General features: G+C 66.2%; 37 protein-coding genes. 15 read left to right on the forward strand and 22 right to left on the reverse strand.

The features are described 5' to 3' along the window. Positions 1–184: 184 nt before the first annotated feature. A complete protein-coding gene (locus tag JMF82_RS11570) occupies positions 185–958 on the reverse strand; it encodes a c-type cytochrome (RefSeq protein ID WP_201314732.1) in 774 nt (257 codons plus the stop codon). A gap of 110 nt (positions 959–1068) precedes the next feature. Here JMF82_RS11570 and yihA point away from each other — a divergent pair, with 110 nt between their 5' ends. Beyond that, positions 1069–1704 carry a ribosome biogenesis GTP-binding protein YihA/YsxC gene (gene yihA, locus JMF82_RS11575; RefSeq protein WP_201314733.1) on the forward strand — a complete coding sequence of 212 codons (636 nt, stop codon included), beginning with the start codon at positions 1069–1071 and terminating at the stop codon, positions 1702–1704. A 3-nt stretch (positions 1705–1707) separates the two neighbouring features. Here yihA and JMF82_RS11580 read toward each other — a convergent pair whose 3' ends face one another. Beyond that, positions 1708–2199, reverse strand: coding sequence for a GAF domain-containing protein (locus JMF82_RS11580; protein WP_201314734.1), 492 nt, complete (start codon positions 2197–2199; stop codon positions 1708–1710). Positions 2200–2303: 104 nt separating this feature from the next. On the opposite strand from JMF82_RS11580, the gene bioD reads away from it, so the two are divergent. From bioD to JMF82_RS11600, 4 genes are all read left to right on the forward strand, one after another. Beyond that, the gene (gene bioD, locus JMF82_RS11585) at positions 2304–2975 is read left to right on the forward strand and encodes a dethiobiotin synthase (protein WP_201314735.1); all 672 of its coding nucleotides are present in this window, start codon (positions 2304–2306) and stop codon (positions 2973–2975) included. A gap of 48 nt (positions 2976–3023) precedes the next feature. Next, on the forward strand, positions 3024–3374 hold the full coding sequence (locus JMF82_RS11590) for a hypothetical protein (RefSeq protein WP_201314736.1): 351 nt from the start codon (positions 3024–3026) through the stop codon (positions 3372–3374). A 190-nt stretch (positions 3375–3564) separates the two neighbouring features. Then, positions 3565–5772: a peptidyl-dipeptidase Dcp gene (dcp, locus tag JMF82_RS11595; RefSeq protein ID WP_201314737.1), complete on the forward strand. Its 2208-nt coding sequence runs from the start codon at positions 3565–3567 to the stop codon at positions 5770–5772. A gap of 374 nt (positions 5773–6146) precedes the next feature. Next, positions 6147–7631 carry a DUF2252 domain-containing protein gene (locus JMF82_RS11600; RefSeq protein ID WP_236585428.1) on the forward strand — a complete coding sequence of 495 codons (1485 nt, stop codon included), beginning with the start codon at positions 6147–6149 and terminating at the stop codon, positions 7629–7631. A gap of 137 nt (positions 7632–7768) precedes the next feature. Here the strand turns inward: JMF82_RS11600 and JMF82_RS11605 are convergent, their stop codons facing one another. From JMF82_RS11605 to JMF82_RS11615, 3 genes are all read right to left on the reverse strand, one after another. Next, a complete protein-coding gene (locus tag JMF82_RS11605) occupies positions 7769–9433 on the reverse strand; it encodes a glycosyltransferase family 39 protein (RefSeq protein WP_201314738.1) in 1665 nt (554 codons plus the stop codon). 78 nt (positions 9434–9511) lie between these two features. Next, complete coding sequence (locus tag JMF82_RS11610; RefSeq protein ID WP_201314739.1) at positions 9512–11290, reverse strand: glycosyltransferase family 39 protein; 1779 nt, start codon at positions 11288–11290, stop codon at positions 9512–9514. After that, a complete protein-coding gene (locus JMF82_RS11615) occupies positions 11290–12411 on the reverse strand; it encodes a glycosyltransferase family 9 protein (RefSeq protein WP_201314740.1) in 1122 nt (373 codons plus the stop codon). Before JMF82_RS11615 ends, JMF82_RS11610 begins: the two co-directional genes overlap by 1 nt. A 614-nt stretch (positions 12412–13025) precedes the next feature. Here JMF82_RS11615 and nadA point away from each other — a divergent pair. Next, positions 13026–14048, forward strand: coding sequence for a quinolinate synthase NadA (gene nadA, locus JMF82_RS11620; protein ID WP_201314741.1), 1023 nt, complete (start codon positions 13026–13028; stop codon positions 14046–14048). Further along, complete coding sequence (nadB, locus tag JMF82_RS11625; protein WP_236585429.1) at positions 14045–15517, forward strand: L-aspartate oxidase; 1473 nt, start codon at positions 14045–14047, stop codon at positions 15515–15517. The genes nadA and nadB overlap by 4 nt, the downstream gene beginning before the upstream one ends. Here the strand turns inward: nadB and JMF82_RS11630 are convergent. Then, positions 15514–16302 carry a response regulator gene (locus JMF82_RS11630; protein ID WP_201314742.1) on the reverse strand — a complete coding sequence of 263 codons (789 nt, stop codon included), beginning with the start codon at positions 16300–16302 and terminating at the stop codon, positions 15514–15516. The two genes, nadB and JMF82_RS11630, sit on opposite strands and share 4 nt — an antisense overlap. Continuing rightward, positions 16299–17414: a histidine kinase gene (locus tag JMF82_RS11635; protein WP_201314743.1), complete on the reverse strand. Its 1116-nt coding sequence runs from the start codon at positions 17412–17414 to the stop codon at positions 16299–16301. Before JMF82_RS11635 ends, JMF82_RS11630 begins: the two co-directional genes overlap by 4 nt. 215 nt (positions 17415–17629) lie before the next feature. Here JMF82_RS11635 and JMF82_RS11640 point away from each other — a divergent pair, with 215 nt between their 5' ends. After that, positions 17630–18037 carry a hypothetical protein gene (locus JMF82_RS11640; RefSeq protein ID WP_201314744.1) on the forward strand — a complete coding sequence of 136 codons (408 nt, stop codon included), beginning with the start codon at positions 17630–17632 and terminating at the stop codon, positions 18035–18037. 96 nt (positions 18038–18133) lie between these two features. Here the strand turns inward: JMF82_RS11640 and JMF82_RS11645 are convergent, their stop codons facing one another. The 9 genes from JMF82_RS11645 to JMF82_RS11685 all read right to left on the reverse strand — a co-directional run bounded on the left by JMF82_RS11645 (position 18134) and on the right by JMF82_RS11685 (position 34486). Then, entirely contained in the window at positions 18134–19501 is a 1368-nt protein-coding gene (locus JMF82_RS11645) for a glutamate--cysteine ligase (protein ID WP_201314745.1), read from the reverse strand. Between the two features lie 79 nt (positions 19502–19580). Continuing rightward, positions 19581–20960: a sensor histidine kinase gene (locus JMF82_RS11650; RefSeq protein WP_201314746.1), complete on the reverse strand. Its 1380-nt coding sequence runs from the start codon at positions 20958–20960 to the stop codon at positions 19581–19583. Continuing rightward, positions 20953–21618, reverse strand: coding sequence for a response regulator (locus JMF82_RS11655; protein ID WP_201314747.1), 666 nt, complete (start codon positions 21616–21618; stop codon positions 20953–20955). Before JMF82_RS11655 ends, JMF82_RS11650 begins: the two co-directional genes overlap by 8 nt. Before the next feature lie 286 nt (positions 21619–21904). After that, positions 21905–24931: a TonB-dependent receptor gene (locus JMF82_RS11660; RefSeq protein WP_236585430.1), complete on the reverse strand. Its 3027-nt coding sequence runs from the start codon at positions 24929–24931 to the stop codon at positions 21905–21907. Between the two features lie 907 nt (positions 24932–25838). After that, positions 25839–28844 carry a TonB-dependent receptor gene (locus tag JMF82_RS11665; RefSeq protein WP_201314749.1) on the reverse strand — a complete coding sequence of 1002 codons (3006 nt, stop codon included), beginning with the start codon at positions 28842–28844 and terminating at the stop codon, positions 25839–25841. A gap of 592 nt (positions 28845–29436) precedes the next feature. Next, the gene (grxD, locus tag JMF82_RS11670; RefSeq protein WP_201314750.1) at positions 29437–30360 is read right to left on the reverse strand and encodes a Grx4 family monothiol glutaredoxin; all 924 of its coding nucleotides are present in this window, start codon (positions 30358–30360) and stop codon (positions 29437–29439) included. Positions 30361–30647: 287 nt separating this feature from the next. Next, positions 30648–31505 (reverse strand): UDP-2,3-diacylglucosamine diphosphatase, encoded by an 858-nt coding sequence (locus tag JMF82_RS11675; protein ID WP_201314751.1) that lies wholly within the window; start codon positions 31503–31505, stop codon positions 30648–30650. A gap of 1124 nt (positions 31506–32629) precedes the next feature. Beyond that, positions 32630–33241 (reverse strand): SGNH/GDSL hydrolase family protein, encoded by a 612-nt coding sequence (locus tag JMF82_RS11680; RefSeq protein ID WP_201314752.1) that lies wholly within the window; start codon positions 33239–33241, stop codon positions 32630–32632. Between the two features lie 3 nt (positions 33242–33244). Beyond that, positions 33245–34486, reverse strand: a complete 1242-nt coding sequence (locus JMF82_RS11685; protein WP_201314753.1) for an aminotransferase class I/II-fold pyridoxal phosphate-dependent enzyme — start codon at positions 34484–34486, stop codon at positions 33245–33247. A 139-nt stretch (positions 34487–34625) separates the two neighbouring features. On the opposite strand from JMF82_RS11685, the gene rsgA reads away from it, so the two are divergent. The 5 genes from rsgA to JMF82_RS11710 all read left to right on the forward strand — a co-directional run bounded on the left by rsgA (position 34626) and on the right by JMF82_RS11710 (position 40402). Further along, complete coding sequence (gene rsgA, locus JMF82_RS11690) at positions 34626–35681, forward strand: ribosome small subunit-dependent GTPase A (RefSeq protein WP_201314754.1); 1056 nt, start codon at positions 34626–34628, stop codon at positions 35679–35681. 55 nt (positions 35682–35736) lie between these two features. After that, positions 35737–36234 (forward strand): hypothetical protein, encoded by a 498-nt coding sequence (locus JMF82_RS11695; RefSeq protein WP_236585431.1) that lies wholly within the window; start codon positions 35737–35739, stop codon positions 36232–36234. Then, on the forward strand, positions 36231–37502 hold the full coding sequence (locus tag JMF82_RS11700) for a flavohemoglobin expression-modulating QEGLA motif protein (protein WP_201314755.1): 1272 nt from the start codon (positions 36231–36233) through the stop codon (positions 37500–37502). Before JMF82_RS11695 ends, JMF82_RS11700 begins: the two co-directional genes overlap by 4 nt. A 162-nt stretch (positions 37503–37664) precedes the next feature. Continuing rightward, positions 37665–39956 (forward strand): NADP-dependent malic enzyme, encoded by a 2292-nt coding sequence (locus JMF82_RS11705; RefSeq protein ID WP_201314756.1) that lies wholly within the window; start codon positions 37665–37667, stop codon positions 39954–39956. Between the two features lie 146 nt (positions 39957–40102). Continuing rightward, positions 40103–40402, forward strand: coding sequence for a hypothetical protein (locus JMF82_RS11710; protein ID WP_201314757.1), 300 nt, complete (start codon positions 40103–40105; stop codon positions 40400–40402). Here JMF82_RS11710 and JMF82_RS11715 read toward each other — a convergent pair. The 6 genes from JMF82_RS11715 to JMF82_RS22020 all read right to left on the reverse strand — a co-directional run bounded on the left by JMF82_RS11715 (position 40395) and on the right by JMF82_RS22020 (position 43314). Then, positions 40395–40955 (reverse strand): GNAT family N-acetyltransferase, encoded by a 561-nt coding sequence (locus tag JMF82_RS11715; RefSeq protein WP_236585432.1) that lies wholly within the window; start codon positions 40953–40955, stop codon positions 40395–40397. The genes JMF82_RS11710 and JMF82_RS11715 overlap by 8 nt on opposite strands. After that, the gene (locus JMF82_RS11720) at positions 40952–41485 is read right to left on the reverse strand and encodes a tail fiber protein (RefSeq protein WP_201314758.1); all 534 of its coding nucleotides are present in this window, start codon (positions 41483–41485) and stop codon (positions 40952–40954) included. The genes JMF82_RS11715 and JMF82_RS11720 overlap by 4 nt, the downstream gene beginning before the upstream one ends. A gap of 31 nt (positions 41486–41516) precedes the next feature. After that, positions 41517–42047 carry a tail fiber protein gene (locus JMF82_RS11725; protein WP_201314759.1) on the reverse strand — a complete coding sequence of 177 codons (531 nt, stop codon included), beginning with the start codon at positions 42045–42047 and terminating at the stop codon, positions 41517–41519. Positions 42048–42061: 14 nt separating this feature from the next. Then, positions 42062–42565 (reverse strand): tail fiber protein, encoded by a 504-nt coding sequence (locus JMF82_RS11730; RefSeq protein ID WP_201314760.1) that lies wholly within the window; start codon positions 42563–42565, stop codon positions 42062–42064. A gap of 323 nt (positions 42566–42888) precedes the next feature. After that, on the reverse strand, positions 42889–43047 hold the full coding sequence (locus JMF82_RS22015) for a hypothetical protein (protein ID WP_236585433.1): 159 nt from the start codon (positions 43045–43047) through the stop codon (positions 42889–42891). 63 nt (positions 43048–43110) lie between these two features. Further along, positions 43111–43314: a hypothetical protein gene (locus JMF82_RS22020; RefSeq protein WP_236585434.1), complete on the reverse strand. Its 204-nt coding sequence runs from the start codon at positions 43312–43314 to the stop codon at positions 43111–43113. Here JMF82_RS22020 and JMF82_RS11735 point away from each other — a divergent pair. Both JMF82_RS11735 and aceE read left to right on the forward strand, forming a co-directional pair. Next, the gene (locus JMF82_RS11735) at positions 43307–48970 is read left to right on the forward strand and encodes a putative Ig domain-containing protein (RefSeq protein ID WP_236585435.1); all 5664 of its coding nucleotides are present in this window, start codon (positions 43307–43309) and stop codon (positions 48968–48970) included. The genes JMF82_RS22020 and JMF82_RS11735 overlap by 8 nt on opposite strands. A 172-nt stretch (positions 48971–49142) precedes the next feature. Beyond that, on the forward strand, positions 49143–51836 hold the full coding sequence (gene aceE, locus JMF82_RS11740; protein WP_201314762.1) for a pyruvate dehydrogenase (acetyl-transferring), homodimeric type: 2694 nt from the start codon (positions 49143–49145) through the stop codon (positions 51834–51836). Positions 51837–52458 lie beyond the last annotated feature (622 nt).

The following is a 52458-nucleotide window of genomic DNA, read 5'->3' on the forward strand; positions in this document are numbered from 1 at the left end:
CGGTCGCCGCGGGAGCCGGAGCGGGCTGCGGGGCCGTGCTGGCGTTGTCGTTGTTGTTGCTGCAGGCGGCGAGCACGAGCAGGGCGGAACACAGGAACGACAGACGCTTCAGCATGGTGATCCTCGGTACTTTGTCTGGCTTGGAACGGACACGCCGGCCTGGTGGCCGGCGTGTCGAAGGCGATTACTTCGCGGCGGCGGCGCCGGATGCGCCTTCGGCGGCGTGCAAGCCTTCAATGTAGCTGGCGACGGCGGCGATGTCCTTCGCGTCGAGCTTCTTGGCGATGCCCGGCATGATCTGCGCGTGCGCGTCGTCGCCCCAGGTGGTGCCGTCGTGCCACGACTTGAGGGTGGCTTCGATGTACTGCGCGTGCTGGCTGGCCAGCTGCGGGTAGATGGCGCCCGGATTGCCGCGGCCGTCGATGCTGTGGCACGCCATGCAGGCCGGCACACCCTTGGTGGTGTCGCCCTGGCGATAGAGCTGCTCGCCGCGCTCGACCAGCGCCTGGTCGGCCACGCCCGGCAGCGAGGCCTTGCTGGCGAAGTAGGCGCCGATGTCGTGCATGTCCTGCTCGGAGAGCGGGGTCGCCATGCCGAGCATGATCGGGTTCTGGCGCTTGCTGCCCTTGAAGCTGGTGAGCTGGCGAACGATGTAGGACTCCTGCTGGCCCGCGAGCTTCGGGTACTGGGCATCGCTGGAATTGCCATCCATGCCGTGGCAGGCGCCGCAGGCGGCGGCCTTGCCGGCGCCGGCGGCGGCATCGCCCGGCTTGACGGCGGCGGTGGCTTCGGCCGGCTTCGCCTGTTCGGCGCTGGCGGCGGCCGCAGGCTGCGCGGCGGTGGCCGCGGCGGCGGGCTTGGCTTCCTGGGCGAACACCACGCTGGAAGACAGCGCAAAGACGAGGGCTACGGCATAACCAACAACAGCGGGCCGGAAACCGGCGGGCCGAAAACTCATACACTTGTCTCCCGAAAAACTGCTATGGCTGCACGGCTCGCGCTGGCCTGCACGTCCGCAACTGGCAGAAACTAACGGATTATCTCCGCGTCACCTTAGCCGGTCAAACCATGTCCAATCCCTTGCAGGGCGCGCAGTTCGTGCTCGCCGCCCATCGAATCTCACAGCTTCCGCCGGATCACGGCGCCGAGGTGGCTTTTGCCGGCCGTTCCAATGCAGGCAAGTCCAGCGCGCTCAATGCGTTGACCGGCCATCGTGGGCTGGCGCGCACCTCCAAGACACCGGGTCGCACGCAGCAAATGGTCGCATTCTCGCTGCCGCCGCTGGCGCAGGGTGACGGCGAAGCGCCGCTGACGGTGCGGCTCATCGATCTTCCCGGCTACGGCTACGCGAAGGTACCCGAGGAGCTGCGCGCGCACTGGAAGCAGGAAATCGACGCCTATCTCCATCACCGGCGCAGCCTGCGCGGGGTCGTGCTGATTTCCGATATCCGGCATCCGATGAAGGAGTTCGACCGGATGATGCTGGAGTTCTGCTTCGCCACGCACCTGCCTTGCCACGTGCTGCTGACCAAGGCCGACAAGCTCTCGCGCAACCAGGCCGCGCAGGCCTTGGCGGCGCTGCGCAAGGATCTGGCGGCGGGCGGCACCCAGGCCACGGCGCAGGTGTTTTCCTCGCAGGCGCCGACCGGCGTGGACGAGGCGCGCGCGGCGATCGTGACCCTGCTGCAGACGCCGCGCGAGTAAGCCTCAGTCTTTGAGGCTCTCCATGAACACCGCGCAGAGCGCTTCCATGCCGGCGCGATCTTCGTCGTCGAAGCGGGCTACCGAAGGGCTGTCCACGTCCCATACGCCGAACAGGCGGCCATCGGCGCGCACCAGCGGCACCACGATTTCCGACTGCGACGCCGCGTCGCACGCGATATGGCCGTCGAAGTCATGCACGTCGCGCACGACCTGGGTCTCGCGCGCCTGCGCCGCCGTGCCGCACACGCCGCGACCGAGGGCGATGCGGATGCATGCCGGCTTGCCCTGGAACGGGCCGACCACCAGCTCGGTGCCGTCGTAGAGATAGAACCCGCACCAATTGAGGTCGGGCAGGCCGTGATAGACCAGCGCCGAGAAATTCGCCGCGTTGGCGATCATGTCGGGCTCGCCCTCGAGCAGGCCGCGCGCCTGCCGGCACAGGTCCTCGTAGTGTTCGCGCTTGCTCGCGTACGCCTGCGTGGATACTTCGAACATGGGCATGAGCCTCGCTGCCAAAGCACGTATTATGCGCCCGCATGGCGCGCGCCGGCACGACGGGCGCGCGCATCGGTTCCAGGCCGCCACCAGGGGACAGGCGCATGTCGACGTTCTTCGTAGCGGGTACCGACACAGGCATCGGCAAGACCCATGCGACCTGCGCGCTGCTGCATGCCGTGCGTGCGCGCGGTCTCAGTGCCTGCGGGATGAAGCCGGTGGCCAGCGGCAGCATCGAAACGCGGGAGGGCCTGCGCAACGACGATGCGCTGGCGCTGCAGGCGGCCAGCAGCGCGCCCATGCCGTACGAATGGATCAACCCCATCGCGCTGCGCGAGCCCTTGTCGCCGCACCTGGCGGCCGCCCACGAGGGGGTGGATATCCGCCTGGCCCCGCTGCGCGATGCATTCATGCGCCTGCGCGACATGCATGACGTGGTGATGGTCGAAGGTGTCGGCGGCTGGCTGGTGCCGCTGTCGCGCGGGCTGCTTGCCTCGGACATCGCGCGGCAATGGCAGCTGCCGGTGATCCTGGTGGTCGGCATGCGCTTGGGCTGTCTCAGCCATGCGCTGCTCAGCGCCCGTGCGATCGCCACCGACGGCTGCCGGCTGGTTGGATGGATCGGCAACCGCATCGACCCTGACATGGCGGCGGTGGAGGAAAACCTGGCGACGCTGCGCCAGCTGCTGCCCGCACCGTGCCTCGGCGTGCTGCCCTATGGCGAACCGCCCCAGGCCGCCTCGGCCTACCTGGATCTTGAAGCGGTCCTGGAGTGACTACACGCCGCGCCTGCCTGCATGGCGCGGCCGAACCGGAGACTCACCATGGCGATGCGCAGCCACTATTACCTGTCGATTGCCGACCTGTCCCACGCACGCGGGCCCGTGCCTGCGCTGAGCTATGACGGCGCCGGACCGGACGACCTCGCTGCTGCAGTGCAGGAAGCGTTGCGCACGCCGTCGCTGTTCGAGCGCTGGCGCGCCATGCAGGACGAGCCGGACGAGGTCGATCCCACGCTGGGGGCGACCGATCCCGCCGCCACCGTGAGCGCCCATGTCCACGACCTGCGCATCGACGTGGACCTCGTCACCGACCTGCCGATGAGCATCGTGCGGCACCGCCTGAACCTGCTGATCGGTTCGAGCTGGCAGCTGCGGGACATGCGCAAGGCCTGACGGGCGCTTTTTGTGGGAGCGCACCCTGTGCGTGACGCCCGAACGAAGATGATGCACCGCGGCGTTGCCAGTCGCGCACAGGGTGCGCTCCCACAAAGGCCAAATAGGGCAGGACTTCCAGCCCTTGGCACCCGCATCAAGGAATGGGTAGGCTCCGGGTTCATTTGTCCGCCCACCAGGGGAACCGAAGATGCTCCGTCTCCGCACACTCGTGATCGCCACCTCCATGGCGCTCGCCGCCTGTTCCCACCAGTCGAACGAGCAGGCCCAGCCGCCCGCTCCGGCCCCGGCCAGCACCGCGCCGGCCAAGGCTTCCACTGCCGCCGCCACGCCTGAGGTCAGTGCCGTGAATCCGTTCCTCGAACCCAGCACCCTGCCGTTCCAGGCACCGCCGTTCGACAAGATCAAGGACGGCGACTACCAGCCGGCGTTCGAAGAAGGCATGAAGCAGCACCTGGAGGAGATCAACAAGATCGCCGACAACCCGGAGCCGCCGACCTTCGAGAACACCTTCATCCCGATGGAGAAGTCGGGCCAGCTGATGACGCGCGTGATGCAGGCGTTCAACGCGGTGAGCGGCGCCAACACCAACGACACGCTGCAGAAGGTGCAGGAAGAGGAAGCGCCCAAGCTCGCCGAGCACCAGGACGCGATCGTGATGAACGACAAGCTGTTCAAGCGCATCGAGACCATTTACGAGCAGCGCGATTCGCTCAAGCTCGACCCGGAATCCAAGCGCCTGGTCGAAGTGACCTACAAGAACTTCGTGCGCGGCGGTGCCAAGCTGTCCGATGCCGACAAGGCGAAGCTGAAGGACCTCAACAAGGAAGAGTCCACGCTCAGCACGCAGTTCACCAACAAGCTGCTCGCCGCCACCAAGGCCGGCGCGCTGGTGGTGGACGACAAGAGCAAGCTCGATGGCCTGTCCGACGGCGACATCGCCGCGGCGGTGGAAGCGGCCAAGGCACGCAAGCTGGACGGCAAGTGGGTGATCCCGCTGCAGAACACCACGCAGCAGCCGGCGCTGCAGAGCCTCAACGATCGCGCCACGCGCGAGCAGCTGTTCAAGGCCTCGTGGGATCGCGCCGAGAAGGGCGACGCCAATGACACGCGCGACATGATTGCCCGCATCGCGCAGATCCGCGCCGAGCAGGCCAAGGTGCTGGGCTTCTCCAGCTATGCCGCATGGAAGCTGGAAGACCAGATGGCCAAGACGCCGGAGGCGGCGCTGGGCTTCATGGACAAGCTGGCCCCGGCCGCCACGGCGCGCGCCGAGCGCGAGGCCAAGGACATCCAGGACGTGATCGACCAGCAGAAGGGCGGCTTCAAGGTCGAGGCATGGGACTGGAACCACTACGCCGAGCAGGTGCGCAAGGCGAAGTACGACCTGGACGAATCGCAGATCAAGCCGTACTTCGAGCTGGACAACGTGCTGCAGAACGGCGTGTTCTACGCCGCCAACCAGCTCTACGGCCTGACCTTCAAGGAGCGCAAGGACATCCCCGTCTGGCAGCCGGACGTGCGCGTGTTCGAGGTGTTCGACAAGGACGGCTCGTCGCTCGCGCTGTTCTATTGCGACTACTTCAAGCGCGACAACAAGAACGGCGGCGCCTGGATGAGCAACCTGGTCGACCAGTCCAAGTTGATGGGCACCAAGCCGGTGGTGTTCAACGTCGCCAACTTCACCAAGCCCGCACCGGGCCAGCCGGCGCTGCTGTCGTTTGACGACGTGATCACCATGTTCCACGAGTTCGGCCATGGCCTGCACGGCATCTTCGCCAACTCGCAGTACCCGAGCTTGTCGGGTGCGGCCACCGCGCGCGACTTCGTGGAATTCCCGTCGCAGTTCAACGAGCACTGGGCCACCGATCCGAAGATCTTCGCCAACTACGCGAAAAACTACAAAACCGGCGAGCCGATGCCGGCCGAGCTGGTGGAGAAGATCAAGAAGTCGAAGACCTTCAACAAGGGCTACGACATGACCGAACTGCTTTCAGCCGCGCTGCTCGACATGAGCTGGCACAGCCTGGGCCCGGATGCGCCGAAGCAGGATCCGGACAAGTTCGAGGCCGAGGCGCTGGCCAAGGCCAAGATCAACCTGGGCTACGTGCCGCCGCGCTACCGCTCCAGCTACTTCCAGCACATCTGGGGCAACGGCTATGCCGCCGGTTACTACGCCTACCTGTGGACGGAAATGCTCGCCGATGACGCCTTCCAGGGCTTCGTTGACAAGGGCGGCATGACCCGCGCGAACGGCGACCGCTTCCGCGAGATGGTGCTCTCGCGCGGCAACACCGAAGAGCTGGCCAAGATGTACAAGGACTGGCGCGGCAAGGACCCGAGCATCGAGCCGATGCTGCTGAACCGTGGCCTGAAGGAAGCACCGCAGAAGAAGTGATGCGGCGTCATCCGTCGAGGAAAAAGGGCCGGCCCATGCCGGCCCTTTTCTTTTTCGCTGCAAGGCGTGCCCGACTGGATTTCGGTGCGCGTGCGTATCGGTGAACGCATCCTCACGCACCGCTCGTGATGCGTCGTGGGGCATCGCCTTGCGCACCGGGCGAGCGGCAAGGTACCTGGATCATGGGCCAGGGAACGGCCTCCCCGGCCGTGGCCTGCCTCATCAAGCCGGCCGGGACCGAGCCGGCCGGGCAGGGAATGCGGCCGATCCACGTAATTTTTCGGTTCCCATCCGGCTCCCGTCGGCGTCAAATGGAGGTCCGGCCAGCGGACCGGCCACCTGCCTACTCATGCGTGATCTCGAAGGGGGCATCCATGTCCACCGTAGCTGAGCCTCAGGTTTCTTCCGGCAAGCAGCCCGGCAAACCGCACCGCGCGTCAGGCCGGCACAAGGCGAAGGTGGCGGCCCCGCCGCCCGCACCGCTGGAGAGCATGTTGCCGCACAGCTTCAGGCACACGGTGGAAGACCGCGAGGCCATGGGCAAGGCGCTGCGCTCGGCATGCTCGCGCAAGGCCTTGGGCGGCTGGTCACCGACACACAAGCGTTTCGACCCCGTCGACGTGTTGATCGAAACCTCGAAAGGGCGTATCGAGGCGCTGGTGCCGATCCGCTACGGACGCATGATGGCGTCGCCATTCGCGTTCTACCGTGGCGCCGCGGCGATCATGGCGGGCGACCTTTCCACCACGGCGAACACCGGCATCCATCTGCAGATCTGCGGCGACGCCCACCTGGTCAATTTCGGCGGCTTTGCGACGCCCGAGCGGAAACTGGTGTTCGACATCAACGATTTCGACGAAACCGCGCCGGGCCCGTGGGAGTGGGACATCAAGCGCCTTTGCGCGAGCCTGGTGGTGGCGTCACGCGCCAATGGCTTCAGCGCGCAAGAGGCGAAGGACGCCGCGTGGGAGGCCGCATCCGCCTACCGCGATTACATGACCGACTATGCGGCGATGCCCTTGCTGGCGGCCTGGTACGACCATATCGATCTGCAGGACGTGATTGACCGCATGGAAGACCAGCAGCTCAAGAAAGTGGCGATCAAGAGCGTGCGCAAGGCGGTGGAACACACGGCGCATACCAAGGAGTTCGTCAAGCTGACCGTCGCCGGCGGCTCGCCGCCGCGCATCCAGGACGAGCCCCCGCTGGTCTATCACGACAATGCCTTGCAGAACGAGGTCAGCCAGGAAGATCGCCTGAAGGCGTTCGCTTCCTACCGCGAATCGCTCTCGCCGGAGCGACGCGTGCTGCTCGATCGCTTCGAGCCGATGGACACCGCGGTGAAGGTGGTCGGCGTGGGCAGCGTGGGCACCTATTGCGGCATCATGCTGCTGGTGTCGGGCAATGGTGATCCGTTGTTCCTGCAGTTTAAGGAAGCGCGCCAGTCGGTGATCGAGCCTTTCATCGGCAAGTGCCCCTACAAGCACCAGGGGCAGCGCGTGGTGACGGGGCAGCGTCTCATGCAATCGGCCAGCGACATGTTCCTCGGCTGGACGCAGGGCGCGAGCCGCGAGTTCTACGTGCGGCAACTTCGTGACGCCAAGGTGTCGCCGCAGGTGGAACTGATGAGGCCGTCCAATATGCGCCGTTACGGGCGTTTGTGCGCGCATGCCGTGGCGCGTGCGCATGCGCGATCGACCGACGCCATCGTGCTGGCCAGCTATCTCGGCAGGAGCGATGCGTTCGCCGATGCGATGGCGTCGTTCTCGGTCGCGTATGCCGACCAGAACGAGCGCGATCACGACGCCCTGGTCAAGGCCGCGAGGGCCGGACGGGTGGACGTCGCCACGATCCAATGATCCCGGCGGTCTTGCCGCGCCCACGATGAAATCCGCCTTGCCGCCCGGGTGGAGGCGGCTTCATTTCGTCCCGTGCAACGGTCGATGCAAGTGATTCACCGGAACGAGCGGGAAGCCGCTTCCGGGGGCGCGATCGCCTATTCGTCCAATTGGCCCTTCGACTGCGCTTCCACGAAGGCGGGGGCCGGCCAGACCGCCAGCCAGATGCCGCGGAACGGCTGGATGTACACGGCGTGCGCGTGGTCGAGCGCGGTCAGCCGGCGCGGGTAGGTGATGACCAGTCCGTCCGGGTGCTCCTGCGCCCAATGCCTGAGGTCGCCGATGCCGTGAAGCTGCGTCACGGGCTTGGTTAGACGGCCCAGGAAGGTGTACTGGCCATCGTTGGATTCGAGATTGGCCATCGGGTGCCCCTCCGCTTCCGCGCGGGCCAGCATGCCTGCGACCGGCGTGAAGTCGTACGCGGGCCAGATGGTGAGGGTGAAGAGGCCGTTGGCCGCGACGGCCGCGATGAGCCCGACCAGTGCAACACGATGGAGCGCCGCCTGTCGCGGGACGACCAGCAGTAGTGCCAGCATCAGGAAGAGCAAACCGAAGGGGATGCTGTAGGGCGCAAGCGAAACCCATGGGTGGTCGACGACATGGCCGCCGCGGATCAGTGTTTTAAGCAGGATCAGCGCAACGCCGCCCGTGCCAAGCGACAGAGCCAGCGGCCAGGGCTGCAGCCAGCCCGAATCCGTCGGGCGACGTTCGTGGAGAGACGCCAGCGCGGCGGCCATCAGCAGCGCCATGCCGGCGAACTCGGGCAACACGTAGTACGGCTGCTTGCCGCTGACGATCGAAAAGCCGATCAGCACGGGGCCAAGCCAGGCGAACAGGAAGCGCAGTCCGTCCTCGAACGGACGCCTCAGGGAAAGCAGTGCGGCCCAGGACCGCGGCCACAGCGCGAAGGGAAAGATCAGCACGGGAAGCAGCGGCACATACCACCAGAATGGTTCGGCATGGGCGAACGCATCGACCACGCGTCCCGCCGTCTGGTGGACCACCAGCCGTTGCCGGTAGGTTTCACCACCCGCATCGGCGGCAAGCAGGACCCAGCCCAGCAGCAACATGCCGCCGGCAAGCAAGGCGGCGGCACCCAGGCCATACCAGCGCCGGGCCTGTTGTTTCGCCCAGCGATTCCAATACGGGCCGAGCAGCCACGGAAATACCACGTGAAGCAGCATGACCGGTCCCTTGCCGAGCAGCCCAAGTCCGACCGCCAGGGCAAACCAGGCGAATCGTGGCGCTTCGTGTCCCGGCCTGGGCGTCAGGCACAGCAGTGCGGCCAGCACGCAGTTGGCCAGCAGCACTTCGTACATCACCTGCAGTCCGAACAGGAAGCCGAAGCTGAAAGCGGCGAGTATCCAGGGCGCTGTTTGCGCCACGACCGGACGCTGTGGAAACAGTCGCCGCGCCAACGCGGCCAGCAGCACGAGTTGCAGCGCGCCGAGCGCAACCTCCAGCAGGCGTGGCCAGACATCGCCGACGCCGCCGACCAGCCAGCCCAGGTGTATCAGCCACAGCAGCAACGGCGGCTTCTCGCTGTAGGGCACGCCGTTGAGATAGGGCACGATGAAACTGTGATGCGTCCACATCTCCCACGCCACCGACAGCGTGCGGGTGGAATACATCGGCATCGGCCCGTGCTGGAAGATCGCGACCAGTGCGGCCAGCAACCAGCACCAGAGCCACGGCGCCTTCGCGGCCCCGTGCCGGATGTCTTGTAGCGATGGTGTGCGACGAAGTAGGGGTGAGACAGTCATGGTCGCACTAAGGGCCCGCGCAGAAAGAGGAAATTGGTCCTGCGTTGAAACGTGCGGCGTGCGCAAACATCTTGCACGTCATCGGCGCCTGTCGATGCCGCCCCAGTCCTCGACCGCTCCGGCAGGCACGATGCCGCCACGACAGGACGAAGCCACGGCATCGAGACGATAGAGACGCCAGTCACGCCCGCTGGTCATGCCCATGTCGATCGTCGAAGCCTTGTCGATGCATGGCGCCATGACATCGGAAAGGATCAACACCCAGCGTTGCCCTGGCGCTTGTTCCTGCCAGCGGATCGCATCGGCCAATTGCTCGTGCCAGGGCGTCACGAATCCGAAGTCGGTCACCTTGCGCGGGAAGGCCAGGGGCAGCTCCTCCTTCCAGGCCACCAGGGCGAGTTCCGCATGGGGGCCGATGGTCTGCTCGACGCGTTCGACCAGCGGCGCCTGCGAACTCGCGCGAGCCAGCAGTGGCGCCACCCACAAGCCCCACGCCAGCCAGAGCCCGGCGAGAGCCGCGATCAACGCCATGCCGGCGCGACGCAGGCGGAAGACGAGTACGCACAGCAGCAACCACAGTCCAATGACGACGAATGCCAGCCACAGGGAAGACGCCCGCGTGTCCAGCTGCCGCGCCTGTGCAAAGCGCAGGGTCCAGGCGGAGGGATGCAGCAAGCCCTGCAGGCCGAGTACTAACGCGGGCAACGCCAGCACGAGGACGAAGGCCAGCGCGAGCCAGCGCGCCCAGCGCCGCTGCAGGATGTCGCGCAGGAACGGGCCGGCACACAGTGCCAACAAGGGCAGGGCCGGCATGATGTACACGTCGCGCTTGGCGCGCGTCAGGCTGAAGAACACGATCAGCAGGGCAGCCCACGTCAGTGGCAGCAGGAAGCGCGCGTCGCGTGCGCGCAGCCGTTGCCACCACGCCGGCAACAGCCCCGGCGTGGCCAGGCTGAGCGGCAGCCACGAGGTGAAGACCACTTCGAGGTAGAACCACGGCGGCTGGAAACTGTTCCAGGGGTGCATGTAGCGATGCACCGTCTGGTTGACGAAGATGTCGTTGGCGTAATCGCGGGCAGCGACGCTGTCGTGCGTTCCCAGGTAGATGCCGAGCGGCACCAGCCAGCACGCGATCGCGGCGGCGAAGGCCAGCGCTGCAACCACCCAGGTCGATACGCGCTCCGGAGTGATGGCAACACCCTGCCAGCGGTATCTGCGTGCGGCCAGCCAAGGCGCCAGCATCAGGAAGGCGAGCACGCCCACGCCCTTGGTGATCACGCCCAAGCCTGCCGCGAAACAACCAAGCCACAACGCACGGCGATCCGGCCCCAGCAGGAAATGCCTGAGCAAACCGGCATTGGCGGCAGTAAGAAAGAACGTCACGGTGGGATCGATCTGCCCGCGCTTGGCCTGGAATACGAACTGCACCGTGCTCAACAAGGCGAGCGCCGCCCACGCACCCGCGCGATGTCCCCATAGTCGCCGCCCCAGGTCGTAGACCAGCCACAGCGTGCCCAGCGAAGCCAGCAGCGAAGGAAGCAGGAAGGCCACCTGCCAGTTGCCGGTGAGCGTGTATGACGCGGCCTGCATTGCCATGAACGTGGGCGGCTTGTCCGAATACCAATCGCTGCCGCGATGGGGAATCAGCCAGTTGCCGGACGCCACCATCTGATGGGCCACCAGCGCGAATCGCGGCTCGTCGGAGGGCGTGGGCGTGCGCATGCCAATACCCGCGGCCAGTAGCAGCAACGCCAGCAACATCAGCAGCCAGCGCTCACGACGCTCCTGGCGTAGCGAACCCGCGGCTTCCTCGATCAGCGGTGACTCGGCACGTTCATCCACGGAAGCAATCGCCATCAGTGCGATAGCCCGAGGCTGCCCAGGCCGGTGGCATCGTTCCAGTCGAGCGAGGCGTCGGTGGCCGCGGCATGGCCGATGGAGCCGTCGGGTCCGAGCAACTCCGGGAAATGGCGCATCACGTGTTCGGCGGCCTCTCGCGCGGACAGTCCATGGGTCATCAGCGGGCAGCTGCCCAGCCCGTAAGGGGCGTACACGGATGCATCGGTCACGCAGAACATGCCTACCGTGGGCACCTTGGAGGCGACGGCGAGATGCATCACGCCGCAGTCGGCCGTGATCATCAGGTCCATGCCTGCCATCACCGCGCCCATGCGCCGGATGTCGGACGAGTAATAGCCCGGCCACGCTTCGCCAAGCATGGAGTGCCCGTGCATGGGAATGAGTTCCAGCAGCCGCGACTGCGGACTCATGGCCCCCAGCGCCTCGATGAACTCGCTCCACCAACTGGCCGGGTAGCGCTTGGCGCCCGTCGCGTTCGCGAAGATGCCGATGACCGGCGCCAACGTGCCCTGGTGCGAAGGTGGCAGCAACTGCGCAATCACCGCGCGGCCGTGGGCGCGCTCTTCGTCGGCCAGGCGAATGTCCAGCGAAGGATACGCATCCGTCGTCCCGCTCTCGTCCGCATGGCGGCCGCATGCCCAGCGCAGCAGGTTGATGGGACGCTGCGCCATGTGCGCGCGGGCGACTGACGTCGGTACCGCGTGCGTCAGGCCCGAACGCGCGGCATCGTCGCTGAAGCCAAGCTTGAAGCGGCCGCTCAGGAATTTCGTCAGCACGCGACTGAAGCCGGAGCCGAGGCAGGGATCAATGATCAGGTCGTACTGGGTCTTGCGAATGCGCAGCAACTTCCCAAGGAAGGGAATCGGGCGCTTGAATCCGCGCTTGGGCAGGCAGTACACGTTCTTGATGCTGAAGAACGTGCTGAACACCTCTTCGGCGATCGAGCCCTCGGAGAGGATGTCGATCTCCGCCCCCTTGTACAGCCGCTCGAGTTCCGTGATCAGCGGGGTCAACAGGATGGTGTTGCCGAGCCGATGATTCGGCCGGCAAACGAGGATGCGATAGACGCCTTTTTTCGGCAGGGGATCCTGCACTGCACGAACGCCAGTCTTCTGCACGCGACACCAATACGTAAGAACGTTGTCATTGGGTTAAGTCATCGCGTCCTGCGTCAACTTCTTTCGAAGTGGTTGAAATGGGCCTGCCGTGGTCGCCTGGAGTATCGGTGTCGCTTACTTTCGGGAAGCTTATACATCGGGCTGGTCGCCCCGTTGAGTGGCGATCCCGCGGAAAATGCCAACGTAAAGAGGGCTCTTCTTAAGGTTTGGGACAGAATCGCTGCGGACGTCCAAACGCCATGCGTCAAATGGAGGCTAAGCGCTGCATCACGATCTTGCGATTGCCTGCCGGGGTTGCTTCTTGCGCGGCGCAGCTTGGATGAAAAGCCGGTCATGCGTCATCGAGTGCTTGCCTTTGCTTCGCCATGGCCAGCCCGTGCTTCCTTGCATGCATGGTGATCGGCGCGCCGTTTGGGACTCGATCCTGACAAGCGCCAAGCTCGCTCTCGCCATTTCTGCCTTGACCTGAATCAGGGTGCGAACGCGCCTTTCCCCCAGAAGATACGGCCGGTCATCCACTTCAGCGCATGCCTGCGTTGCGGGCCGTGGTGATGGCATCCGGCACTGCCTCATCCGCGTCACATTCCCTTCGGCCGACAAGGTTCACCGCCACCATGACCCCTGAGCTGCCTCGACCTGCATGGCGTGACGAGCTTGTCGACGAATACGCGGCCTTGTCGGAGCGGCTTTCATCGCGGATCCCATGCTTCGAGGTGCCCCTGCATCTTCCCTGGATCGATGCGATCAACCGGCTGAAGAAGCAACGCGGCGCCGTGATCATGGCGCACAGCTACCAATCGCCGGAAATCTTCCATGGCGTGGCCGATGTCACCGGCGATTCGCTCGGGCTGGCGCAGGCAGCGAGCGAGTGTGACGCGGACCTGATCCTGCTGTGCGGTGTCCATTTCATGGCCGAGAGCGCCAAGATCCTCGCGCCGAACAAGACGGTGCTGATTCCCAGCCTCGAGGCGGGCTGTTCGCTCGCGTCTTCCATCACCGCCGAGGACGTGCAGGGCTTGCGCCGTCGACACCCGGGCGCACCGGTCGTGAGTTACGCCAATACCTCGGCCGCCGTGAAGGCGGAGTCCGACGCGGTCTGTACGTCGGCCAATGCGGTGCAGGTGGTCGAATCGATGGGTGCGGACAAGGTGATCTTTCTTCCCGACCAGTTCCTGGGCCGGCACGTGGCGGCGCAGACAACGGTTGAGCTGGTGTTGTGGAGCGGTCGCTGCGAGGTGCACGAGAAGTTCACCGTGTCGCAGGCACGTCACGCGCGCGAGCAGTTCGATGCTCGACTGGTCGCGCACCCCGAATGCTCCCCCGACGTCTTGGCCGAAGTCGACTTCGTCGGCTCGACCACGGCCATGGGCCGTTGGCTCGAACAGGAAAAGCCGGCGCGCGTCGCCTTGATCACTGAGTGCTCGATGGCGGACAACCTGCGCGTGCAATTTCCCGCCATCGAATTCGTCAAACCCTGCCAGCTGTGCCCCCACATGCAGCAGATCACCTTGCCGAACATCTACGCCGCCTTGCGGGATCTCCAGCACGAGGTGGATGTGCCGGAACCGATCGCCGATCGCGCACGGGTCGCGCTGCGGCGCATGCTCGACATCGGCAGGCGTGAGGCGGTCCGTTGAATCCGCAGCGGCCACTGGTGGTCGTGGGCGGTGGCGTGGCAGGCATGGCCGTCGCCCTCGCCGCTGCCCCCATGCCGGTGCAATGGCTGTGCCGTTCGCGCCACGGGGACGGGACGGCCAGCATCCTGGCGCAGGGTGGCATCGCGGCGGCGCTTGGCGCCGGCGACAGCGCTGCCGATCACGTGGCGGACACGCTGGCAGCCGGAGCGGACCACAACAATGCCGCCATGGTTCGCTGGCTTTGCACGCAAGCGCCGGCGGCGATCGACTGGCTGGTGTCGTTGGGCGTGAAGTTCGACCGTGACGCCCGCGGGCACCTGCAGCTGGGTCGCGAGGGCGGGCATCGTGCCTCGCGCATCGTGCATGCCGGGGGTGATGCCACCGGCGCGGAAGTGACACGCGCCATGTACCGCAAGCTGGGGGAAGACCCGCGCGTCCATTGCCGTGAGGGCGTGGACGTCGACGCACTGCTGTTGCGTGGCGGACGGGTATGCGGCGTGCGTGTGCTTGGCGCCGACGGTGCCGAGGAAATCGAAGCGTCCGCCGTGGTGCTCGCCACGGGTGGCATCGGCGCCGCGTTCGCGCGAACCAGCACTCCCTGCGGCGCCGACGGCAGTGGCCTGGCGCTGGGAATGCGCGCCGGTGCGGCGGTGCGTGACCTGGAATTCATGCAGTTTCATCCCACGGCGCTGGACATCCGGGACAGACACACTCTTCCGTTGATTACCGAGGCGCTGCGCGGCGCGGGTGCGAACCTGGTGGATACATCGGGTTCGTCGTTGATGCGTGGCGTACACGCGCAGGGCGATCTTGCACCGCGCGACGTGGTGGCCAGGCGCGTATGGCGGGCGTTGCACGAAGGCCGTGGCGCATGGCTGGACGCACGCCGGGTGGAAGGAGACTGGCAGCTGCGCTTCCCCACCGTATTGGCGGCCTGCCTTGCCCACGGCATCGATCCGCGCCGCGAGCGCATTCCCGTCACGCCCGCGGCGCACTTCCACATGGGCGGGCTGTCTACCGACCTCGATGGCAGCACGACCGTACCCGGCCTGTATGCCGTGGGCGAGACAGCCTGCAACGGTGTGCATGGCGCCAACCGGCTCGCCAGCAACTCGCTGCTGGAAGGGGTGCTTTGCGGGCGGCGCCTGGGCCGACTCCTCTCGCGCCTCCCGCAGGTGCAACCCAGGGGCGCGCATGCCTGGCGCGAACGCGGCGACGCGCTGCCCGAAGCGATGCAGCGCGAGTTGCGAAACCTCCTGTGGCAGGCGGCCGGCCCGGTGCGGGACGAATCCGGGCTGCGCAACGCCATGCTGGGCTGCGCGGCATGGCAGCAGCACGGCTGGCAGGCGCGACTGGCGCATGCCCTGCTCGCGGCGGCACGCCAGCGGCGCGAGAGCCTGGGAGCGCACTATCGCAGCGATGATGTGCGTTCGCCCGCCGCGGCCACGCCGCTCGCGGGTGCGAGCTAGCCTTCGGCCTTCGCGTCGCGGGAGGAGACGAGGCGCAGGAACGCTTCGTGCTGGTAGCGGCTCATGCGCAGCTTCTGGCCCGTATCCATGGTGACGACATGGTGGCCGTTGAACCATGGATGGATGGCCTGCACGCGGCGCATGTTGATGATCGCCGAGCGATGGATGCGCGCGAACTGCCGTGGATCGAGTCGCGCGGCCAGCGATGACATGGTCTCGCGCAGCTCATGGACGCGGTCGCCCAGGTGCAGGAGCACGACGTTGCCGCTGGCCTTGATCCACACGATGTCGTCCACGCCGACGAAGGCGATGTGTTCGTTGATGCGCACCGGCAGCCGTTCGACGTATTGGTCGCGCTGGCGAAGCGCATCCAGCGCCTGCAGGATCCGGGAGGACGACACGTCCGTGGGGTTCGCGCGGTCGGCCAGCCGGCTCTTCACGCGCGCCATGGTGTGGGCGAAGCGCTCACGGCTGAACGGCTTCACCAGGTAATCCACGGCATTGGCTTCGAATGCCTTCACCGCGTACTGCTCATGGGCCGTGACGAACACGATGGCCGGCATGCGTTCCGCGCCGATCGCGGCAACGACGTCGATGCCGCTAAGCGCGGGCATCTGGACGTCCAGGAAAACGAGGTCGGGCGACTGCTGGCGGATGGCCTGCACGGCCGACGAGCCGTCGCCGCATTCGCCGAGCAACTCGATATCCGGATCGTTGCCCAGTTGCCGCACGATCGCGCGGCGCGCCAAAGGCTCGTCGTCGACGACCAGCGCGGTGATGGTCATGCCGCCGCTACCTCGGGAGCGTCGTCGGGTTCCTCGATCTCATGAAACGGCAGGCGCAGCCGGCATACCACGCCCTGCGGCCAGATCATCTCGAGCCGCACGCCGGCGGCGTCGCCATAGAGCTCGCGCAGGCGCAGTGCGGTGTTGGAGAGCCCGATGCCATGTCCCGAGGCCGCGGCGGGGCCAGTCTCCAGGGTGCTGTTGCGATTGCGCACGTCGATGCAGAGGCTGTCGCCTTCGCGGCGGCTCTCGATCTCGATGCAGTCCGAACCGACGCGCTCGCCGATGCCGTGGCGGATCGCGTTCTCGACGATCGGCTGCAGGATCAGGCTGGGCACCGCGCCACGCAGCGTGTCCGGGCTGACATAGATCTGCGTGGTCAGGCGATCCTTGAAGCGCATGCGCTGGATGCCGAGGTAGAGATCGAGCAGCACCAGTTCGCGGCGCAGGCTGATTTCCTGGCCGTCGTGGTCTTCGAGAAACGCGCGCAGGAGGTCGCTCAGGCGCATCAGCATGTCTTCGGCCGACAACGCATCCTCATCCAGCAGCGTGGCGATGGCGTGCAGCGTGTTGAACAGGAAGTGCGGCTGCAATTGCGACTTGAGCGCCTGCAGCCGCGACTGCGCCAGTTCGGCGCTGAGGCGGCTGGTCTCCAGCTCGCGGCGCGCTTTCTCTTCGTGGAAGGCCATGGCCTGCCGGATCGCGAACAGCGCCCAGTACGTGAGCAGCCCCGTGGCGAAATGTTGTCCGATGAAATACCACAGCTGCTGCGTGAAGCCGCTGGGCTCGAACACGGTGGAAACAACGGCGCCGATCACCATGGCCAGCATGGTCACGCCCAGGCTGAGCGGCAGTTGCCTGCCCAGTCCGCGCAGCCGCAATGGCGCGCGGATGGGATGCTTCTCGGCGAGACGAAACACCCATGGCGCCAGCGCGGCCCAGGTGTACCACTGGATCATGCTCCAGCGGATGTAGTCCCAGGTTGACCACACGTGGTGGTTGTCCACGATGTCGCGCAGCAGCTCCTGCGCGCCGAACATCACGGCCACGGCCGTCCACAGCCCGATGTACTGGGCCAGGCCGATGTCCGTGTTGCCGAGGCGCACCTTCATCGCAGTCTGTCCCGCCGGATCGTGCCCGCATCTTAGGCGCAGGTTTGCGCGAAAAAAAGCAAACGTCGGCGCCACTACGATTCGTCACGCCGCTACGACGATTCGTCCCGCGGCGCTTCCGCGGCAGGGCGGAACGCGCTCCGATGTCGCCGCGGGCCGTCCGCATGGTGCCTGGATGGGACGGTCTCGACACGATCGCCCATGGGAGCCTTGCCATGCCTGTCCGTCGTCTCGTCCTTCCTGTCATGTTGATGGCCGCCGGGTTTTGCGCCGCAGGCGCCGCGCCTGGCGCACACGCCGCGGATGCCGGTGCAAAGCAGACCTCCGCGCGTCACTTCCGCCTCGTCAATGCGACGTTCGACAGCGTGACGGCCTTCGCCGTGGCGCCCGCCGGAAGCGACGCTTACGTGGAAGCGCCCTTCGCTTCGCCGCTGCAAGGCGGGCTGAGCTCGGCCACGGTAAGCGTGCCCGCCGGCGAATGCGTGCGCGATGTGCGCGTGACCTTCCTCAACGGACGCGTCGAAAGCTACCCGGGCCTGGATATCTGTCGCCACAGTGGACTGCGCTTGACCAGCGGCGGCGGCAGGCCGTTTCGGCCGGAACGGCTGGTGGCCGGTGACTGAAACGCCGGTCGTGACCGCGTTCGCGGGGCAGCTGCCGCAGAAAGCACGAACCCCGCGCGAGGGCGGGGTTCGTGTCGTGCATGCGCAGGATGCCGATCAGTAGGCGAACTCGCGGAACACCGGGTCGACGCTGCCGTTCCATGGGCCATGGAACAGCTCGAGCTTGCGCTCGGCCGGCGTCTGGTTTGCTTCCACGATTTCGATCAGCGGCTCGAGGAAGATGCTTTCATCGGCGCCGCTGCGATTGAGCCTGGCGCGACGCTTCAGGCCGTGGGAGGCGATCTTCAAGGTTTCGCTGGCCAGTTCGCGCACGGTATGGCCGCGGAAAGGCAGCTTCAGCGCCTGGCGCGGCACGCCGTCGCGCAGCGCCTGCCGTTCGGCGCGGGTGAAATCCTTCACCAGGTCCCATGCGGCGCCGAGCGCGTCGTCGTCGTAGAGCAGGCCGACCCAAAGGGCGGGCAGCGCGCACAGGCGGTTCCACGGGCCGCCGTCGGCGCCGCGCATTTCCAGGTACTGCTTGAGGCGCACTTCCGGGAAAGCGGTGGTGAGATGGTCGGCCCAGTCCTTCAAGGTGGCGCGCACGCCGGGCAGCGCCGGCAGGTCGCCGGCCATGAAGCGCTTGAAATCCTGTCCCGAAAGATCGGTGTAGGTGCCGTTCTGGTAGCTGAAGTACATCGGCACGTCGAGCATGTAGTCGACGTAGCGCTCGTAGCCGAAGCCGTCCTCGAACACGAAATCGAGCATGCCGGTGCGATCCGGGTCGGTGTCTTCCCACACGTGCGAGCGGTAGGAGAGATAGCCGTTTGGACGGCCATCCGTAAACGGCGAGTCGGCGAACAGCGCCGTGGCGATCGGTTGCAGCGCCAGGCTGGTGCGGAACTTTCGCACCATGTCGGCTTCGCTGTCGAAGTCGAGGTTCACCTGCACGGTGCAGGTGCGGGTCATCATGTCCAGGCCGAGGTTGCCGACCTTGGGCATGTACTCGCGCATGATCTTGTAGCGGCCCTTGGGCATCCACGGCATTTCCTCGCGGCGCCACTTGGGCTGGAAGCCCATGCCGAGGAAGCCGATGCCGAGATCGTCCGCGATCGAGCGCACCTCGGTCAGGTGCGAGTTGACCTCGCTGCAGGTCTGGTGGATCGATTCCAGCGGCGCGCCGGACAGTTCCAGCTGGCCCGCGGGCTCCAGGGTGATCGAGGCCTTGTCGCGTGACAGGGCGACCGGGTTGTCGCCCTCGCGGGCGATCTCCCAGCCATAGCGGGCAGCCAACTGCTCCAGCAGCACGCGGATGCCGCGTTCGCCTTCGAAGGTCGGGGGGCGCAGGGTGTCGGTGAGGAAGCCGAACTTCTCGTGCTCGGTGCCGATGCGCCAGGCATCGCGGGGCTTCTCACCGGCGGCAAGGTAATCGGTGAGCTGCTGGCGGCTGCCGATCGGCGTGCTCTTGACGGCACTGGGTATGGACACGGGGGACTCCTGTCAAAGGCTGCCCCCACTTTGGGGGTGGACTGGCCAAATTCAAAGTGCCACCCGTGGCAGGCGTGTTTCAGCTGACCGGGGGAAAGTCGATGCGCATGCGGGTGCCGCGCCCGGTGCTGCCGTCCAGGATGCTCAGGCGAGCGTTGTGGACCCGCGCCACCTCGTCGACGATGGCCAGCCCGAGGCCGCAGCCATCGGTCTGGTTGCCGCTGCCGCGGTAGAAGCGTTCGCGCACCTTGGCACGCTCTTCGGGCGCGATGCCGCTGCCGCTGTCGTCCACCTCGAGGAACGGGTGGCCCCGCTCCATGCCGCAGCGGACCGTGATGTTGCCGCCTGCCGGGGTATGGCGGATGGCGTTGTCCATGAGGTTGCCCAGCAGTTCGTGCAGCAGCCAGTACACGCCGTTGACCTGCGCCGGTTGGCTGTCCGCGCCAAGGTCGATGCCTTGCGCGATGGCGCGATCGAGCGAGCTGTCGATCACTTCGCCGATCAGCTTGGGCAATTCGATCAGGGCGAAATGGCTGGAGCGGTGCGCGGAAGGTTCGGCGCGGGCCAGCGTCAGCAATTGGTTGGCGGTATGCGCCAGGCGATCCACGCCGCCGTGGAGCAGGGCGATGCGCTCCTGCAACGGGCCGCCGGCGGTGTCGCGCGCGAGCACTTCCAGCTGCGCCTTCAGGCCGGTCAGCGGCGTGCGCAGCTGATGGGCCGCGTTCGCCATGAAGTGCTGCTGCGAAAGCACCGAGTCGCGGACCCGGCCCAGCAGGTTGTTGAGCGATTCCACCAGGGGCAGCACTTCGCTGGGCACGTCCTGCGTCGACAGCCGGGTCAGCGCCTGCTGCGGACGGCGGGCCAATTGCCGGCTGAGCCGCTGCAGCGGCCGCAGCGCGATGCGGATGCCGACCAGCGCGATGACCAGCACCAGCACCATCTGCACCGTGTCGTTGATCAGGAATGCCACATCCAGGCGATGCACGGCGCGATCACGCCGCGCGGGCGTTTCCGCCACGGTGACGACCAGCGGCTCGCCGGTTTCGCTGGTGCGGTAGCTGGCGAGGCGGAAGGCATCGTTGTGGTAGGTGAGGTTGGTGTAGCTGAAGCCGTCTTCCGAGCCGCTGTCGGGAGCCAACGGCAGGTCGGGGGTGCCGGCGATGGTGCGGCCGTCGGGCAGGCTGACGCGATAGAAGAAGTGCTCGTCCGACATCGCGCGCAGCGGCGGCGGCGGATGTTGCGGCAGGGCCACTTCAGGCGTGCCGTCCTGCCCCGGGCGGATGCGCGCCACGATCGCCAGCGCCGAACGCGACAGCGAATGATCGAACGCGTTGTGGATCGGCGTGACGATGACGTGGTGGTCGACCGCCACGCCCGCCACCAGCAGCAGGAACAGGGGTATCAGCAGGTAGCTCAGCAATCGTCCGTGGACGCTGGCGGGGCGACGGGTCTCAGCCATCTTCGAGGCGATAGCCCAGCCCGCGGATGCCGCGCACCGTGGCCGAGCTGCCCAGCTTGCTGCGCAGGCGCGACACGTGCACCTCGATGGCGTTGCCCGAAATGTCCTCGCTCCAGCCGGTGATGGCCTGGGTCAGGCGCTCCTTGCTCACCACGCGACCGCTGTGGTGGGCCAGGCATTCGAGGATCGACCACTCGCGCCGGGTCAGTTCCAGCACCTCGCCCTTCTCGTTCAAGGCGCGGCGACCGGCCAGGTCGATGCGCAGCCCGCCGATCACGATCTCGTTGGCGGCGGCCGCCGTGGCGCGGCGGATCAGGGCCCGGCAGCGCGCCGCCAGCTCGGGCAGGGCAAACGGCTTCACCAGATAGTCGTCGGCGCCCAGGTCGAGCGCGTTGATGCGGTCGTCCAGGCCGTCGCGCGCGGTCACGATCAGCAACGGCAGCGAACTGCCGCTGCGGCGCAGTTTGCGCACCAGCGACAGGCCGTCTTCGCCGGGCAGGCCCAGGTCGACGATGGCCAGGTCATAGTGCGAATCGGCCAGGCGCGCCGCCACCGATTCGGCGTCAGGCACGGCATCGACCACATAACCGGAACCCACCAGCCCGCGGCTGATGGCATCGGATACCAGGGAATCGTCTTCGACCAGCAGGATACGCATAGGGCACACGGATGGATGAATAGCCCGCATGCTAGCAGGCGACCCTTCCAGCCGCCTTACTGAACGCGCCCCCGGCAAGGGCGGAGCGCCCCGCTGTCCATCCAAAAAAGAAGCGGCGAATCCCTCGCCGCCGGTGTGCCGGGAGCTGCTGACAGCTGGATCGATCACGGGAGGGTGTACGAACCGTACTCCCGGAAGAGGTCACCTGAAGGCTTCCCCGGGCTGGCCCGGGGAAGCGTTGATAGGGAGTGGTCCTTCAGCTCCCTGTTGCGGGGACTGATAAGCGTCAGAAGTCGTAGCTGACGCCGAACTGCACGTAGCGCGGGGTGGTGTAGAACAGCGGCACCTTGTACTGCGGCGAGGCCTGGCCCGGACCCGAAGTCGACGTGCCGTACAGCTCGGTCGCACGTTGCTGGTCGAGCAGGTTGTAGACCTGCACCGAGAACGCCAGCTTGTGCTGCGCCCAGTCCGGACGGTATTCGGCGTTCAGGCTCAGGATTTCCGTCCAGGGCGTGCGGCCGGTGGAGCCCGGAGGCGCCGGCGTGCCGTTGGGACCACAGAAGTGATACGACGCGCCGTAGTTGTAGTCGTCAGCCTGCTGCGGACCGAAATAGCTCAGGCAAACGACGGGCGTGCCGGACAGGATCTGCACGTTCGCACCCACCAGCCATTCTGGCGTCACCTGGTAATAGCCGTACGCCTTGATCTGGTGGCGGCGGTCGTTGGCCTGGTCACCATTGGCGTAGGTCATCACACCCTTGTTGTCCCAGTCCTCGGTCTGCGATACGTCGGCCTGACCGATATCCGAGCGCACCGAGCCTTCGGTGTTGCCGTAGCTGTGCGACCACGTGTACATGATCTTGGCGTACCACTTGCCGTCGAATGGATGCTCCAGGTAGGTATCCAGCGCGACGTACTTGCGCAGCAGCGACGGCATGCCCAGCGCCGACCACGGCACGACCATGGTGCCGTAGCCTCCAGTGGCCAGCGGCACGTTGATGTCGGCGGTGCGCCCCGGGTTCATGATGTAACAGCCCGAACCCTCCGCCGCATTTTCGTCGAAGCCTTGGGAGGCGCCGACCGCGCCGAACGTCGGGTAATCACAGACGTCGTCCAGATCGTTGCGCAGTACGCGGTAGGTGCCCTTGGCGCCGGCCGTCCACTTCTCGCCGAACATCTCGAACGCCTTGTCCACGCCGGCGATGTACTCGTCCTGGTATTCCGCCTTCACGTTGCTGCTGGTGACGGTCTTGGGATCGGGCGGCTGGCCGTATTCCTTGTCGGCGGACACGCCGGGATACACGTCCTGCGGAATCTGGGCCAGCCCGGTCGGTGCGCCCGTCGCCGGATCGATGCCGGTATAGGTGAAGTACTGGCGCGTGTACGTGCTGCCCGCGGCGCCGCGAATCGCCACGTTGGTGGGTTCGTCCAGGTAGTAGCGGCCCGCATTGCCGTAGACCTTGAGCGACGAATCGCCGTAAACGTCCCAGCTGGCGCCGATGCGCGGTGCCCAGTTGGGCTTGCCCAGGCGGATGTACGGCACGCTATCGGGGTTGTAGTTGGTGAATTGGTCGTTGCGCAGGCCCAGGGAAAGCAGCACGCGGTCGTTGACCTGCCACTGGTCCTCGATGAACTGCGCGCGTTGCTTCACGTGCACTACGGCCGCGCCGGTGGTGTAGATGTACTTGTCGACGTAATAGCCATTGCCGCCTGGCGCGCCGACGCCGGCTCCGGCCGCCGTGCTGATGGGCGTATTCGGGTCGCCAAAGCCGTACTCCCACGAGTAACCCGGGCCCGGCTCAATGTTGCCGATGTCGTACGAGGACACATTGAGGTTATCGATGCCCACCGTGATCGAGTGGCTGCCGAGCTTGTAGTTCAAGTCAAGACGGTAGTTGGTGGTGCGGTCGTGCGCGTCCGGGTTGGAAACGGAACCGGAAGTCTGCGGGCCCACGATGGGGATGCCGCCGGTGTACGCCGGATCCTGGTTTTCCGCGCCGAGAATGCGCGATTCCGGACCGCCGCCGGAGTTGCTGTAGCTGATCTGCTTCATCTTGCCGTACAGCGCATCGACCGTGAGGCTGTCGGTGATGTAGCCGGTGTACTTGGCAATCCACACATCGGCGCCGTTCTTGGTGGCGACATCCGGGCCGAGATAATTGCCGTAGCTGCCCTTGCTCGGGCCTGGGCCGTAGTTGTAGGCGTAGGTGTTGCCGCTGTACTCGGTCTTGTTGGACGCGCCGGTCAGCTCGAGGATGTTGTTGTCGGTGATGTTCCAGTCGACCTTCGCGTACCACTTCGGATCGGAGTACGAGTAGTTCTTCACCGTGCCATTGGCCACGGTGCCGACGTTGACGCCGTTCTGCTGCTGATAGCCTTCGACGGCGCCGAACACGTACAGCTTGTCCTTGATCAGCGGACCGCCGAAGTAGGCGTCATACGTGTAGGTGGACTGGTTGTTGTTGTCCTGGCGGTAGCGATACAACTGGCCGTTGGACAGGTAGTAGTTGTCCGGGTTGCTCTGCGCCCAGCTCGGTTGATAGAGCACCTGGCCGCCGAAGTGCCAGTCGTTGGTGCCGCGCTTGCCGACCTGGTTGATCACGCCGCCGTCGGAACGGCCATAAGCGGCACCGTAGCCACCGGTGAGCACCTGTTCCTGGTCCACCGCACCGTAGGGCAGGGTGAGGCCGCCGAAGTTGTGTAGCGGATCGCTCGTATTGAAGCCGTTGATGTAATACGCGTTCTCGGCCACGGAAGAACCGCCGAACGAATTGAGCACCTGGCCGGTGGAGCTGGTGAAGTAGCCGCTGCCGGTGTTGACGCCGGGCGCCAGCGTGGCGATCGCTTCGGCACTGCGCTGCAACGGCAGCTTGGCCAGCTGTTCCGAGGTGATCACGGTGCGCGAATCGACCTGGCTGACGTCGATCGCCGGCAGCGCGTTGGCCATCACGGTAACGGCGCCGAGGCTCTTGGCGTCTTCCGAGGCGGCGGCGGCAAACGACACCTGCGTGCCCGCGCCCACGACGAGCGTGACGTTCGAGCGCGTCTCGACGACATTGCCGTCCTTTTTCAGGCTGACCTTGTAAGTGCCCAGCGGCAGGCTGGCGGCGGAGTAGCGACCGTTCGCATCGATGGGGACTTCGCGGCTGACGCCGCTGTCGCTCTGGATCAGCACCGTTTCGCCGGCGGCGACCGGCGCGGTACCGAAGATCGAACCCGTTGAACTCTGTGCGACGACCGGGCCGGCCAGCGTGACGCCCGCGGCGACCGCCACGGCAAGCGCCGTGCGACGCAGCGCGGCCCCGCGGTTCATTTGTACAAATCGTTGGATGGACATGCTCTCCCCTTGGACCTAAGTGGTACGACTCAATGCGGACTGGTCCGGTCGCGCGGGTGCACGCCACCGCAACCCGTGCAGGCACGGATTGGCTGATCAGTCCTTTTTTTCCCCAAGTAAGACGCCGTGCCGTTGGCCGGCGCCTGGCGGAATGACTGCGCGGCGGCCTAGCTGGCGGCGCTCAACGCGCTGGCGATCGCCTGGGCGACCCCGTGGTGTTGCGAAACAAGCGGATGACGGTTCAACGGCATGACACACACCCTTCCGAGAAGCCCTGGTCCGCCACGCGGACCAGAGCCATCAAGCAAGTGCGAATTCTGGACAAGCGAGCCCGCGCCATTCCGTTACGGAATGGCCTGATTCCCTTGAGAAAAATGGCACTCCCCGCGCCGCCGCCGGATCGTTCTGTGAGGTATTGCCCAGCGAGGCGAGAACAGACCTTACGCATAACTGACAAGACCCACAATGGTTTTGACGCTGCGTCGAAAGGCGCAAAAACCTGTCGAAAAACAGGGCTGCGCCCAGGGCGCCAGTTCGGTAATGCAGCAAGAAATTGGAGGTTCCGGGGACCCAATCGCAGACTTGCACGATTTCTTGGCCCGGCAGCGCGCATCCCTGCGGAAAGCGTTAAATGAAAGCGTGATTTTTCACTCCAAGGAAATCACATAGTTAAACGCTGGCTGAATTTTGCCGTCCTCGACAGCAACCTCCTGGGATGGAAATTCCGATCCGTGGCTGGCGTGTCCACCCCGGGACCCTGGGCGGCCGCCGGGCGATTTCCAAAAAAAGAGGCCGCCGGGGGCGCCGGCGGCCAAGTTCGGGAAGATCCCCTCATCGTCCGCCCGGGGTTTTACGGGCGGCGATGGGGGTTTGCTCTCACTGGTTAGAGCGAGAAGTCGTAGCGTGCGCCCAGGCGGACATAGCGCGGGTCCTGGAACGAGCGGGCACGCAGGTAGTTCACGTTCGGTGCGCCCGAGGCCGTCTCGCCGGTCTCGTAGTACTGGGTCACGCGCTGCGAGCCGAGCAGGTTGAAGATGTCGGCCGTGAACGTGACCTGGTGGTTGAAGAACGCCGGACGCCAGGCACCACTGAGGTTGATGGTGTAGGTCCACGGCGTACGGCCCACCGAGCCGCGTGGCGACGGCTCGCCGTTGCACCAGAAGTAGGCGTTGCCGTAGCCGAACGGGTCGCCGCCGGCGGCCAGCGGACGCGTGCCCATGCAGCTCACCGGGGTGCCGGAGGCGATGCGGGTCACCGTGGAGAGGCTCCACTCATCCGTCGGCTTGTACGTGCCGAGGATGCGCAGCTGGTGCGTCTGGTCGTTGGCCAGCGGACCGTTGGTGTTCTCCATGATTTCCGGGAAGTCCCAGCTCTCGGTGGTCGACACGTCGGCCTGCACGATGTCCGAATCCAGCTGGCCTTCGGAGTTGCCGTAGCTGCGCGAGAAGGTGTACTCGACGCGGCCGTACCACTTCTCGTTGAACTGGTGTTCGGCGTAGAGGTCGAGCATGTAGTAGTCGCGCTTGGGCTTCTGGAAGCCCAGGTCCTTCGCGGTCAGCGGCACCGAGAGGTACTGGCCCGGCGTCGGCGACAGCAGGAAGGTGTTGGCACGGCCGGGGTTGAACAGCCAGCAACCCGTGCTGGCGGCAATGCCGGCGGCGACTTCGGCGCTCAGCCCGTGCGAGTCGCCCCAGGCCTGCAGCGGACGCGAGTCGCAGTCGTCGTCGATCAGGCTCTTCAGGCTGCGGTACATGGCCTTGGCGCCCACGGTCCAGTCTTCCGTCAGCTGCTTGTCGAAGCCCAGGATGTATTCGTCCTGGTAGTACGAGTGAAGCTGCTGGGCGGATACGGTCTTGCCATCCGGCGGCACGCCGTTGGCGCCGTTGAGGTAATAGGTACCCGAGGCCGGCGTGTTGGTCAGGCCGGTCGGCAGGCCGGTGGTCGGGTCGATGCCGGTGAAGGCGAAGAACTGCGACGGGTAGGTCGACGGACCGGCGCCGCGCACCGCCACCGAGGTCGGCAGGCCCAGGTGATAGCGGCCGGCGTTGGCGTACACCTTCAGCGTGCTGTCGCCGTACACGTCCCAGGTCACGCCCAGGCGTGGATCGAGCTGATGGCGGGCCTTGGCGTACGGCACGCCCACGCCGTTGTAGTTGGTGAACTGCTCGTTGCGCAGGCCGATGTAGGCATGCCAGCGGTCGCTGATCTGCCAGTTGTCTTCGGCGAACTGCGAACGCTGCGCCGTGCGGGCCGACGTGCCGGTGCTCAGGCCGGTGACGTTCACGTAATAGCCGTTCGGATATTGCGCCGGGTTGTAGGCGGCCGGATCGAGGCCGAGGTTGATCAGGCGCTGCTTGATCACCGAACCGTCGCCGACGTCCTCGTACAGGTACTGGGAGCCACCCACCGGCGCGCTGCCCCAGGTCGCACGCAGCATGTAGTTGTCCATGCCGGCGCGGATGTCGTGGTCACCCAGGCGGTACTCGAGGTTGAGGCTCCAGCCGGTGGTGCTGTCCTTCGAACCCGGAGCCAGCACCGTGGAGGAGCCGACGGTGCAGCCCGACTGCGGATTGTTGGCGAACTCGGTGCGGTTGTCGGTGATCGACGGGCACACCGTGCCGGCCGCACCGGTGACGGTCTGCACGTGCGGCGAGTTGCTCCTGCCGTACATCGCGTTCACGGTGAAGTTGTCGGTGATGTAGCCGGTGTAGTGGCCGATGTAGACGTTGCCGCCCGGCGTGCCGTTGGTCTGGGTGCCGTTGTAGTTCTTGGTGTACTGGTAACCGAGGAAATCGGTGCGGCCCACGCCATAGGTGTAGCCGTAGATCGTCGAGTTGGTCTGCTCGGTATCGCCGATGCCGGTGAATTCGAGGATGTGGTTGTCGGTGATGTTCCAGTCGACCTTGGTCAGCCAGCGCGTGGTCTTGTTGTGGTCGTGCTCGTCGTCGTTGCTGCCGATCGCGCCGGTGTAGTAGCCATCGCGGAAGATCGCATCGGCCGCGGCGAAGAAGAACAGCTTGTCCTTGACCAGCGCACCGCCGATCGAGCCGGAGTACTGCAGCTGCTCCCGGTCACGCAAGGTGTAGGGGTTGCCGATCTGGTAGAGCGAGCCGTTCGTGCGGTAGACGTTGCGAGGCTCCTGCGCGAGGTCGCTCGGCGCCCACAGCACCTGCACGTCGCCCTTCCACTCGTTGGTGCCGTGCTTGGTCACCACGTTGATCACGCCGCCGGTGGAACGGCCGTATTCGGCGCCGTAGCCACCGATCAGCACCTGCTCCTGGTCGATCGCGTCATAGGGAAGCTGGCGCGAGCTCACGCCGGTCAGCGGGTTGGTGACCGAGAAACCGTTGACGTAATACGCGTTCTCGGAGGCCGACGAACCGCCGAACGAGAGCGCATTGCCGTAGCCGCGGGCCGCCGGGATGGTGCCGGGTGCAAGCAGCGCGATCGAGCTGATCGACGTGCGATCGATCGGCAGCTTGGACAGCTGGTCGGCGTTGATCACCGTGCGCGAGTCCACCGAGGACACGTCGATGGCCGGCAGGGCGTTGCCCACCACCTGCACGGCAGCAAGGTTCTGCGCGTTCTGCGTCGAAGCGGCGAAGGACACTTCCGTGCCCTGGCTGATCTGCGTCTGCACGTGGTCGCGGGAGCTGACGGCGGTGCCGTTCTTGGTCAGCGTCACCTTGTACTCGCCGATCGGCAGCGAGCTGGCGCGATAGCGGCCGCTGCTGTCGACGGTGAGGTCGCGCTTGAGTCCCGTGCCGGTGTTCTCGATCTGCACCGTGCTGCCGGGATCGGCGCTACCGAAGATCACGCCGGTGGCGTTGCTCTGCGCAACCGCAGGGCCGCCCGCGATGCTGAGCGCCAGGCCGATGGCAAAGGCCATGGTGCGTCGGTTCGGGACTCGCGAAAGATTCTTCAACTGCATTACCCACCCTCCGTTGAGCGGCAAGCACGGCCCCGGGGCCGTGTCTCCCCTGAAAGTGCAGCGTTGAAAGGCTGCAAGTGTTTTTTTGAGCCGAAGAAACCCGCACCACTTCGCTGTCGCGAAGCGGCGTACAAGTGATCGGCTTTAAGTGATGCTCCCCAGCGTCACGCGACGACGTCATGCGTCGTGTCGCATCGCCTCTTCGACGTTACGTGCAGCGGAAACGTTACACAACGGTTATGAGACACCGCCTTGCCGCCGCAATAACTTGCTGCTGTAACCGAACTGTCTTGGGCGGCGTAGTTTGGTTATGGCTAGGAAAATTTCTTAGCCACGACAGTGGAATGCGCGCGTGCGACGGCACCCTTACGACCTCCTTACGACGTATTCGCAAGAAAATGCCAGGCAACAACGCCGAATACGCAGCATTTATCGCCATGGATGCCAGTTTAATGAACGAATACTGAATTTCACGAGACATGGACGTAAACGAAAAGCGCCCACCGAAGTGGGCGCCATTTGCATCGATCAAATCAAACAATAAGCGTTATCAGTACACCGGCACCGAAGGGTCGATCTCGCGTGCCCACGCGTCCATCCCGCCCTCGACGTTGTAGACCTTCGTAAAGCCATGCGCCGCGAAACGCTCGGCGACGCCGCGGCTGGACATGCCGTGATGGCAGATGAAGGCGATCGGCGCGTCCTTGGGCAGGCCGGCCAGCGCTTCGTAGCCTTCCTCTTCCAGCACGCGGGCCTGCGCCAGCGGCGCCGCCTGGGCGCGGCCCTGGGCCGGGCGCACGTCCACGAGGGTGATGTCGCCGGCGATGAGGCGAGCCTGCAACTCCTGCACGGTGAGCGAGCCGATCTCCTGTGCGCCCGGGAACTTCAGGCTCAGGCCCTCGCCCTGCACGGTGGAAACCCAGTCGATCACGATGCCCTTGGCGCGCTGGGCGCTGCCCGGGTCGAAATGCACTTCGATGCCGTTGGCGGTGACCACGATGTCGTGGTCGCCGGCCGGGGCGAGCTGGAAGCCGGCGCTATGGTCCGGGCCGATTTCCAGGTGCAGGGCCAGGCCCTGGGCATTCGTGGTGCCCTGGCGGATCGCCTCGGCGGCCTTGTCGGTAATGGTGATTTCCGGCGGCGTACGATCCGGCGCGGCCGCGCCGAACAGCTGGTGCAGCTCGCCGCTGGCGTACATCTGGCGAATGATGTCGGCGCCGCCGACCAGCTCGCCACCCACATAAAGCTGCGGGATCGTCGGCCAGTCGCCGTAAGCCTTGATGCCCTCGCGGATTTCCGGGTCTTCCAGCACGTTGACCGTGTGGTACTCCGGCAGCAGCTCGTTGAGCGTGTTGGTGGCCGCGGCGGAGAAGCCGCACATCGGTTGGTGGCGGGTGCCCTTCATGAACAGCACCACGCGGTGGCTCTGCAGCAGGGATTCGATACGTTCGCGGGTGGCGCTGTCGAGGGACATGGGGTGGGGAAACTCCGGCAAGAAGTGTGAATTGTAACCCTTGGGATATGCCGGTGGTTTGAGGGGATGCAAGGGGCAAGGGGCGACGTCCCTTGCCCGTCATCCCGGCGCAGGCCGGGATCCAGCGCTTCAGCTACCGGTTGTCGCCTTGGAGCGACCATCGAGCCGTGCCGTGACTGGATGGCTCGCTACGCTCGCCCCTCCGGGGCCGCCCTACAGGCGTTCCGCGCGCTTCGCGCTTGTCCGGCCTGTGCCGGGATGACGGCCAAAACCGGCCTGTGGACGACCTATGCCGCCGGGCGCAGTTCGGTGAGGTCTAGCTTCGTCCGCGTCAGCGGTGCCAGCGCCAGTGCGGCCGCGGGCGAGGGCAGCACCAGCTCGCGGCTGGCCCGGCCCAGCGGGGCGTGCTGCTCGCTCCAGTGGATCAGCTCCATGGCGCCGGTGTGGTCCTCGACCAGCGCCGTGCAGTGTTCCACCCAGTCGCCGTCGTTGAGATACAGCACGCCATCCATGTCGCGCACATGGCCGAAGTGGATGTGGCCGCAGATATGGCCGTCCAAACCGCGCTCGCGGGCGTCGCCGGCCACGCGTTCCTCATAGGCACGGATATAGGCCAGCGCCTTGCCGATATGCGACTTCACGATGATCGAGAGCGGCAGGTAGGGCAGCTCCAGGCGGCGGCGCATGGCGTGGACCCGTCGATTGGTCCAGCAGATGAAGCGATGCATCACTTCCCCCAGGTGCACCATCCATGTGCGCCCGACGTGCTCCGGATCGAATTCGTCGCCGTGGCTGACGCGATAGCGGCGCCCGTCGGCGCCCTCGTGCACCGCGTCCAGCTCGATCTTCACGCCACCGAAGCTCTGGCCCGCGAGGCCGCGCATCGGTGCGTCATGGTTGCCCGGGATGTAGATGACTTCGACGCCGCGCTGGGCGAGATCGAGCACCTCGGCGATCACCGCGCCGTGGTCCGCGTGCCACCAGGTGCGGCGGGCCAGCGACTCCATGTCGACGATGTCGCCCACGAGGTACAGCTTCTCGCAGCGCAATTTGCGCAGGAAATCGAGCAGGTAGCTGGCCTTGCAGTCAGGCGTGCCCAGGTGCACGTCGGAGATGAAGGCGCTGCGGCAGTGAAAGGTCGCCATGGCAGTCTCTCCCGGTGGTTACCGGGACGCCAGGATGCCGTCGGCACGTCACCGCACGATGGCGGAATGGTTGCAGAAGCGTTGCGGCGCAGCATCGCCCCGACACCTCCCCTGTAGGAGCGCACCCAGTGCGCGACCGCCTTTTGCGATGGTCTGCATGGCTGTGGCTTTCGTTAGAGCGCAAGTGTTGCCTTCGGTAGCTCCGCTTCCGCCAGAGTGCCGCCTACGCGGCGGGCGTTTCGATCCCCTGCCGGCGCTCGAGTCACTTTCTTTTGCTGGCCCAAAAGAAAAGTAACCCAAAGAAAATGGCCTTCAAAGCCAAGGCTCATGGCAGTACGGGGGATAGGAGCGTCGGCCGACCGGGGCCAGCCGGGATGGGCTCATTACTACCTCGAACGGCGCCGCTACACCGCAACGCGCCGAAGCGGAGAGGACTCAAGGCAACGTTGTTGAGCCCTGAGGGGATCTATTCGCGCCGCACCGCCGTCTTTTCTCCCTCTCCCCTGCGGGGCACGCGGGGAGCGGCCATGGATGGCCGCGGCTTTGAGGAGCGAGGAGAGAGCTGGGGTGAGGGGTTGGGGCTCGCGAAATTCCTTCCTACCTCTGTGGGAGCGCACCCTGTGCGCGACCGCAACGCCGGCACACGTCGCGGTAGTCACGACCATCGCGGACTGAGGCGACCACGTCAGTCCGCGGTCGCGCACAAGGTGCGCTCCCACAACGAACCGCAGCCACCGGCATCGCGATGCGATGTGCCGCGCCGCGGCACGAGCCTTCACCCAACCTCTGTGGGGCGGTGAGGGGCGGACGATCAGGCCCCGCAGGGGTGCCCGACAGGACGTCGGGCACTTTTCGTCCGGGCAGGAGCCCGGTCGAAAAGCCCGGCCGCCCCTCACGGACTGGCTGGGCGCAGCCCAGACAGCGCCACGCGGGGTGCCTTTCTCTTTGGTTACTTTCTCTTGGGCAAGCAAGAGAAAGTGACCCGGCCTCCGGCAGGAGGGCGGAAGCCCGCCGCAGGCGAGCCAAGTCGCGATAAGAATGCAACCGAAACATCGACAATCTTTGTCTATCGAAAGATGAACATGCAGACCGGCGCGAAAGGCTGTCGCGCACTGGGTGCGCTCCTACAGGCGAGCGGTTGGCTGGGCGAGGATGCGCCGGGCTGCAGGCCATGCCGCTTCCGTCCACAGCGTGTACTGCGCCGCCGACGGATGCAGCCCGTCCCCGGCCAGCAGCTCGGGGTGCTCTCGCGAAATGCCGGTGATATCGACCCAGTGCGCGCCGGCGGCCTTCGCTTCGTCCGCGGCGATGGCGTTGTAGACGTCCAACTCGTGGGCGATCAGCGCGATGTCGCGTCCGCTGGCCGCCGCGAATGGCGTGACGCCCCAGTCGGGGATCGACAACACCAGCACGTGGCTTGGCCGTTCACCGGCCAGGGCGACGGCGCGCGCCAGCATGTGCCGGAACTCGGCCCGATAATCGTCGCCGCTGCGTCCGCGGTACTGGTTGTTCACGCCGATCAGCAGGCTGACCAGGTCGTAGGGCGGCGCGAAGGCGGTGGCGTCCATGGCCGCGGACAGCTCATCCGTCGTCCACCCGGTGGTGGCGATGATCGTGGGGTCGTCCAGGGCCACCCCTTCGGCGCGAAGCCGGGCGGCCAACTGCATGGGCCAGCGCCCGGCCTCGGGCACGCCCTCGCCGATCGAATACGAATCGCCCAGCGCCAGATAACGCATTGCTCAAGCCACGGCGACGCGCGGCTTCTGCGCGGCGGCCATGCCGGCCAGCACGCGCTCGATGCGCACGAACACCTCGCGGATCTGCTCCGGCTGTGGCAGCAGGGTCAGGCGCAGATGGCGGCTGTGCGGCACGTTGAAGCTGCTGCCAGGCACCACCAGCACCGATTCCTCTTCCAGCAGGCGCAACGCGAACGCGTTGTCGTCGAAGTCGGCCAGGCGATCGGCGCGCACGCGAGGGAACGCGTACAGGGCGCCGGCCGGCGCCACCATGTCCAGGAACTGGCTGGCGGCCACGCCTTCCAGCGCGGCACGACGCGCCTCGTACAGGCGGCCGCCCGGGGCCGTCAGCGTATGGATCGTGGGCGCGCTTTGCAGCGCCGGACGCACCGCCCACTGCGCGGTGACGTTCGCGCACAGGCGCAACGCGGCCAACAACTGCAATGCATCGCGATAGTCGGCCGTGCGCGTCGGGTCGCCCGAAAGACTCATCCAGCCCACGCGGTAACCGCAGGCACGGTGCACCTTGCTCAGGCCGCCGAAACTCACGCAGGGCAGGTCGCCCGCCACCGCGGCCAGCGGCTGGAACGGCGTGTCGTCGTAGAGGATCTCGTCGTAGATCTCGTCGCTCAGCAGCAGCAGGCGATGCTTGGCGGCGATGGCGACGATGCGCTCGAGCAGCTCGCGAGGATACACGGCGCCCGTTGGATTGTTCGGATTGATCAGCACCAGGGCGCGCGTGCGCGGCGTCACCAGCGACTCGATCTCATCCGGATCGGGCAGGTGGCCGTGCTCGGCGAGGCAGCGGTAATAGCGCGGCTTGCCATCGTTGAGGATGGTGGCGGCGCTCCACAGCGGATAGTCCGGGCTGGGCAGCAGCACTTCGTCGCCCGGCTGCAGCAGGGCGCGCAGGCTCAGGTCGATCAGTTCGCTGACGCCGTTACCGACGAACACGCGCTCGACTTCCACGCCTCGCGCGCCCCGGTGGCGCTGCTGGGCGACGATGGCTTCGCGGGCTTCTTCCAGGCCTTGCTCGTGGCCATAGGCTTCGCTGTCCTGCAGATGGCGGGCGATGGCCTCGCGCAGGTGCACGGGCGTGTCAAAGCCGTAGCGCCCCGGATTGCCGATGTTGAGCTTGATGATCGGCAGCCCGGCGGCCTCCAGTTCACGGGATCGCCGGGTGAGTGCGCCACGGATTTCATAGCGCACGTCCGCCAGGTGCGCACTGGGTTTGATCGAGGCCAACGCGAGCGTCCTTCGTTATAGGTGTTGTTGCGGCGCAAGAAAGTCGCCGTTTTCCGCATCCTAGCAGCGTCCCGACGCGGGATGGGAGCCAGGATTGGCCTCATTTCGGGCTTTTTCGAGGCAAGGCATAATCTGCGCCATGACGGATGCCCCAATCATCGAGCGACTGCACCGCATCGGCTGGCGCGGCGACGCGCTGCCCACCGAGGGTCGGCAACTGGCGCGCGTCGTGGCGCAGCATCGTGCGGGCTACGAGCTGCACGACGGCGAGCAGCTGTTCGGCGCCCAGCCGGCCGGCCATTTCCTCAAGCGCAGCCTGGATCCGGCCGAGCGGCCGGCGGTGGGCGACTTCGTCGAAATCGAGCCGGGCAAGCCGCCGCATATCGTGAAGGTGCAGCCCCGCCGCACGGTGCTGTCGCGTGCTGCCGCCGGCGAGCGCTACGAGCGCCAGATCATCGCCACCAACATCGATTACGTGCTGGTGTTGACCGGCCTCGATGGCGACTTCAATCCCTCGCGCATCGAACGCTACCTGTCGCTTACCGAGGGTTCCGGGGCGCAGCCGGTGGTGCTGCTCAGCAAGCTCGATACCCGCGACGATGCCGGCGAGCTGCTGGCCAACTTGCGCGGGCGACTGCCACCCGGCACGCCGATCCATGCGATCAACGGCAAGGACCCGGCCAGCGTGGCTGTGTTGCTGCCCTATCTTCAGCCTGGCGACAGCGCGGTGCTGGTGGGTTCGTCCGGGGCGGGCAAGTCCACGCTCACCAATACCCTGCTCGGCAGCGAGCGGATGGCCACGGGCGCGGTGCGCAACCACGACAGCCGCGGCCGGCACACCACGACCTACCGCGCGTTGCTGCAGCTGCCCAGCGGCGGTTGCCTGATCGACACGCCCGGCATGCGAGAACTCAAGCTCACGGGTGAGGAGAACCTCGACCTGTTCGCCGACATCGACGCGCTGGCCGAGCAATGCCGCTTCGCCGATTGCGGGCACGGCAGCGAGCCGGGCTGCGCGGTGCAGGCGGCGCTGGACAGCGGCGACTTGTCGGCCGAGCGCTGGCGCAACTACCTGAAGCTGCGCGACGAGCGGGAAGAGCAGGCATCGACGCTCGAAGCGAAACTGCGCCGGCAGCGCGGTGGCCGGCCCGCCACCCGGCCGCATGGCCACCGGAACTCACGCGACCGCGAATAACGGATCGCCGGCGTTTTGCGGCGGGCCAGCCTGAAGGCACTACTATCGGGCCACTATGGCCTGGGGTGTGGCTATGCAGCGGCTGTCGTCGCCTTCCACGTTTTTCTACAAGCGGGTGTTTCCGGTGTTGTGGTTCGGCTTTCTCTCGCTGGTTCTGGCGGCGGGTGTGTTCGGCACTGTGTTTGCGCATCAGTGGGATCTGTGGCCCATGCTGGTTGTACCGGTCTTCATGATGGGCATTGGGGTGGTGCTGTTTCGGGCCTTGATGTCCGGTCTTGTCGATGAGGTCTGGCTGGACGGCAACCCGCTCGTGGTGAAGCAGGGCGGCGAGTCCTCGCGCATCGACCTCGCCAACGTCATCAACGTCGATTCCTCCACCATGACCAATCCGCCGCGCATCACGCTGATGCTGCGCAGCGGATCCGCGCGGCTGGGCAAGACCGTGGCCTTCATACCTCCCAGTGCGCGGGGCCTGTTCCCCGCGTTCAAACCCAATCCCATCGCGATCGACCTGGTCCACCGCATCGACGCCTTGCGCGGGAGGCCGGCATGAGCACGACCGGTAGCGTCCCCGCTGCCCTGCAACGCTATGCCGATCTCGACCAGCGCCTGCTGGCGGCGGTGAAAGGCATCCGCATCCTGTCGTCGGTGGCGTGGCCGGCTTCACTCGAAGACCGCATGATCGCGGCCTACGCGAAGGGACAGTTCAGCCTGCCGGAAGTGAGCTACCAGGCACCGGATTTCTCCGCCGAACGCGCCGAGCTCGCGGCGATCGAGCGGGAAGCAGGTTATGACGATCCGCTGGGCGAATACCTTTGCCGCACGGCCGAGTCGTGGCGCATCGCGGCGGAAATGCTCGAGGCGGTGGGTACCAACGGCGTGACGGCGCCCTCCATCGTGCTGTATGGCCGCCCGGGTGACGTGATCCCCGGCAGCGATCGCAGCAACCTCGACGCGGCGCGTTATTTCGTCGAGCTGGCGGACGAGCTGGGTTCGGAAATGATCGCCGACGACGAGCGAGTGAACCTCACCGCCGAGCAGCTGCGCGCGGATCTCTCGGCATCGCTCGACGAGTTCTTCGGCGAGCCGATCATCACGGTCGAGGTGGATCCCGAGCTCACCGCCAAAGCGGCGGCCGGCGCCACGCGCATCCGCCTGCGCGGCGGTACGCATTTCAGCGAATACGATCGTCACCAGTTGCTGGCCCACGAGGCGCTGGTGCATTCGCTCACGGCGCTGAACGGGCGTGCTCAACCGCTGCTCGCTTCGCTGGCGCGCACCTCGCCGCGCGTCACCGCCACGCAGGAAGGCCTGGCGGTGTTCGCCGAATTGATCTCCGGCGCCATCGATATCTCGCGCCTCAAGCGCATCAGCCTGCGCATCCTGGCCATCGACATGGCGCTCAACGGTGCGGATTTCGTCGAGGTCTACCAGTTCTTCAGCAACTGCGGCCAGAGCGCGGCGGACAGTTTCCACTCGGCGCAGCGCGTGTTCCGCGGTGTTCCGCTGACGGGCGGCGCGGCCTTCGCCAAGGACAACGTCTATCTCTCCGGCCTGCTCACGGTGCATACGTTCTTCCGCTGGGCGCTCAAGCAGCGGCGCATGGACATGCTGCGTCATTTGTTCGCGGGCAAGCTCGCCCTGCATGACGTGATCAGCCTGGAGCCGTACTTCGAGTCGGGTGCGATCGCGCCGGCCCGCTGGCTGCCGCCCTGGATGCAGCACATGCACGGACTGGCCGGGAAGCTGGCGTTCTCGCTGTTCGTCAACCGCATCCACATGGGCAAGGTGCAGGCGGAAACGCTCTCGCTCAGTCTCTAGCCATTCGGCCGTCATGTGGGAAAGCGCATGTTTTCAGGCCTGTGACGGCCCCATACGTGCCCGGATCGCTGCATTGCTCCATGGGGTCGGCCCTTCCGGGTGGTACCATGAGCGCCTGCCGCCATGGCGGCCCCGACTCCCCCTTATCGATCAACGCATCCCATGTCCCTTCCCGAAGATCTGCGCAACGCTGCTCTCGAGTACCACCGCTATCCGCGTCCCGGCAAGATCAAGGTCACCGCCACCAAGGCGATGGTGACGCAGCGCGACCTCGCGCTGGCCTATTCGCCCGGCGTGGCCTATGCGTGCGAAGCCATCGTGGAAGATGCCAACGCCGCCAGCGAAATGACCGCGCGCGGCAACCTGGTGGCGGTCATCACCAACGGTACCGCCGTGCTGGGCCTGGGCAACATCGGCCCCCTGGCCGGCAAGCCGGTGATGGAAGGCAAGGGCGTGCTGTTCCAGAAGTTCGCCGGCATCGACGTGTTCGACATCGAGATCAACGAGCACGATCCGGACAAGCTGGTCGATATCATCGCCTCGCTGGAGCCGACCTTCGGCGGCATCAACCTCGAGGACATCAAGGCGCCGGAGTGCTTCATCGTCGAGCGCAAGCTGCGCGAGCGCATGAAGATCCCGGTGTTCCACGACGACCAGCACGGCACCGCGATCATCGTGGGCGCCGCCATCGTCAACGCGCTCGAAGTGGTCGGCAAGAAGATCGAGGACGTGAAGCTCGCCACCACCGGCGTGGGCGCCGCGGGCATCGCCTGCCTGGACATGCTGGTCGCGCTGGGCCTCAAGCCCGAGCACATCCTCGCGTTCGATCGCGAGGGCGTGCTGTACACCGGCCGCGATCACATGGATCCGGACAAGCAGCGCTATGCGCGCGACACCGACAAGCGCACGCTGGCCGGGATCGTGGAAGGCGCGGACATCTTCCTGGGCCTGTCGGCCGGCGGCATCCTCAAGCCCGAGATGGTCGCCTCCATGGCGGACAAGCCGATCATCCTCGCGCTTGCCAACCCCAATCCCGAGATCAGCCCGGAAGACGCCAAGAAGGTGCGCCCGGACTGCATCATCGCCACGGGCCGTTCGGACTATCCGAACCAGGTCAACAACGCGCTGTGCTTCCCGTACATCTTCCGCGGTGCGCTCGACGTGGGCGCCACCGGCATCAACGAAGCGATGAAGCTGGCCTGCGTACGCGCGATCGCCGGGCTGGCCCGCATGGAAGCCGGCGACCTAGCCACCGCCTACGGCGGCGACGTGCCGACCTTCGGCCCGGATTACCTCATTCCGCGTCCGTTCGATCCGCGCCTGCTCGTGATGCTGGCGCCGGCCGTGGCGCAGGCCGCGATGGATTCGGGCGTGGCCGCGCGCCCCATCGTGGACATGGAGGCCTACAAGGAGAAGCTCGGCCAGTTCATCTACCGCACGGGCCTGCTGATGAAGCCGGTGTACGAGCGTGCCCGCGCCGACACCAAGCGAGTGGTCTACGCCGAAGGCGAAGAAGAGACCGTGCTGCGCGCCGTGCAGACGGTGATCGACGAACGCCTCGCGTTCCCGATCCTGATCGGCCGCCCCGACGTGATCGAGACCCGCATCAAGCGCCTGGGCCTGCGCATGCGCGAAGGCGTCGATTTCGAACTCACCAACATCAACGACGATCCGCGCTTCAACGAGTACTGGCAGCAGTACCACGCGCTCACCGAACGTCGCGGCGTGAGCCCGGCGGCCGCCAAGAACCTGATGCGTTCGCGCCCCACGCTGATCGCTTCGATCATGGTCGAGCGTGGCGAAGCCGATGCCATGATCTGCGGCCTGGTCGGCCGCTTCCACAAGAAGCTCGGCTACATGCGCAGCGTGTTCGGCCTGGATCCGGGCGTGTCCTGCACCTCGGCGATGACCGGCGTGATCAACGACCAGGGCGCATGGTTCTTCCTCGACACGCACGTGCAGTGCGACCCGACCGCCGAGCAGATCGCCGAGGCGACGCTGCAGGCGAGCTATCGCCTCAAGCTGTTCGGCGTCGAGCCGAAGATCGCTCTGCTGTCGCACTCGAACTTCGGCAGCCACGAGAACGCCAGCGCCGCCAAGATGCGCAAGGTGCGCGAGATCCTGGTGCAGCGTGGTCCCAAGCTCGACATGGACGGCGAGATGCAGGCCGACACCGCGTGGGACGAAGCATTGCGCCTGCGCATGTTCCCCAACACCACGCTGAGCGGCCGCGCGAACCTGTTCGTGATGCCGAACCTCGACGCCGCCAACATCGCCTACAACCTGGTGCGCGTGATGACCGACGGCGTGGCCATCGGCCCGATCCTGATGGGCATCAACAAGCCGGCCCACATCCTCACGCCGGCCTCCACGGCGCGTCGCGTGGTGAACATGACGGCCATCGCCGCCGTGGACGCGCAGATCCGCCACGCGCAGAGCGAGCGTCGCAGCTGATCGGTGCCTCTCGCGGGTGGCCATGCAACGGGGCCCTCGTGGCCCCGTTTGCTTTGGAGCGAACGAGGGGAGGCGCGCGGCGCGCTACGGCAGGCGCGGTCTGTGCGACACTCCGCGTTCTTTCATCGACAGCGTAGGGGCGCGCGATGCAATTCCTGGGACTGGACCATTTTGCGGGGCACGTGGGCGAGACGTTTACCGTTGCCCTGGACCACGACGGCAACGCGCCGTTCACGCTGGTCGAGGCGCGGCCGCTCGCCATGCAGCAGGCAGTACCTGGACAGGTGCGCGCACCGTTTTCGCTGCTGTTCCGGCACGAGGCGGCCATCGTGTTTCCGCAGAAGATCTACCAGATGAAGCATGGCGCGCTTGGGGAATTCGGCATTTTCCTCGTGCCGATCGCGCGTGACCGCGACGGCTTCATCTACCAGGCGGTATTCAACTGAGCCCGTTCGCGGCGAGCCAGCGCATGCGCAGGTGCGTGCCGGTGTCGGCCTCCGCCACGAACCGCATGCGTTCGTAGAGTCTCCTCGCGCCCAGGTTGCGCAGGTCGACGTGCAGCACCACCGCGTCGAGGGCATCGCGCGCCGCCGCGCACTGCACTTCGCGCAGCAGGGCGGCGCCGAAGCCGCGGCCTCGCCAGGCCTCGAGCAGGGCGATGTCGATGACCGTCGCCTCGTGGTCATGGCAATGGAGGTATAGGCGGCCAATCGGAACGCCCGCGTACTCGATCACCAGGTAATCGGCGGGCTGGTAGTTCGTGGTGTAGTGCCGGTGCTGCAGCGTGAACTGGCTGTCCAGGAACGCGCGGCGCGCTGCGTCGGGCCATGGCACGGCGGCAAGTTCGGCGGCGCGAGTGTCGGCATAGAGCCGGCGCAGGAACGGCAGGTCGCCATCGTGCGCGTCGCGCCATCGCAGGCCTGGCGGAAGCGTTTCCTGCGGTGCGGGCAGCCACGCTGCCCGCACCGAGGGAAAACACAGGGTCGCCTGGACGCTCACGGTCGCTGGGGGAAGGTGCCCGCCAGCGAAATGCAGAAATTGAGCGTAAGGTACGGCTGTCGGTTTTCGTGCGCCTGGTTGCCGCCTGCCAAGCCGATCGTCTGCGCCGGAAAGGCAGTGTTGGTCGTGGTGGTGGTGGCCAGGATCGTCGCCGATTCCGGTGTAATGATGGCGTCGCCGGAGGCCGGGATGCCGGTGCGATTAGCCGTGGTCGGCTGGTTGTAGATACGCGCTCCGTGAGTGTGCGCTGGCATCTCGCCGCTCAGCAGCGTGACGGCGCTGGAGCCGAAGGTTTCGCCGACCGCACGCGGCGTCAACCCGGATCCTTGGCCCTGCCCGCAGGCGGCATTGCCGACGTAGTTCGGCAGCTGGTAGTTGGACGTGCCGTTGCCGCCGAACTGGACACCCAGCAGGGAGAACAGTGCCGTGTTCTGCTGGATCGGCATCAACTGTCCCTGGCACATGGCCCAGTTGTAGGGGGCGAAGTTGAAGCCGTAGATCTGGATCTCGCCGATGAAGGGATCGCTCATGATGTTAGTCCTCGTAATCGGTCGACGACCGTCAACTCTGCGACGGAAAGACGCCGGCCCACGCGATGCAGAAGCGTGCGACCAGCGAGGGCATGGTGTTGGCGTGGGGCTGGCTGCCTCCTTGCGGGCTGACGGCCGTCGGCGCTAGGTTGCCGCTGGCGATCCCCGCAGTGCTGTTGGTGTACAGCGTGTCCCCGCTGACCGAACCCAACTGGAGGTTGGCGGCCGGCCCCGGCGAACTTGCCGCCGAATCCGCGGCATAGAAGGCATGCGTATGGGCCGGCAGCTGATTGGCAGTCAGCGTGACCTGCTCGGTACCGGCCATTTGTCCCAGGACATAGGTGCCCATTCCCAGTCCCGTGCCCTGGTGGATCGGCACGCGGCCGCGCAGGTCAGGCAGGCCAAAGGTGTTTACGCCGTCACCGCCGTAGGTCGTGCCGAGCAGGGTATACAGCACCTCGTATTCGGCGATGGAGAGAAGGCGGCCGTCGCAATCGAACCAGCCGTTCGGCGCGAAGCTGTACGGAAAAAGGCGGACTTCGCCAACGTAAGGTTGAGTCATGGCGGTAGCTCCGGTCAGCTGCGCGAGGGATAGACGCCATCGAGCGCGATGCAGAAATTCAGCACCGTGTATGGCTGCAGGTTCGAGTGCGGAAGATTCTGGCCCCCGTTGTCGAGCACGTTGAGCGGAATCTGCGCGCCACCGGAGCTGCCATAGACCTTTTGCGTGCCCGCCGTACCCAGCAAGACGTTGCCGGCAGGAATACGCGAGCTGCCCGCGGTGGTCGTTGCGCTGAAGACGTGGTTGTGCGCGGGAATCTGCGTGGTCTGCAGCGTGACATTCTCGACGCCGCCGGCCTGGGCGATGTCCGCGCCGTTGTTGGAACCTATCGGCGTGCGGCTGCGCAGGTCGGGCAGCATGAAAGTCGTCGTGCCGTTGCCCCCGTAGTACGTGCCCAGCAGCGAGAACAATGCCTGGGCCTGTGCGATGAGCATCGTCTGGCCATTGCAGAAAGCGAATCCCTTGGGCGCGAAGTTGAACGCCACGGGCATCACCTGCCCGAGAAAGGGTTGCGACATATGTGTTTCCCCCTTGGTTGTGCCGGTGGACACTCCCGTCCACCGGATCGACTAACTCTTGCGCATGACCGGCATATTGACAAGCTCGAGTGAGGGTGCGGCAAAATGTTGCGTTGATTGCCCCGGCAGGATCCTAGCCCGGGGATGTTGCAGGACCGTTGGTGCAGCCTAGGGCGCGTCGACGGGGAAGGCCGGTACCGCGGCTGCTCATTGACGAGCCACGGCAGCTTTCACACATGCGCACCATGCGCCGCCCGTCAGGAAGCGGGCAACAGGGGACAACTCATGTGGCATCCGGAGTCGAAGCATCGCGACGCGATGCGTCATGGGCTCGGCCGTAGCGTATGCGGCCGTTGGATAGTGTTTCTGCTGTTGTGCGTCATGCTGGCGGCGCCGGGCATTTCGCGCGCGACGTGCGCGACATTCACGCCTTCCAATGCGAGCGCGGGCTCGCCCATGGCGGCCGGCGCCACGATCACCATAGACGCCTCCTCGTGCGCTGCAGTCACCGGCTTCGCCATCAATGATGTCACCACCCCGCCGAATCATGGCACGGCGGTGGTCACCAACCACTCTGCCGCGCTGATCCAGTACAGCAACGATGGCCATGGCGCCACGACAGATACGTTCACATTCGATGATGGCTCGGGTTCCCACAACGTTGTCGTGACGCTGTACATCGCCGCAGCAACCTCGTCTATCACCGTTTCATCCTCGCCTTTGACCATACCTTCGGGAACCGTGGCCATCGCCTATCCAGGGGCCACCTTCAGCGCATCCGGCGGCACCGGACCGTACACTTTCACCGTCAGCAGCGGCTCCCTGCCCCCGGGCCTCACGTTGAGCGGCAACGCCATCTCCGGTACGCCGACCACCCAAGGCAACTATTCGTTCTCGATCACGGCAACCGACAGCGCCAGCACGCCTGTCACAGGTACGGCCAGCTACTCGATCTCGATCGGCGCGCCGAACATCACCATCACCAATACGCCTGCCAACGCGGTCATCAACGTCGCCTACAGCTTCGCATTGGCGGCATCCGGTGGGACGCCCCCTTACACCTACACAATGGACGGCGGCACCACGCTTCCGCCCGGCCTGACATTGGCGTCGAATGGCACCATCAGCGGTACACCGACGACGTTGGGCACGACCAACTTCACCGTGCGCGCGACCGACAACAGCTCGCCGACGCATTTCTTCTCGGCAAACAACCTGTCCATCACCGTGCAGAACCTGCCGCCGCCGATTGCCAACCCGGTGAGCGCCACGGTTGCCTATAACAGCACCAACAATCCGATCACGCTCAATATCACCGGCGGCGCGCCGGCCTCCGTCGCGGTCGGCACCCAGGCCGCCCACGGTACGGCGGTCGCCAGCGGTACCTCGATCACCTACACGCCCACTCCGGGCTACGCTGGCCCGGACAGCTTCACGTACACGGCCACCAACGCCGGTGGCACGTCGTCGCCGGCCACGGCGACGATCACCGTGTCGCCGCCGACCATCACCTACACGCCATCCAGCCCGGCCGCCGGTACGGTCGGCGTGGCCTATAGCCAGTCGCTCGCGGGCGCCAGCGGCGGTGCATCGCCATATACCTACGCCAGGGTGTCAGGCAGCCTGCCGGCTGGCCTCACGCTGGGCAGCAACGGCACCTTGTCGGGTACACCCACGGCAAGCGGAACGTTCACCTTCACGGTGAAAGCCACGGACAGCAGCACCGGCACCGGTCCGTTCAGCGCCACCAGCGGCACGCTGACCCTGACCATCAATGCGCCGACCATCAGCTACGCGCCGGCCAATCCTGCGGCGGCGACGGTAGGCGTCGCCTACAGCCAGTCGCTGGCAAGCGCCAGCGGCGGCACCTCGCCGTATAGCTATGCCATCGCGACCGGCAGTCTGCCGCCAGGCATCACGCTGGCGAGCAACGGCACGCTGTCGGGTACGCCTACCGCGGGCGGTACGTACAACTTCACCGTGACCGCTACCGACAGCAGCGGCGGCACCGGACCGTTCAGCGCGACCAGCGCCCCGCTGACGCTGGCCGTGAATGCGCCCACCATCACGTTGGCGCCGGCCACGCTGGTTCCTCCGACCGTCGGCACGGCCTACGCGCAGAACGTATCGGCCTCCGGCGGCACCGCCGGATATTCCTATGCGGTCACCGGTGCCTTGCCGGCCGGCATCACCGTGAGCAATACCGGTGCGATCTCGGGTACGCCCACGTCCGCTGGTACCTACACCTTCATCGTCACCGCCACCGACAGCAGTACCGGCAGCGGGCCCTATACTGGCAGCCACGCATACACCGTCACGGTGAACGCGCCTGCGCTGACGCTGACGCCATCGTCCGGCGGCACCGCCAACGCCACTGCCGGCTCCCCGGTCAGCGCGACCTTTGCGGCCGGCAACGGTACGTCGCCGTACACGTATGTGATCAGCGCGGGCGCGTTGCCCGCGGGTGTGACGTTGTCGTCCACCGGCACGCTATCGGGTTCGCCGTCGGTTGCCGGCAACTTCAACTTCACTGTAACGGCCACTGACAGTTCGACCGGCGCGGGCGCACCGTTCTCGATATCAGGCAACTACACCCTTGCCGTGGTGGCGCCGACCATCACGCTGTCGCCGGGCAGCTTGCCGCCACCGACGGTCGGCAACGCCTACAGCCAGGCCATTACCGGATCCGAAGGGCATCCAACCACGTTTACCTACAGCGTGACGTCCGGCCAGCTGCCGACGGGCTTGTCGCTGAACCTCAACACGGGCGTATTGAGCGGCACGCCGACGGCAGCGGGTACGTTCAACTTCACCGTGACCGCGACCGACGCGGGGGGCTTTACCGGCAGCCAGGCCTATAGCGTTCCGGTGGGTGCCGGCACCGTCGTGCTCAACGCGGGCGCACTGGCCAACGCTTCGGCGGAGGCGCCCTATACCCATACGTTCACCGCCAGCGGTGGCACCGGGCCATATAGCTATTCGCTGACGACGGGCGCCTTGCCCGCGGGCCTGACGCTGTCCTCGGGCGGCGTTCTGAGCGGCACGCCGACGGCCGCCGGCACGTTCAATTTCACCATCAAGGCGACCGACAGCAGTACCGGTACCGGTGCGCCGTTCACGGCCAGCCAGTCGTACTCGCTTACCGTGTCGGCCCCGGCCATCACGGTCGCGCCGGCGACACTGCCGGCGGGCACGGGTGGCGTTGCCTTCAGCCAGACCGTCAGTGCCAGCGGCGGCAACGGTAGTTACACCTATAGCCTCTCCGCGGGTGCGTTGCCGCCGGGCATCGGGCTCAGCAGCAGCGGCGTCCTGTCCGGCACGCCGACCACGGCCGGTATCTACAACTTCACCATCACCGCGGCCGACGGCGTCGGCTTCACCGGCAGCCAGGCCTACACGTTCACCGTCAACGCGCCGACGATTGCGGTTTCACCGGCCACCTTGCCGGCAGGCACGGGTGGCGCCGCCTATAGCCAGACGCTCAGCGCGAGCGGCGGCCAAGGCGGCTACACCTACAGCCTCGCTGCGGGTGCGCTGCCGCCCGGCATCGCGCTCAGCAGCGGCGGCGTCGTGTCCGGCACGCCGACTACGGTCGGCAGCTACAACTTCACGGTCAAGGCCACCGACGGTTTCGGCTTCACCGGCAGCCAGGCCTATACATTCACCGTTGGCGCGCCGGCGATCACGTTCTCCCCGGCGGCACTGCCGGCCGGTACCGGTGGCGCCGCCTATAGCCAGACGCTCAGCGCGAGCGGAGGCCATGGCGGCTACACCTACAGCCTCTCCGCGGGTGCATTGCCGCCGGGCATCGCGCTCAGCAGCGGCGGCGCCGTGTCCGGCACGCCGACCACGGCGGGCAGCTACAGCTTCACGGTCACGGCCACCGACGGCTTTGGCTATACGGGCAGCCAGGCTTATACCGTCAACGTCAACGCGCCGACGATCAGCTTCTCGCCGGCGACGCTGCCGGCAGGGATCGGCGGCGTCGCCTACACCCAGACGCTCAGCGCGAGCGGGGGGCATGGCGGCTATACCTACAGCCTCGTGTCGGGCGCGCTGCCGCCTGGCATCGCGCTCAGCAGCGCGGGCCCGATCAGCGGCACGCCGACGACGGCCGGCAGTTTCAACTTCACCGTCAAGGTGACCGATGGCTTCGGCTTTATCGCCACCCAGGCCTACACCATCGCGGTGAACGCGCCGACCATCGTCTTCACGCGGACCACGCTTCCCGGTGGCCAGGTGGCCGTTGCCTACAGCCAGACGGTGAGTGCGGGCGGCGGCAGCGGCAGCTACACCTATAGCCTCACGGCCGGCTCCTTGCCGCCCGGCGTTGCGTTGAGCAGCAGTGGTGCGCTCAGCGGCACGCCGACCGCCGCGGGCAACTACAGTTTCACCGTCACGGCTACCGATGGCCTGGGCTTCACCGGCAGCCAGGCATACACGGTGAGCATCAACCAGCCCGTGCCGGTGGCGGTGAACGATACGGCCACGACCCCGGCCAATTCGCCCGTCACCATCACGGTGACCGGCAACGACACCGGCCCGATCACCAGCACCGCGGTGGCGCAGGCGCCCGCGCACGGCAGCGCCACGGTCAACGGGCTCAACGTGGTCTACACGCCGGCCAGCAACTACTTCGGCAGCGACAGTTTCACCTATACCGCGACGGGCCCCGGTGGAACGTCCGCGCCGGCCACCGTCAGCGTGACGGTGACGCCGCTGGCGGTGCCGGTGGCGGCGGCGCAGGCAGCCAGCGTGTTGGCGGGCAAGACGGTAACGATCCACGCCACCCAGGGCGCCACGGGTGCACCGTTCACCACGGTGGCCATCGTCACCGCGCCGGCCAAGGGCACGGCTTCGGTGAGCGGCACCGATATCGTCTACACGGCGCCCATCGATGCATCCGGCGCGGTGACGCTGGATTACACGCTGTCCAATCCGTTCGGCGCATCGCAACCGGCGCGTGTCACGGTCACCGTGAACCCGGTGCCGTTGCCGGCGGCCTTGGCCGCCAACGTGGTGGCAGGCCGTACGGTGCAGGTGGATCTCACCAGCGCGGCGCACGGCGGTCCGTTCACGGCGGCAACGCTGGTTGCCGTGTCGCCCTCCAACGCGGGCAGCGCCAGCATCCACGGCTCCGCTTCCGGCTATACGCTCGACTTCACGGCCAACAACGCCTTCAGCGGGCAGGCGCAGGTGAGCTATACGCTCAGCAACGCATATGCCACCTCGGCGGCGGCCACCGTCACCATCAGCGTGACAGGGCGCAGCGATCCGTCGAAGGACGCGGAGGTCCTCGGCATTCTGGCGGCCCAGGCGGATTCGGCACGCCGCCTGGCGCTGGGGCAGATCGACAACTTCCAGCGTCGCCTGGAGACGCTGCACACCGGTGCTGCCAGCGGCGGATTCACCAACGGCATCAGCCTGAGCTCGGCCAGTGCACGCCAGAACCGCGATCCCATGTTCGGGTTGCGCGGTCGCGACGACGAGTGGAGCCGCCGTTACATCGTGCAGCCGGACGAGCCGCCGGCGAGTGATGTGCCGCGTGGCGGCGGCAAGCTGGGCGAGTGGTCGGTGTGGACCGGCGGCGCCGTGAACTTCGGCAAGACCCTGCCGGGCACGAGCGACAACGGCATCGACTTCACCACCTCGGGCATCAGCATGGGCGTGGATCGTGCGTTCGGCGACACGTTCGCGTTGGGTGCCGGCGTGGGCTATGGCCACGATGCCTCGGACATCGGCCACCACGACAGCCGCAGCACGGTCGATGGCTACAGCGCCGCCGTGTATGGAAGCTACCGGCCGTCGCCACTGGTCTATATCGACGCGCTGGCCGGTTACCAGTGGATGTCGTTCGATGCGCGTCGCTACGTCACCGACAACGGCAACACGGTGCACGGCAGCCGCGATGGCACGCAGCTGTTCGCCTCGCTGTCGGTGGGTTACGAACACCGCACGCAGGACGACATGCTCGTGTCGCCATACGGCCGCTTCGATTTCGCCCGCGCCAGCCTCGACAGCTACACCGAGCATGGTGATGACATCTACGCGCTGCAGTACGAGAGCCAGACGGTGAAGACCAGCACGGGCGTGCTCGGCCTGCGTGCGCAGTGGGTGGCCAAGCGCGACTACGGCGTGTGGATGCCGCAGCTGCGTGCGGAGTTCAGGCACGACTTCCAGGGTTCCAGCGTGGCGGCGATGCGTTACGCCGACCTGCTGGGTGGTCCGCTGTACTCGGCCTCGCTGGGCGCCACCTCGCGCAACCACACCCTGGTCGGGGCGGGCGTGATGCTGCAGACGCTCAGCGGCTGGTCGCTGCGCGCGGAATACCAGAACCTGCTGGACAACAGCACGCGCGACAACCAGTCGATCCAGCTGGGCGTGGAGAAGAAGTTCGACCCGTGATGGACGGGGTGGGCCCGGACACCCGGGCCCACCCATTCGCGGCCGTATTGTCTCGATCCAATTGGCGAGAAACGCCGCCGGAGCTACACTCGGAGGGTTTCCCGCCTCCTCGCCCAGGGGGCGTCCACCTACAGCCGCGCCAACCCCCAGGCGCCGCGGAGAGAAGCTCCCCATGGATCAGCTCGACGACATCCTCCAACAGGACCTCGACCCCACCGAAACCCAGGAATGGGTCGAATCGCTCAATGCGGTCATCAACCATGACGGCACCGAGCGCGCGCACTACCTGCTGGAAAAGATGGTCGATTCGACGCGCCGGGCCGGCGGCTACCTGCCGTTCAACCCGACCACCGAATACGTCAACACCATCGCGCCCGCCAACGAAGCCAAGATGACCGGCGACGCGGCGATGGAGTGGCGCATCCGCACGCTGATCCGCTGGAACGCGATGGCCATGGTGGTGCGCGCCAACCGCAAGCCGGGCGAGCTGGGCGGCCACATCGCCAGCTTCGCGTCCTCGGCCACGTTGTACGACGTGGGCTTCAACCATTTCTGGCGCGCGCCCAGCGCCGACCATCCGGGCGACCTGGTGTTCCACCAGGGCCACTCCAGCCCGGGCATCTACGCGCGCTCCTTCCTGGAAGGCCGCATCTCCGAAGAACAGCTCGACCTGTTCCGCATGGAAGTGGCCGGCCACGGCCGCGGCCTGTCCTCGTACCCGCACCCCTGGCTGATGCCGGACTACTGGCAGGTACCGACGGTGTCGATGGGCCTGGGCCCGATCCAGGCGATCTACCAGGCGCAGTTCTGGAAGTACCTGGAAAACCGCGGCCTGATGCCGAAGACCGATCGCAAGATCTGGTGCTTCATGGGCGACGGCGAGACCGACGAACCCGAGTCGCTCGGCGCCATCTCGCTGGCCGGCCGCGAAGGCCTGGACAACCTGGTGTTCGTGATCAACGCCAACCTGCAGCGCCTGGACGGCCCGGTGCGCGGCAACGGCAAGATCATCCAGGAACTGGAAGGCGTGTTCCGTGGCGCCGGCTGGAACGCCATCAAGGTGGTGTGGGGCAGCTACTGGGATCCGCTCCTCGCCCGCGACACCAAGGGCGTGCTGCGCAAGCTGATGATGGAAACCGTCGACGGCGAGTACCAGGCGTGCAAGGCCTTCGGCGGCGCGTACACGCGCGAGCATTTCTTCGGCAAGTATCCGGAGACGCGCGAGATGGTCGCCAACCTCTCCGACGACGACATCTGGCGCCTCAACCGCGGCGGCCATGACCCGCACAAGGTCTACGCGGCCTACCACCAGGCCGTGAACACCAAGGGCATGCCGACGGTGATCCTGGCCAAGACGGTGAAGGGCTACGGCATGGGCTCGGCCGGCGAATCGCAGAACCCGACGCACCAGCAGAAGAAGCTGGACGCCGACGCCGTGCGCCACTTCCGCGACCGCTTCAACATCCCGGTGTCGGACGAGAAGCTGGCCGACGTGCCGTACTACCACCCGGGCAAGGATTCGCCGGAAGTGCAGTACATGATGGAGCGTCGCCGCGCGCTGGGCGGCTTCCTGCCGCAGCGTCGCCGCCACACCGACGTGAAGCTCAAGGCGCCGGAACTGTCGGCGTTCACGCAGATCACCAACGGTACCGGCGAGCGCGAGATCTCCACCACCATGGCGCTGGTGCGCGGCATGAACCTCCTGCTGCGCGACAAGCAGATCGGCGAGCGCATCGTGCCGATCGTGGCCGACGAAGCCCGCACCTTCGGCATGGAAGGCATGTTCCGCCAGATCGGCATCTACGCGCCGTTCGGCCAGAAGTACCGTCCGCAGGACGCCGACCAGCTGCTGTACTACCGCGAAGACCAGAAGGGCCAGGTGCTGCAGGAAGGCATCTCCGAGGCCGGCGGCATGGCCGCCTGGATGGCCGCGGCCACCAGCTACAGCATCAGCAACCAGCCGATGCTGCCGTTCTTCATCTACTACTCGATGTTCGGCTTCCAGCGCATCGGCGACCTGGCCTGGGCGGCCGGCGACATGCGCGCGCGCGGCTTCCTCATCGGCGGCACCGCGGGTCGCACCACGCTGAACGGCGAAGGCCTGCAGCACGAGGACGGCCATTCGCACCTGCTGTCCGGTGCGATCCCCAACGTGAAGTCGTACGATCCGACGTTCTCGTATGAAATCGCCGTGATCCTGCAGGATGGCACCCGTCGCATGGTGCAGGAGCAGGAAGACGTCTACTACTACATCACCGTGATGAACGAGAACTACAGCCATCCCGACCTGCCGCAGGGCGTCGAGGAAGGCATCATCAAGGGCATGTACCTGTTCAAGGACGCCGGCAAGCCGAAGAAGGGCGAGCCGCGCGTGCAGCTGCTGGGTTCGGGCACGATCCTGCGCGAGGTGATCGCCGCCGCCGAGCTGCTGGAAAAGGACTTCGGCGTCACCTCCGACATCTGGTCGTGCCCGAGCTTCACCGAGCTGCGCCGCGATGGCTTCGACGCCGAGCGCTGGAATCGCCTGCATCCGGAAGCCGACCAGCGCGTGCCGTACGTCACCGGCCTGCTGCAGGGCCGCCAGGGCCCGGCGATTGCCGCGACCGACTACGTGCGCGAGTTCGCCGACCAGATCCGCGCCTTCATGCCCGACGGCATGCGCTACACGGTGCTCGGCACCGACGGCTTCGGCCGTTCGGACACGCGTGAGCACCTGCGTGGCTTCTTCGAGGTGGATCGCTACTGGATCGCGCATGCCGCGTTGGCGGCGTTGGCGAAGGATGGCAAGGTGAACGCCAAGGATGTCGCTCGCGCCATCAAGACCTACAAGCTCGATCCGGACAAGCCGAATCCGCTGACGGTTTGATGTTTGCGTCTTCTCCTCTTCCCACGGGAAGAGGACACGATAAGGAGGCCCGCTGTGACCCAGCGGGCCTCTTTTTTTGCCGATTACGGTTCCCGGCGCCCCCGCTCCCTCTCTTGTAGGAGCGCACCCTGTGCGCGACAGCCTTTTGCGCCTGTTCGCATGTTTTCGTTCTTGTAAGAGCGGGGTATGCCTTCGGTAGCCCCACTTCCGCCAGGTTGCCGCCTACGCGGCGGGCGTTTCGACGTCCTGCCGGCCGCCGAGTCACTTTTCTTTTGCTGGCCCAAAAGAAAAGTAACCCAAAGAAAATGGCCTTGAGAGCCAAGGCTCATAGCAGTACGAGAGATAGAAGCGTCGGCCGACCGAGGCCAGCCGGGATGGGCCCGTTACTACCTCGAACGTCGCGGCTACACCGCAACGCGTCATCGCGAAGAGGACTTAAAGCCGCTTCGCTGAGCCGTGATGAAGCCTGCGGGGCGCGGCACCTTCTCCCTCTCCCCTCCGGGGAGAGGGTTGGTGTGAGGGGTCAATCTTGCGACTAACTCCGTTCGAAGCATGTTCTGTAGCGAAGAGGACTTAAAGCCACTTCGCTGAGTCGTGATGAAACCTATGAGGCGCCGCACCC

It is taken from the genome of Dyella sp. EPa41, assembly GCF_016586165.1.
Classification (GTDB): Bacteria; Pseudomonadota; Gammaproteobacteria; order Xanthomonadales; family Rhodanobacteraceae; genus Dyella.

Coding starts and splice junctions, on each gene's coding strand:
- JMF82_RS11675 (WP_201314751.1), bottom strand. CDS start 31,505: ATGGCGACCTTTCACTGCCGCAGCGCCTTCATCTCCGACGTGCACCTG.
- aceE (WP_201314762.1), top strand. CDS start 49,143: ATGGATCAGCTCGACGACATCCTCCAACAGGACCTCGACCCCACCGAA.
- JMF82_RS11605 (WP_201314738.1), bottom strand. CDS start 9,433: ATGACTGTCTCACCCCTACTTCGTCGCACACCATCGCTACAAGACATC.
- JMF82_RS11710 (WP_201314757.1), top strand. CDS start 40,103: ATGCAATTCCTGGGACTGGACCATTTTGCGGGGCACGTGGGCGAGACG.
- JMF82_RS11655 (WP_201314747.1), bottom strand. CDS start 21,618: ATGCGTATCCTGCTGGTCGAAGACGATTCCCTGGTATCCGATGCCATC.
- grxD (WP_201314750.1), bottom strand. CDS start 30,360: ATGTCCCTCGACAGCGCCACCCGCGAACGTATCGAATCCCTGCTGCAG.
- JMF82_RS11695 (WP_236585431.1), top strand. CDS start 35,737: ATGGCCTGGGGTGTGGCTATGCAGCGGCTGTCGTCGCCTTCCACGTTT.
- JMF82_RS11660 (WP_236585430.1), bottom strand. CDS start 24,931: ATGAACCGCGGGGCCGCGCTGCGTCGCACGGCGCTTGCCGTGGCGGTC.
- JMF82_RS11600 (WP_236585428.1), top strand. CDS start 6,147: ATGTCCACCGTAGCTGAGCCTCAGGTTTCTTCCGGCAAGCAGCCCGGC.
- yihA (WP_201314733.1), top strand. CDS start 1,069: ATGTCCAATCCCTTGCAGGGCGCGCAGTTCGTGCTCGCCGCCCATCGA.
- JMF82_RS11630 (WP_201314742.1), bottom strand. CDS start 16,302: ATGACCATCACCGCGCTGGTCGTCGACGACGAGCCTTTGGCGCGCCGC.
- dcp (WP_201314737.1), top strand. CDS start 3,565: ATGCTCCGTCTCCGCACACTCGTGATCGCCACCTCCATGGCGCTCGCC.
- bioD (WP_201314735.1), top strand. CDS start 2,304: ATGTCGACGTTCTTCGTAGCGGGTACCGACACAGGCATCGGCAAGACC.
- JMF82_RS11610 (WP_201314739.1), bottom strand. CDS start 11,290: ATGGCGATTGCTTCCGTGGATGAACGTGCCGAGTCACCGCTGATCGAG.
- nadA (WP_201314741.1), top strand. CDS start 13,026: ATGACCCCTGAGCTGCCTCGACCTGCATGGCGTGACGAGCTTGTCGAC.
- JMF82_RS11730 (WP_201314760.1), bottom strand. CDS start 42,565: ATGTCGCAACCCTTTCTCGGGCAGGTGATGCCCGTGGCGTTCAACTTC.
- JMF82_RS11720 (WP_201314758.1), bottom strand. CDS start 41,485: ATGAGCGATCCCTTCATCGGCGAGATCCAGATCTACGGCTTCAACTTC.
- JMF82_RS11700 (WP_201314755.1), top strand. CDS start 36,231: ATGAGCACGACCGGTAGCGTCCCCGCTGCCCTGCAACGCTATGCCGAT.
- JMF82_RS22020 (WP_236585434.1), bottom strand. CDS start 43,314: ATGGCCACGGTTCCCGAAGGTATGGTCAAAGGCGAGGATGAAACGGTG.
- JMF82_RS22015 (WP_236585433.1), bottom strand. CDS start 43,047: ATGGTGATCGTGGCGCCGGCCGCCATGGGCGAGCCCGCGCTCGCATTG.
- JMF82_RS11590 (WP_201314736.1), top strand. CDS start 3,024: ATGGCGATGCGCAGCCACTATTACCTGTCGATTGCCGACCTGTCCCAC.
- rsgA (WP_201314754.1), top strand. CDS start 34,626: ATGACGGATGCCCCAATCATCGAGCGACTGCACCGCATCGGCTGGCGC.
- JMF82_RS11665 (WP_201314749.1), bottom strand. CDS start 28,844: ATGGCCTTTGCCATCGGCCTGGCGCTCAGCATCGCGGGCGGCCCTGCG.
- JMF82_RS11580 (WP_201314734.1), bottom strand. CDS start 2,199: ATGTTCGAAGTATCCACGCAGGCGTACGCGAGCAAGCGCGAACACTAC.
- JMF82_RS11570 (WP_201314732.1), bottom strand. CDS start 958: ATGAGTTTTCGGCCCGCCGGTTTCCGGCCCGCTGTTGTTGGTTATGCC.
- JMF82_RS11640 (WP_201314744.1), top strand. CDS start 17,630: ATGCCTGTCCGTCGTCTCGTCCTTCCTGTCATGTTGATGGCCGCCGGG.
- JMF82_RS11635 (WP_201314743.1), bottom strand. CDS start 17,414: ATGAAGGTGCGCCTCGGCAACACGGACATCGGCCTGGCCCAGTACATC.
- JMF82_RS11725 (WP_201314759.1), bottom strand. CDS start 42,047: ATGACTCAACCTTACGTTGGCGAAGTCCGCCTTTTTCCGTACAGCTTC.
- JMF82_RS11650 (WP_201314746.1), bottom strand. CDS start 20,960: ATGGCTGAGACCCGTCGCCCCGCCAGCGTCCACGGACGATTGCTGAGC.
- JMF82_RS11680 (WP_201314752.1), bottom strand. CDS start 33,241: ATGCGTTATCTGGCGCTGGGCGATTCGTATTCGATCGGCGAGGGCGTG.
- JMF82_RS11705 (WP_201314756.1), top strand. CDS start 37,665: ATGTCCCTTCCCGAAGATCTGCGCAACGCTGCTCTCGAGTACCACCGC.